At 72.3% G+C, this 57,671-nt stretch carries 50 protein-coding genes (1 of these 50 only partly in view); 21 read left to right on the plus strand and 29 right to left on the minus strand.

What is annotated here, in order from left to right; translation table 11 throughout:
- From VKN16_14245 to VKN16_14300, 12 genes are all read right to left on the minus strand, one after another.
- Positions 1 to 2,032 carry the 5' portion of a penicillin-binding transpeptidase domain-containing protein gene (locus VKN16_14245; GenBank protein HME95363.1) on the minus strand. The gene continues 11 nt to the left of window position 1, outside the view, so the window shows 2,032 of its 2,043 coding nt (coding positions 1-2,032); its start codon is at positions 2,030 to 2,032; the stop codon falls past the left edge of the window.
- 9 nt (positions 2,033 to 2,041) lie between these two features.
- The gene (locus VKN16_14250; GenBank protein ID HME95364.1) at positions 2,042 to 2,509 is read right to left on the minus strand and encodes a cell division protein FtsL; all 468 of its coding nucleotides are present in this window, start codon (positions 2,507 to 2,509) and stop codon (positions 2,042 to 2,044) included.
- Positions 2,506 to 3,381, minus strand: a complete 876-nt coding sequence (gene rsmH / locus VKN16_14255; GenBank protein HME95365.1) for a 16S rRNA (cytosine(1402)-N(4))-methyltransferase RsmH — start codon at positions 3,379 to 3,381, stop codon at positions 2,506 to 2,508. The genes VKN16_14250 and rsmH overlap by 4 nt, the downstream gene beginning before the upstream one ends.
- 126 nt (positions 3,382 to 3,507) lie before the next feature.
- Positions 3,508 to 3,945: a division/cell wall cluster transcriptional repressor MraZ gene (mraZ, locus tag VKN16_14260; protein HME95366.1), complete on the minus strand. Its 438-nt coding sequence runs from the start codon at positions 3,943 to 3,945 to the stop codon at positions 3,508 to 3,510.
- Between the two features lie 222 nt (positions 3,946 to 4,167).
- A complete protein-coding gene (locus VKN16_14265) occupies positions 4,168 to 4,947 on the minus strand; it encodes a M48 family metallopeptidase (protein ID HME95367.1) in 780 nt (259 codons plus the stop codon).
- A gap of 9 nt (positions 4,948 to 4,956) precedes the next feature.
- Positions 4,957 to 5,496 (minus strand): hypothetical protein, encoded by a 540-nt coding sequence (locus tag VKN16_14270; protein ID HME95368.1) that lies wholly within the window; start codon positions 5,494 to 5,496, stop codon positions 4,957 to 4,959.
- A gap of 309 nt (positions 5,497 to 5,805) precedes the next feature.
- Positions 5,806 to 7,224, minus strand: a complete 1,419-nt coding sequence (locus VKN16_14275; GenBank protein HME95369.1) for an amidase — start codon at positions 7,222 to 7,224, stop codon at positions 5,806 to 5,808.
- A gap of 216 nt (positions 7,225 to 7,440) precedes the next feature.
- Complete coding sequence (locus VKN16_14280; protein HME95370.1) at positions 7,441 to 8,343, minus strand: ABC transporter permease; 903 nt, start codon at positions 8,341 to 8,343, stop codon at positions 7,441 to 7,443.
- Entirely contained in the window at positions 8,333 to 9,286 is a 954-nt protein-coding gene (locus VKN16_14285) for an ABC transporter permease (protein HME95371.1), read from the minus strand. Before VKN16_14285 ends, VKN16_14280 begins: the two co-directional genes overlap by 11 nt.
- 18 nt (positions 9,287 to 9,304) lie before the next feature.
- Positions 9,305 to 10,915, minus strand: a complete 1,611-nt coding sequence (locus VKN16_14290) for an ABC transporter substrate-binding protein (GenBank protein ID HME95372.1) — start codon at positions 10,913 to 10,915, stop codon at positions 9,305 to 9,307.
- A gap of 219 nt (positions 10,916 to 11,134) precedes the next feature.
- Positions 11,135 to 11,530: a MucR family transcriptional regulator gene (locus VKN16_14295; protein HME95373.1), complete on the minus strand. Its 396-nt coding sequence runs from the start codon at positions 11,528 to 11,530 to the stop codon at positions 11,135 to 11,137.
- 113 nt (positions 11,531 to 11,643) lie between these two features.
- Positions 11,644 to 12,078, minus strand: coding sequence for a thiosulfate oxidation carrier protein SoxY (locus VKN16_14300; GenBank protein ID HME95374.1), 435 nt, complete (start codon positions 12,076 to 12,078; stop codon positions 11,644 to 11,646).
- 238 nt (positions 12,079 to 12,316) lie between these two features.
- Here VKN16_14300 and VKN16_14305 point away from each other — a divergent pair, with 238 nt between their 5' ends.
- Entirely contained in the window at positions 12,317 to 16,489 is a 4,173-nt protein-coding gene (locus tag VKN16_14305; GenBank protein ID HME95375.1) for a sigma 54-interacting transcriptional regulator, read from the plus strand.
- Here VKN16_14305 and VKN16_14310 read toward each other — a convergent pair.
- The 7 genes from VKN16_14310 to VKN16_14340 all read right to left on the minus strand — a co-directional run bounded on the left by VKN16_14310 (position 16,486) and on the right by VKN16_14340 (position 23,823).
- Complete coding sequence (locus VKN16_14310; GenBank protein HME95376.1) at positions 16,486 to 16,674, minus strand: hypothetical protein; 189 nt, start codon at positions 16,672 to 16,674, stop codon at positions 16,486 to 16,488. The two genes, VKN16_14305 and VKN16_14310, sit on opposite strands and share 4 nt — an antisense overlap.
- 1 nt (position 16,675) lies before the next feature.
- Positions 16,676 to 16,855 (minus strand): hypothetical protein, encoded by a 180-nt coding sequence (locus VKN16_14315; GenBank protein HME95377.1) that lies wholly within the window; start codon positions 16,853 to 16,855, stop codon positions 16,676 to 16,678.
- Between the two features lie 18 nt (positions 16,856 to 16,873).
- Complete coding sequence (locus VKN16_14320; protein HME95378.1) at positions 16,874 to 17,791, minus strand: hypothetical protein; 918 nt, start codon at positions 17,789 to 17,791, stop codon at positions 16,874 to 16,876.
- On the minus strand, positions 17,788 to 18,894 hold the full coding sequence (locus tag VKN16_14325; protein ID HME95379.1) for a hypothetical protein: 1,107 nt from the start codon (positions 18,892 to 18,894) through the stop codon (positions 17,788 to 17,790). The genes VKN16_14320 and VKN16_14325 overlap by 4 nt, the downstream gene beginning before the upstream one ends.
- 191 nt (positions 18,895 to 19,085) lie before the next feature.
- Entirely contained in the window at positions 19,086 to 19,607 is a 522-nt protein-coding gene (locus VKN16_14330; GenBank protein HME95380.1) for a superoxide dismutase family protein, read from the minus strand.
- A 17-nt stretch (positions 19,608 to 19,624) separates the two neighbouring features.
- Positions 19,625 to 23,107 (minus strand): indolepyruvate ferredoxin oxidoreductase family protein, encoded by a 3,483-nt coding sequence (locus VKN16_14335; GenBank protein ID HME95381.1) that lies wholly within the window; start codon positions 23,105 to 23,107, stop codon positions 19,625 to 19,627.
- Positions 23,108 to 23,190: 83 nt separating this feature from the next.
- Positions 23,191 to 23,823: an arylesterase gene (locus VKN16_14340; protein ID HME95382.1), complete on the minus strand. Its 633-nt coding sequence runs from the start codon at positions 23,821 to 23,823 to the stop codon at positions 23,191 to 23,193.
- 21 nt (positions 23,824 to 23,844) lie between these two features.
- On the opposite strand from VKN16_14340, the gene VKN16_14345 reads away from it, so the two are divergent.
- The 6 genes from VKN16_14345 to VKN16_14370 all read left to right on the plus strand — a co-directional run bounded on the left by VKN16_14345 (position 23,845) and on the right by VKN16_14370 (position 30,689).
- On the plus strand, positions 23,845 to 24,888 hold the full coding sequence (locus tag VKN16_14345) for a TIGR03790 family protein (GenBank protein HME95383.1): 1,044 nt from the start codon (positions 23,845 to 23,847) through the stop codon (positions 24,886 to 24,888).
- Positions 24,889 to 24,931: 43 nt separating this feature from the next.
- Positions 24,932 to 25,597 carry an ABC transporter ATP-binding protein gene (locus VKN16_14350; GenBank protein HME95384.1) on the plus strand — a complete coding sequence of 222 codons (666 nt, stop codon included), beginning with the start codon at positions 24,932 to 24,934 and terminating at the stop codon, positions 25,595 to 25,597.
- Positions 25,594 to 28,104: an FtsX-like permease family protein gene (locus VKN16_14355; protein HME95385.1), complete on the plus strand. Its 2,511-nt coding sequence runs from the start codon at positions 25,594 to 25,596 to the stop codon at positions 28,102 to 28,104. Before VKN16_14350 ends, VKN16_14355 begins: the two co-directional genes overlap by 4 nt.
- Complete coding sequence (locus VKN16_14360) at positions 28,101 to 28,904, plus strand: RluA family pseudouridine synthase (GenBank protein HME95386.1); 804 nt, start codon at positions 28,101 to 28,103, stop codon at positions 28,902 to 28,904. The genes VKN16_14355 and VKN16_14360 overlap by 4 nt, the downstream gene beginning before the upstream one ends.
- A 104-nt stretch (positions 28,905 to 29,008) precedes the next feature.
- Positions 29,009 to 29,806: a glucose 1-dehydrogenase gene (locus VKN16_14365; protein HME95387.1), complete on the plus strand. Its 798-nt coding sequence runs from the start codon at positions 29,009 to 29,011 to the stop codon at positions 29,804 to 29,806.
- A 16-nt stretch (positions 29,807 to 29,822) separates the two neighbouring features.
- The gene (locus tag VKN16_14370) at positions 29,823 to 30,689 is read left to right on the plus strand and encodes a DNA-formamidopyrimidine glycosylase family protein (protein HME95388.1); all 867 of its coding nucleotides are present in this window, start codon (positions 29,823 to 29,825) and stop codon (positions 30,687 to 30,689) included.
- Positions 30,690 to 30,710: 21 nt separating this feature from the next.
- Here VKN16_14370 and VKN16_14375 read toward each other — a convergent pair whose 3' ends face one another.
- Positions 30,711 to 31,823, minus strand: a complete 1,113-nt coding sequence (locus tag VKN16_14375) for an efflux RND transporter periplasmic adaptor subunit (GenBank protein HME95389.1) — start codon at positions 31,821 to 31,823, stop codon at positions 30,711 to 30,713.
- A complete protein-coding gene (locus tag VKN16_14380; GenBank protein HME95390.1) occupies positions 31,816 to 33,036 on the minus strand; it encodes an ABC transporter permease in 1,221 nt (406 codons plus the stop codon). Before VKN16_14380 ends, VKN16_14375 begins: the two co-directional genes overlap by 8 nt.
- Before the next feature lie 152 nt (positions 33,037 to 33,188).
- Here VKN16_14380 and VKN16_14385 point away from each other — a divergent pair, with 152 nt between their 5' ends.
- From VKN16_14385 to VKN16_14400, 4 genes are all read left to right on the plus strand, one after another.
- A complete protein-coding gene (locus VKN16_14385) occupies positions 33,189 to 34,376 on the plus strand; it encodes a thiolase family protein (GenBank protein HME95391.1) in 1,188 nt (395 codons plus the stop codon).
- Between the two features lie 194 nt (positions 34,377 to 34,570).
- The gene (locus tag VKN16_14390) at positions 34,571 to 35,728 is read left to right on the plus strand and encodes a MalY/PatB family protein (protein HME95392.1); all 1,158 of its coding nucleotides are present in this window, start codon (positions 34,571 to 34,573) and stop codon (positions 35,726 to 35,728) included.
- Positions 35,729 to 35,864: 136 nt separating this feature from the next.
- A complete protein-coding gene (locus VKN16_14395; GenBank protein HME95393.1) occupies positions 35,865 to 36,149 on the plus strand; it encodes a hypothetical protein in 285 nt (94 codons plus the stop codon).
- 27 nt (positions 36,150 to 36,176) lie between these two features.
- Positions 36,177 to 38,396: a DUF6600 domain-containing protein gene (locus VKN16_14400; protein HME95394.1), complete on the plus strand. Its 2,220-nt coding sequence runs from the start codon at positions 36,177 to 36,179 to the stop codon at positions 38,394 to 38,396.
- Between the two features lie 2 nt (positions 38,397 to 38,398).
- Here VKN16_14400 and VKN16_14405 read toward each other — a convergent pair whose 3' ends face one another.
- The 8 genes from VKN16_14405 to VKN16_14440 all read right to left on the minus strand — a co-directional run bounded on the left by VKN16_14405 (position 38,399) and on the right by VKN16_14440 (position 45,594).
- Positions 38,399 to 38,926 carry a DUF488 domain-containing protein gene (locus VKN16_14405; protein ID HME95395.1) on the minus strand — a complete coding sequence of 176 codons (528 nt, stop codon included), beginning with the start codon at positions 38,924 to 38,926 and terminating at the stop codon, positions 38,399 to 38,401.
- A gap of 43 nt (positions 38,927 to 38,969) precedes the next feature.
- On the minus strand, positions 38,970 to 39,938 hold the full coding sequence (locus tag VKN16_14410) for a sigma-70 family RNA polymerase sigma factor (protein ID HME95396.1): 969 nt from the start codon (positions 39,936 to 39,938) through the stop codon (positions 38,970 to 38,972).
- A 303-nt stretch (positions 39,939 to 40,241) separates the two neighbouring features.
- Positions 40,242 to 41,711: a DegQ family serine endoprotease gene (locus VKN16_14415; GenBank protein ID HME95397.1), complete on the minus strand. Its 1,470-nt coding sequence runs from the start codon at positions 41,709 to 41,711 to the stop codon at positions 40,242 to 40,244.
- 64 nt (positions 41,712 to 41,775) lie between these two features.
- Positions 41,776 to 42,330, minus strand: coding sequence for a tetratricopeptide repeat protein (locus tag VKN16_14420; protein HME95398.1), 555 nt, complete (start codon positions 42,328 to 42,330; stop codon positions 41,776 to 41,778).
- Between the two features lie 74 nt (positions 42,331 to 42,404).
- On the minus strand, positions 42,405 to 42,791 hold the full coding sequence (locus tag VKN16_14425) for a hypothetical protein (GenBank protein HME95399.1): 387 nt from the start codon (positions 42,789 to 42,791) through the stop codon (positions 42,405 to 42,407).
- A gap of 10 nt (positions 42,792 to 42,801) precedes the next feature.
- Positions 42,802 to 43,446, minus strand: coding sequence for a Fe-Mn family superoxide dismutase (locus VKN16_14430; GenBank protein HME95400.1), 645 nt, complete (start codon positions 43,444 to 43,446; stop codon positions 42,802 to 42,804).
- A gap of 70 nt (positions 43,447 to 43,516) precedes the next feature.
- Complete coding sequence (locus VKN16_14435) at positions 43,517 to 44,920, minus strand: ATP-binding protein (protein ID HME95401.1); 1,404 nt, start codon at positions 44,918 to 44,920, stop codon at positions 43,517 to 43,519.
- Positions 44,917 to 45,594: a response regulator transcription factor gene (locus VKN16_14440; protein ID HME95402.1), complete on the minus strand. Its 678-nt coding sequence runs from the start codon at positions 45,592 to 45,594 to the stop codon at positions 44,917 to 44,919. Before VKN16_14440 ends, VKN16_14435 begins: the two co-directional genes overlap by 4 nt.
- A 103-nt stretch (positions 45,595 to 45,697) precedes the next feature.
- Here VKN16_14440 and VKN16_14445 point away from each other — a divergent pair, with 103 nt between their 5' ends.
- The 10 genes from VKN16_14445 to VKN16_14490 all read left to right on the plus strand — a co-directional run bounded on the left by VKN16_14445 (position 45,698) and on the right by VKN16_14490 (position 57,665).
- The gene (locus tag VKN16_14445; protein ID HME95403.1) at positions 45,698 to 46,744 is read left to right on the plus strand and encodes a GntG family PLP-dependent aldolase; all 1,047 of its coding nucleotides are present in this window, start codon (positions 45,698 to 45,700) and stop codon (positions 46,742 to 46,744) included.
- A 45-nt stretch (positions 46,745 to 46,789) separates the two neighbouring features.
- Entirely contained in the window at positions 46,790 to 48,388 is a 1,599-nt protein-coding gene (locus VKN16_14450) for a rhodanese-like domain-containing protein (GenBank protein ID HME95404.1), read from the plus strand.
- The gene (gene sseA / locus VKN16_14455; protein HME95405.1) at positions 48,385 to 49,239 is read left to right on the plus strand and encodes a 3-mercaptopyruvate sulfurtransferase; all 855 of its coding nucleotides are present in this window, start codon (positions 48,385 to 48,387) and stop codon (positions 49,237 to 49,239) included. Before VKN16_14450 ends, sseA begins: the two co-directional genes overlap by 4 nt.
- Positions 49,240 to 49,263: 24 nt before the next feature.
- Positions 49,264 to 49,827: a cysteine dioxygenase family protein gene (locus VKN16_14460; protein HME95406.1), complete on the plus strand. Its 564-nt coding sequence runs from the start codon at positions 49,264 to 49,266 to the stop codon at positions 49,825 to 49,827.
- A 37-nt stretch (positions 49,828 to 49,864) separates the two neighbouring features.
- Positions 49,865 to 50,500: a peroxiredoxin gene (locus VKN16_14465; GenBank protein ID HME95407.1), complete on the plus strand. Its 636-nt coding sequence runs from the start codon at positions 49,865 to 49,867 to the stop codon at positions 50,498 to 50,500.
- 13 nt (positions 50,501 to 50,513) lie between these two features.
- Positions 50,514 to 51,617: an FAD-binding oxidoreductase gene (locus VKN16_14470; protein ID HME95408.1), complete on the plus strand. Its 1,104-nt coding sequence runs from the start codon at positions 50,514 to 50,516 to the stop codon at positions 51,615 to 51,617.
- Positions 51,618 to 51,709: 92 nt separating this feature from the next.
- The gene (locus VKN16_14475) at positions 51,710 to 53,017 is read left to right on the plus strand and encodes an adenylate/guanylate cyclase domain-containing protein (protein ID HME95409.1); all 1,308 of its coding nucleotides are present in this window, start codon (positions 51,710 to 51,712) and stop codon (positions 53,015 to 53,017) included.
- Between the two features lie 130 nt (positions 53,018 to 53,147).
- Positions 53,148 to 54,131 (plus strand): TAXI family TRAP transporter solute-binding subunit, encoded by a 984-nt coding sequence (locus VKN16_14480; GenBank protein HME95410.1) that lies wholly within the window; start codon positions 53,148 to 53,150, stop codon positions 54,129 to 54,131.
- On the plus strand, positions 54,119 to 55,786 hold the full coding sequence (locus VKN16_14485; protein HME95411.1) for an amidohydrolase: 1,668 nt from the start codon (positions 54,119 to 54,121) through the stop codon (positions 55,784 to 55,786). Before VKN16_14480 ends, VKN16_14485 begins: the two co-directional genes overlap by 13 nt.
- The gene (locus VKN16_14490) at positions 55,779 to 57,665 is read left to right on the plus strand and encodes a TRAP transporter permease (GenBank protein HME95412.1); all 1,887 of its coding nucleotides are present in this window, start codon (positions 55,779 to 55,781) and stop codon (positions 57,663 to 57,665) included. Before VKN16_14485 ends, VKN16_14490 begins: the two co-directional genes overlap by 8 nt.
- Positions 57,666 to 57,671: the final 6 nt, after the last annotated feature.

Raw genomic sequence — 57,671 nt, forward strand, 5'->3', positions numbered from 1 at the left:
AGCTCGCCGGGACCGCGGTCATCGTCCGGCCGACCGGAGGCGTCAGCTGCAGCCGGCACGTGGTCCCCGCCGGCAGGGGCGCGCCCGGCAGGGGCGACTGGGCGGTGACCACGCCGCGGCCGGAGATCTCGAGGCCCACTCCGAGCGGCGCAAGCGCCTCCAGGGCCTGGCGCAGCGACAGGCCGGCGACGCGGGGCATGACGGCGGCGCCGTCGGCCGGCTCGGAGGCCCCGGCGGTCACCAGCGGCGGCCCGGGCTGAGGCGCGGCGAGCGCGCTCGGGCGGGGCCGGGCCGGAGCGACCGCGGCCATCTCCCCGCGCACGATCGGCACCGGGCTGCTATCTCGCGGCGCGACGTTGAGATACCGCAGCGTCTCGCGGCCGATCGCCGAGAAGATGGGGGCGGCCGCCTCGCTGCCCCACTTCTCGTTCTTGGGCTCGTCGAGCAGGACGATCATGACCAGCCGCGGATCGTCGGCGGGCACGAAGCCCACGAAGGACAGCACGCCGGGCGCGCGCGAGTAGCGCCGGGTCGCGGGATCCATCTTCTGGGCGGTGCCGGTCTTGCCCGCCACCTCGTAGCCGGGGATCGCCGCGTTGTGACCGGTGCCGTTGGCGACCACGTTGACCATCATCTCGGTCAGGGTGCGCGCGGTGTCGGGGCTGATCACCTGGCGGACCGCCTTGGGCTCGAACGAGCGCAGCTCGCGTCCCTGCGCGTCCAGGGTCGCCCGGATGATCTGCGGCTGCATGAGGCGGCCGCCGTTGGCCACCGCCCCGAAGGCGGCCACCATCTGCACCGCGGTGACCGAGATCTCCTGCCCGATCGACATGGTGGCCAGCGACAGTCCCGACCACTGGGTCGGCGGCCGCAGCTGGCCGCGGCTCTCGCCCGGCAGGCCCAGGTTGGTCGGCGAGCCGAAGCCGAAGGCGGTCATGTACTTGTAGTAGCGCTCCTTGCCGATCTGCAGACCGACCTTGATCGAGCCCACGTTGGAGGAGTTCTGGAGCACCTCGGTGAAGGTGAGCCAGCCGTACTTCTTCCAGTCGTGGATGGTGGCGTTGGCCACCGTGATCGCGCCGTTCTCACCGTAGATCCGATCGGTCGGCCGGACGACGCCCTCCTGCAGCGCGGAGGCGGCCATGATCACCTTGAACGTCGAGCCCGGCTCGAACGGATCGGTGACCGCGCGGGCGCGGCGGTCTTCGTCGGTGGACACGCCGAACGCGTTCGGGTTGTAGGTGGGACGGATGGCCATCGCGAGGATCTCGCCGGTGCGCGGATCCATCGCCACCGCCATCGCCGACTTGGCCCGCGTCCGCCGCCACGCCGCGTCCACCTCCTTCTCGGCCAGGTACTGGATGGTCGCGTCGATGGTGAGCACGACCCCCTGGCCCGGCACCGCCGGCTTGAGCACGATGGGCGCGCCGGTCACCTCGCGCCCGAGCGCGTCGCGCTCGACCACCGCGCGCCCCTCGGCGCCGGCCAGGTGCGTGTCCCACGCCTGCTCGATGCCGGCCAGCCCCTTGCCCTCGGCGCCCTCGAAGCCGACCAGCTGCGCGGCCAGCTCCCGGTTCGGGTAGAGCCGCATGGTGTCGTCCACCATGGTCAGCGACGGATCCTTGAGATCCAGCACCGCGCGCGCCATGTCAGGAGTGAGGCGGCGCCGCACCGGCGCGAACTTCTTGGAGACGGTCAGCCGTCGCAACACGTCGCGGATGGGCTCGCCGAGGATCGGAGACAGCCGCGCGGCCAGCCGCGGCGCGTGCTCGACCTTTCCCGGCGTCACGTAGAGGGTGTCGGCCCGGGAGGAGACGGCGAGCGGCTGCCCGTTGCGGTCGAGGATGGGGCCGCGCTTCGCGTGCAGCGGCACCGTCTTGGCGTGCTGATTCTCGGCGAGGCGCGCGTACTCGTCGTGCTTGTAGACCTGCAGGTAGCCGAGGCGGGCGAGGAGACCGAGGAAGGCACAGGCGAGGCACGCGGCGAGAATCAGCGCGCGGCTTCTCAGGCCCTCGGCCCGCTGCTCGGTCATGGCATCACGCTAGCGGACTCCGACGTTGCGCGTGTCCGCCCGCTCCGCGACCACCGACGGCCGATCGAGGGCGGCGGCGGCGCCGGCCCCACCCGGCACGAACTCGCGGGCGAGCCTCACCTGATCGCGGGCGGGCGCGATCATGCCCAGCTCGGTGCGCGCCTTGCCCTCGATGCGCGAGAGCGACCGCAGGGTGGCCATCTCGACGCGGAGGCGCCGGTTGGTCTCCTCGAGATCGGCGCGATGTTGCCGGAGCGCGTCGAGGCGGTACGACATGCGCACCTGCTGGACGCGCAGGCCGACCACGCCGAGCACGAGCGCGACCGCGAGGCCGGCCGCGGCCACCGCGGTGGCCATGGAGCGCAGCCGTCGGCGATCGGTGGGGCGATGGCGACGGACCGCTTCCTGCTGCCGCGCGCGATGCTCGCGACCCCAGTGGGACTGCGGAGCGCTACGTCGATGGGCCCGGGTGCTCATGCCGCCTCCTGCCGCGCCAGCACCCGCAGCTTGGCGCTGCGCGCGCGTGGGTTGTGCGCCGTCTCCTCGCGGCCCGCGGTCACCGGCGAGGGCTCGAGCTCGACGAAGCCTCGGCCCGCCAGCGAGCGGAACGCCCGCTTGACCACCCGGTCCTCGCCCGAGTGGAAGGAGATGACGCCCAGCCGTCCGCCGTCCTCGAGAAGGGCCGCCGCCTGGGGCAGCGCCTCCGCGAGCGCGTCCGGCTCGTCGTTGACGGCCATCCGCACCGCCTGGAAGGTGCGAGTGGCCACGTGGGTGCGCCTGGACCAGGCCGCGCGCGGAACCGCGCGCTTCACCACCGACACCAGGTCGGCGGCGGTCCGCACCGGCGCGCGGCGTCGCTGCTCGACGAGGGCGCGGGCGATGCGATGGGCGTGACGCTCTTCTCCGAACTCGATCAGCACGCGCGCGATCTCCTCGGCGGTGAGTCGCGAGAGCAGCTCGGCGGCGGTGCGCCCCTCGGTGGGATCGAAGCGCATGTCCAGCGGCTCGGCTCCCTGGAACGAGAAGCCGCGGCCCGATTCGTCGATCTGGTACGACGACAGCCCGAGGTCGAGCAGCACCGCGGTGGCCTGCTCCACCCCCGCGCGCGAGGCGAGCGCGCCGAGATGACGGAAGCTGCCGTGCTCGAGCACGACCCGCGCCCCGAAGCGGGCGAGGCGGCGCGCCGCGCGCACGAGCGCGTCCGGATCGCGGTCGATGCCGAGCAGGCGCGTGTCGCCGCCCGCGCGCTCGAGCAGCCGCTCCGCGTGCCCGCCCATGCCGACGGTGCCGTCCACGAGCCAGCCGCCGGATCGCGGGCGCAGGAGGAACGTGACTTCGTCGGCGAGCACTGGCGTGTGCGAGACGGGTTCGCTCCGGCCGACACGGGAAACTTCCTTTTCAGATGCGCTCGGCTCGCCTGCGGCTGCGCCTCGCCCTGCCAGTGCCTCGCGGTCATTCCGTTCGCCGCGCACCGATCAGACGCCCTTCGCGGCGAGCCGCGCGCGCACGTCGTCGAGCGGCGAGGCTTCGCGCTGGTGCATGTCCCAGCGCGCCTCGTCCCAGATCTCGAAGTAGTCGAGCATGCCGACGATGAGCACGTTCTTCGCGAGCCCGCTGCGCTCGCGATAGTCCTGCAGGATCTGGATGCGGCCGTGCGGATCGAGCATCACGTCGAGGCCGGCGGAGAGATACACGTGCTGGAACTGACGCCGATCCGGATCGAGCTTCGGGAGCTGCGCGACTTTCTCCTCGAGCTCGCGCCACTTGTCTTCCGGATACACGTCGAGGGATTTGCCGTTGGGGGCGATCACGAGACGCTCGCTGCCGGACTCGCGCAGTCCCTCGCGGAATTTCGACGGGATGCTGAGCCGCCCTTTCGGGTCGATCGTGTGCCTGAAATGTCCCCGAAACACTGTCCCCCTCGGCGAAGCCTCAGGTGCCTCTCGGTGCGCTTCAATCACACTTCATGGGATTTCATCCCACTTCGAGGGACCATCCTAGTGGGGGTCGCTTGGGGGTGTCAAGCGGAAACTTCGAATTTTCAAGGCCATTCGGTCCCCTTACCGGCTCCACCGGTTGGGGGTCGACGGACAGGGCCTACCGCAGGTAGGAACGGATCGGGTCGAGGGTCGGCCCTAGCGGGCCGGCTGGTAGTACTTCATGGCCTCCGGCATCCAGCCCTCGAGCTGCTGGATCCGGGTGGCCTCGGAGGGGTGCGTCGACATCCATTCGGACGGCCGCTGGCCCGTCGAGGCAGCCTGCATGCGCTGCCACAGGTCGATGGCCGCGTGGGGGTCGTAGCCGGCCTTGGCCATCAGGAGGACTCCGATGTGGTCGGCTTCCGATTCCTGCTGGCGGCTCCAGGGCAGGAGCACGCCGTACTGGGCGCCCGCCCCCAGCGCCGCCGCCACGAGCTGCACGGTGGCCGGGTTGCTGCTGGCCATGCCAGCGGCGAGCTGGGTCGCCGTCTGCACGCCCATCTGCTGGCTCAGGCGCTCCCCGCCGTGGCGGGCCACCACGTGGCCGATCTCGTGCCCGAGCACCGCGGCCAGCCCGGCGTCGTCGCGGGTGATGGGCAGGATCCCGGTGTAGACAGCCACCTTGCCGCCGGGCAGCGCGAAGGCATTGGCCTGCTTGTCGTCGGCGATGAGCTTGAACTCCCACGGGTACTTGAGATCGGTCACCGCCGCGATGCGGCTGCCGACGCGCTGGACCATCGCGGTGGCCGGCTGGTCGGTGGAGATGGCGGCCTTGCTCACGATCTCCTGGTAGGACTGCACGCCCATCTTGGCTTCCTCGTCGGGGGAGACCAGCTGGAGCTGGCTGCGGCCGGTGTACGGGACGGTCTCGCAGGCCGCGGGCACGAGGGCGAGGCCGCCGAGAGCGAGCACCATGACGAGAGGCCGACGCAGCACGGCGTCATGTTACCAGAGCAGATTGCGCAGGGTGGCTTGCGTCTCCATCACGATCCCGGCGCCGGACCCGCCGACTTCGAGGTGGATCCGCACGGCTCTGACCTCTGCCGGAGCCGTCGTCTCGAGACCGGCGCGATCGAGATAGACGAGCCGGAAGGCCCGCACCCCGTTGATCACCGGCTGCGCTCCCCCGCCCGCGTCACGGCGCAGGATGGACTCACCGGCCCGCAGGAGGTAGGTGACGCGCTCCCGGGTCGGATCCACGACGCCGTTGCCGTTGAAGTCGCGCTGGAAGGCAATACGAGCCGGCTCCGCGATCACCACCGGGTCGATGCCGGCCACGGTGGGATCGTAGCCGGCCTCCCGCAGCTCGCCGGCAAGGCGATCGAGCGCGTAGCGGGCCGACTGCTGCGCCTCGACCCGCGCGCTGCCCCACACCCAGGCCTGCAGGCCCTGATGCAGCAGCATCACGCTCGCGGCGAGCACCGCGCCGCCGACCGCCAGGGCCACCAGCAGATCCACCAGCGTGTACCCGCGCGCGCCAGCCACGCGCCCACCCTGGCCCGCGACGAGCCGGGACACAACGTCCAGATTTCGGAACGCCAGAAACGCGATACGCGTGCCCGAAATCAGACGGGCGGCGGAGCCGCCCCACCCTATAGAGGTCGCCCCTCGGGGCGACCGTTAAATCAAATGCACTACCGCCCCCGGCTGTCCGCGGTCCCAATGCACGACCAACAACGATCGTCCGCAGTCCCAATGCACGACTAACAACGGTCGTCCGCAGTCTGCCATGCCCTACCGCCTCCGCACTACCGTCACCACCGCCAACCGCTGTCCGGATCCCTCGCGCGCCTGCTAGATCGCGGCCGGCCGCTCCTGCGCCCAGGGGGCGAGGCGCTCGAAGGCTGCCGACGCGCGCAGCACCGTCGCGTCCTCGAAGCGGCGGCCGAGGATCTGCAACCCGATGGGCAGCCGGTCCCGGGTGAAGCCGCAGGGCACCGACGCGCCCGGGTGGCCGGTCAGGTTGAAGGGATAGGTGAACGGGATCCAGTCGTAGATCCCGGTGGGCGTGTCCGCGATCGCCGCGGGCGCGTCGAGGCCGACCTTGAAGGGGGGGCACGCGATGGTGGGCGTGAGCAGCAGGTCGTACCGCTCGAAGAGACGACGCGGGTGCTCCTCCCAGGCCAGGCGGTCGAACCAGGCCTGCACGTAGTGGGTCGGGGTCCAGCCTCCGGTCTCGTCGGCCAGCGCGACGAGGCCGGGATCGATGTCGTCCCGCCGATCGCGCAGCGCCGGCCCGAGCCGGGCCGCGATGCCGCCGATGAACATGGTGCGCCACGCCGCGTGCGGGCTCGGCCACTTCGGCTCGATCGCCTCGACCCGGCAGCCCAGGTCGCGGAAGCGCCGCGCCGCCCGCTCGCAGACCGCCTTCACCTCCGGGTCCACCGCCTTGGCGAAACCCAGGTCGGCGGTCCAGGCGACCCGCAGCCCCTTCACTCCGCCCGCCAGCGCCTTCACGTAGTCCGCGCTCGGCCCGGGCAGCGAGAGCGGATCGCGTGCGTCCGGCCCCGCGCACGCGTTCATCATCAAGGCCGCGTCCGCCACCGTCCGCGTCATCGGGCCGATGTGGGAAAGGCCCCAGGCCGCGCTGAAGGGATAGACCGGGATCAGCCCGAAGGTGGGCTTGATGCCGTAGATGCCGGCCAGCGACGACGGGATCCGGATGGAGCCGCCGCCGTCGGTGCCGATGGCGAGGGGGCCGAGACCGGCGGCCACCGCCGCGCTGGCGCCGCCGCTCGAGCCGCCCGGGGTCCGATCCAGGTTCCACGGGTTGCGGGTGACGCCGAACAGCAGGTTGTGCGTCGCACCGATCCAGCCCATCATCGGGGTGTTGGTCTTGCCGAGCTGGATCGCGCCGGCCGCGCGCATCCGCTCCACCATCGGCGCGTCCTCGGTTGGCACGTTGTCGGCGAAGAGCCGCGTCCCGAACGTGGTGCGAACTCCCTTCGTGATCACGAGATCCTTGGTCGAGAACGGCACGCCGTGCAGCGCCCCGAGGCGGGCCCCCTTCTTCATCACCGCCCGCTCGGCCGCGCGCGCGTCCTTCATCGCCTGGTCCGCGGTCAGGGTCACGTAGGCGTTGAGCGTCGGGTTGAGCCGCTCGATCCGGGCGAGCACCGCCTTCATCACCTCGACCGGGGAGAGCTTGCGGCGCTTGATGGCCGGGGCCATCTCGGACGCGGGCATCCAGCAGAGGTCTTCGGATGTCGCCATGGTCATCCCTCCTGACGCGACCGCGGGGATAGCGGGCTGAGCAACGCGCCGGCCGATCAAAAAGGCCCAGATACGAGGCGGCGCCCGAAGGTCGGGCGCGAGGCGTCTGGCGGCTCGAGTGGCCCACCGTCAACATGCCGTAGGCATGTTGAGGATGAACGCGAGCGCCCCGACCGAGGGCGCCAACGAAGGAGCTGGGCCTCTTTCATCGGCCGGTCAGGCGCCGCGAAGGCGCGGGTCGAGCGTGTCGCGAAGCGCATCGCCGAGCAGGTTGGAGCCGAAGACGGCGAGGCTGATGGCCAGGCCCGGGAACATCACCAGCCAGGGCGCCTTCTGCGCGTACTCGGCCGCGGACACCGAGAGCATCCGGCCCCACGAGGGGTAGGGCTCGGGCACGCCGAGGCCCAGGAAGGACAGCGCGGCCTCCACCAGGATGGCGCTGCCGAGCTGCGCGGTGCACAGCACGATGAAGGGCCCGATGGTGTTGGGCAGCACGTGGCGGAAGGCGATGCGGAGATGGCGGAGGCCGACCGCACGCGCGGCCTCCACGTACTGCATCTCGCGGATGGACAGCACGCTCGCTCGGATGACCCGCGCCGCGCGCGGGATGATCGGGATCGAGATCGCCACCACCACGTTGGGGATGGACGGCCCCAGCGAGGCCGACATGACCAGGGCGAGTACGAGGAGCGGCAGTCCCTGGAGGATATCCATGACGCGCTGGGTGATCAGATCGGTGTTGCCGCCGATGTAGCCGGACAGGAGCCCGATGACTCCCCCGAGCACCGAGCCCAGCAGCGTGGAGGCGAGGCCGACGATCAGCGAGACTCGCGCGCCGTGGACGATGCGCGAGTAGATGTCGCGGCCCAGGTGGTCGGAGCCGAGCCAGTGGTCGGGCCCGGGGCGGGCCAGGCTCTGCCCCGCGTCGGTGGCGATGGGATCGTGGGTCGCGAGCTGGTTGGCGAACACCGCGGTCAGGAACATCACGACCATGATCAGCCCGCCGATCGCCCCCAGCGGCTTCTTCCGGCAGAAGCGGACCAGTATGGTCCAGGCCCCGGGCCGGCGCAGCGCCATGGCCACGCCCGGCACCTCCACCCCCAGCGGCCTAGTGGCCATAGCGGACGCGCGGGTCGAGGAAGCCGTACAGCATGTCCACGATCAGGTTCGACAGGATCACCACGATCGCGATGAACATGACCAGGTTCTGCACGATCGGGTAGTCGCGCCACAGGATCGCCTCCACCAGGAAGCGGGCGACCCCGGGCATGTTGAAGACGGTCTCGGTGACCACGAGGCCGCCGATGAGGAACGCGAACTCGATGCCGATCACGGTGACCACGGGCAGGATCGCGTTCTGCAGCGCGTGGCGCCAGATCACGACGCGGCCGGACTGGCCCTTGGCGCGCGCGGTGCGGATGTAGTCCTCGCGCATCACCTCGAGCAGCGACGAGCGGGTGATGCGCATGATGAGCGCGGAGGAGCGATAGCCCACCGCCAGCGCGGGCAGGGCGAACTGCACCATGTGCAGCGGCAGGTTCTCGCTCGGGGACACGTAGGTGACGGGCGGGATCCAGCCGAACCACGCGACCAGCCCCAGGATGATGACCATGCCGAGCCAGAACGACGGCATGCTGAGGCCGGCCAGGCTGAAGACGCGCAGCGCGTAGTCGAGCGTGGTGTCCTGGCGGACCGCGCTGATGACCCCGAGCGGCACCCCCAGGGCCACCGAGACGATCAGGGACAGGGCGGCCAGCTCGAGGGTGACCGGGATGAGCGGCCGGATGATCTCCCACGCGGGAAGGTCGTAGCGGTAGGACTTGCCCAGGTCGCCGCTGAAGATCTGGCGCACCCAGTCCACGTACTGCACGGTCACCGGGCGATCGAGGCCCAGTTCCTTCTCGATCGCCGCGCGCTCCGAGGGGTTCACGTAGCCGCCGGTGGCGAACAGGATGTCGACGATGTCACCCGGGGCCAGCCGCAGCATGCCGAAGATGACGATCGACATACCGAACAGGGTGAGCGCGCCCACGCCCAGCCGCTGCGCGATGTACGTCTTCACGATGCCGGTCGCGCGCGGCTACTTGTCGCGCCAGACGTCGGCCATGCGCCCGAAGTTGTAGATGTTGTCCTGCGGCACCAGGCCCTTCACGTACGGCCACATCGTGAAGTAGTCGAGCCGCCAGTCCAGCACCGGCCGGGCCGCGTCGGCCTCCACCTTCTTCTGCAGCGTGCTCACGAGCTGCATGCGCTTCTGCGGGTTCAGCTCCTGCGACTGCTGCTCGATGAGCTTCATGACTTCCTCGCTGCAATACTGGCTGTAGTTGCGGGGCGACCCGCACGCGTAGTTCTCGTTGAAGTTCGCGTCCGGCTCGTCCACCCCGAGGCCGGTGAGGTTCGCCCCGATCTGAAATTCGCCGCGGGTGGCCATCGGGTGCCACTGCGCGGTCTCCACCTGCTTGAGGGTCGCCTCGATGGCGACCTGCTTCAGCTCGTTGATCACGAACGAGGCCAGGTCCACGTACATCGCGATGGCGCGGGTGCTCATCTCGACGCGCAGCGGGTTCTGCGCGGTGATGCCCGCTTCGGCCAGGAGCTTGCGGGCCTGCGCCTTCATGTCCTGCGGCTTGCCGTAGCCGGGCAGCGAGAGCAGGTCCTTCTCGAGCAGGCCCCACACCCCGTAGGGCCTGGGCGGCTGCGAGGCGCCGGGCACCGCGCCGCCCTGGTGGACGGCGGTGATCAGGGCGCGGCGATCGATGGCGTAGGAGACGGCGAGCCGCAGCTTCGGGTTGTCGAAGGGCGGCTTCTTGGTGTTGATGATGACGTTGTCGTTGACCGCGGTGCCCACCGGCATGATCACGAGGCCGGGCACCGCTTTCTTCAGCTGCTCGGCCGCGGTCTTGGTGGTCTCGCCCGGGAACGACACGTCGAGCTGCCCCGCCTGCAGCGCGGCGGTGCGCGTGCCCCGCTCCTTGATCACCACGTACCGCAGGCTGTCCAGGTAGGGCCGGCCCTTCATGAAGTAGTCCGGGTTCTTCACGTAGTCCACGAACTCGCCCTTCCGCCACTCCTTCATCTTGAACGGACCGGTCCCGATGCAGCCGGTCCGGTAGCTCGCCGGATTGACGTGCGCCGCGTAGATCGGGGTGTAGCCGGAGGCCAGCATGACCAGCAACCCCGGCTGCGGCCGCTTGAGGCGGAAGACCACCGTGTTCGCGTCGGGCGCCTCGACCGCCTCCACGTTGCTGTACCAATCCTTGCGCGGATTGATGCGGAGCTTGGCCGGCGCGTCCGGCGCCTCGCGCAGCATGTCGAAGGTGAACTTCACGTCCTTCGACGAGAAGGGCTGGCCGTCGTGCCACTTGACGTTCTTGCGGAGGAGGAAGACGAGGTTGCGGTAGTTGTCCTGCCACGACCACTTCTCGGCCAGCTCGCCCACCAGGTTGTCGACGGTCTCGGCCCGCTTGGTCTGGTCGAAGACGACCAGGTTGTTGAAGCAGGGCATCGAGGGGAACGACGTCGCGATGGTGGACGTTTCGTGGACCGCGAAGCCCTGCGGGAGATCCTCGCGCTGCATCAGGTTCAGGTGACCGCCGTACTTCGGAGTCTGGGCCGGGGCCGGGGTGACCGCGACGAGGATGGCGATCGAGACAAGCGATAGCGTGACGACGATCCGGCGGGAACGCCTCATTGTGGTCCCTCTCTTTATTGCCCGGCGCGTGGTCGCCGAGCGCGAATGTCGAACGAGGTGGTGGGAAACCCTGCGGGAAATATACGGCATCGGCTCCGGTCCGACAACTGTTCCACGGTCTGACGACGGGGGGCGCCTCACGCGGTGCGTCAGGAGGGGGCGCCGAGCCCGCCGGTCCGAGCCGGGAGGGGCTCAGACGCCGGCGGGCCCGTGGGGCTCTTACAACGTGGGCAACATGTCGCGGCCGCGCCGTCGCACGTCGCGGCGCGTGAGCAGCTCTTCCAGCGCGATCGTGCGCGTGCCGCCCCGGCGGCGCAGCTCGGGCCGCACCAGGATCGGGCGCTCGCGGATGCGTGAGGCGAGCCCGTTCTTCACCGCGCGATCCGTATACAGGCGGCACAGCTCCGCGCACATCAACGGCCGGCCGCGGTTGTAGCCGAAGCGCTGCTTGTACTCGTCGGCGTTCAGCCGGTGGACCCGGAGGTGGGTGTTGGTGAGCTGGCGGAAGGAGCCGCCGCAGACCAGACACCGGATCGAATCCTCCTGCACCGCCTGGCGGGGATCGGCGCGCAAGCTCGACAGCAGGCCGCGTCCCGCCGCCGCGGCCAGCACCATCGGACGGGAGCGGCGTTGGAGCGGAGCCGGAGACAGAGCGGCCGCCGGCCACTCCTCGCTGCGCGGAAGAACGGGCGACAACGCACCGGCGGTCGAGCCTGACGAGTTCGACGTCATCGGGGTCTCCTCTCCGGTCCAGGCACGTCGGGATCACGCGGCAACACCCAGACCCAGCGCACGGTTTGCAGCAACGTGCCGTCGTCGAAGGCCAGGACGATCCGCAGATGCGTCGAGGCATCGAGGCGCACGCTCAGGGATATCTGTCGGGAAACGACGTCGGCTCGCAGGTCGACCTGCGCGAGGAGCGGCACGCGGTTCTCGTCCGCGATGACGTACAGGCGGGCGCCCCGCGAGGGAAGCCGGGCGTCCCAGATCACCTCGACCTCGAGCGCGGCCGGAGTGTCCTCCTCCACGATATGGGCGATGTGCACGCGAAGCGTCTCGGCCCCATCCCCGAGGCTCTGCCCCGCGAACACCCGGGCCAGGACGATCGCGGCTTCGTCGGGCCTGCGGAGCGGCCTGGCTTCGGGCTCGGTCACGCAGATCACCACTGACCTACCCGGGCGGCGTCGCAGCCGGCAATGATCACCGCTGCGACGAAGAGGGCAACTGCAACCACCATGTGGAGGACCACGCGCATGCCCCTACTGTTCGCAAGCAAAATGCCAGATCAAAGGTCAAGTAATCCAGAGCGTTAAGAGCAGGGCAAACGTTTACTGACCAGTGGGTGGTAAGAAGCTGAGCAGCAACTTGACCAGCGGGCCGGGGAGAGTAATCTGTCTGGCGATGGATCCGACGGTCGAGCTGCTCGGCCAGAGCGAGGCGATCGAGGCGACCCGCGAGACGATCCGCCGCTTCCTGCGGCGGCAGCAGACCACGCGGCGATTGCCGGCCGTCCTGATCCACGGCGAGACCGGCACCGGCAAGAACCTGGTCTCCCGGTTCCTCCATCGTCACGGCCCCCGCGCCCGCGGGCCCTTCGTCGACGTCAACTGCGCGGCCATCCCGGAGACCCTGCTGGAGTCCGAGCTGTTCGGCTACGAGCGGGGCGCGTTCACGGATGCACGTCGGGCGAAGGCGGGTCTCTTCCAGACCGCGCACCTGGGCACGATCTTCCTGGACGAGGTCGGGCTTCTGCCCGAGGCCCTGCAGGCCAAGCTGCTGACCGTCCTCGAGGAGCGCACGGTGCGCCGGCTGGGCGGCACCCACGCGGAGCCGGCCGACGCCTGGGTCATCAGCGCGACGAACTCGGATCTCCAGGAGGCCATCCGGGAACGGCGGTTCCGCGAGGACCTCTACCACCGGCTCGCGGTCCTCACCCTGCGCATGCCGTCGCTGCACGAGCGCGGCACCGACGTGCTGCTGCTCGCCGAGCACTTCCTCACCCGCATGTGCGCGGACTACTCGCTCGGGCCCAAGACGCTGGCCGCCGACGCGCGCGACCGGTTGATGGCCTACCGGTGGCCGGGCAACGTTCGTGAGCTCTCCAACGTGATCGAGCGCGCCGCCCTCCTCGCCGAGGGCACGACGGTCACCGCCGACGACCTCGCCCTGGGCACCGAGCCGGAGCGCCGCGCGACGGCCGACGCGGCACCCGGCGCCGCCGGCCCGACCCCGGCCGCACCGGTGTCCCTGGACGATGCGATGCGGGAACACCTGCGCGCCGCGCTGCAGACCACCGGCTGGAACATCTCGCGGACGGCGGCCGCGCTCGGCATCTCGCGCAACACCCTGCGTGCGCGGATCGACCGGCTGGGCCTGCGCGAGGGCGCGCCCGCGGATCCGCCCGTCCGCCGGGCCCCGGTCACCCCGAGCGCGAGCCGGCCCGCCCCGCCGCCGGCCGCGGCGGTAGAGCCGGTGCCGACGACCTCGCCGGCGGCTGCGCTGGGCGTCGTGCGCTGGGAGCGGCGCCGCGTGACCATGCTGCGGGCCCAGCTGGTGGTCTCGCCCGAGGCGGACGAGGAGCTGCTCGACACGAGCCGCGGGCTCGAGATGCTGGTGAGCAAGGTGCAGGCGTTCAGCGGTCACGTCGAGGGCCTGAGCCAGATCGGGCTCGACGCCTCCTTCGGCACCGACGCGGTCGAGGACGCACCCCGTCGCGCCGCGAACGCCGCGCTCGCGATGCTGAAAGCGGCGGAGCACGCGCGCGAGGAGCGGCCGGGGCTCCCTCCGCTGAAGATCGCGCTGCACACCGGCTCGTACATGCTGGGCCAGATCAGCGGGGAGCCGCATCTCGACCAGGCGGGCCGGCAGGCCGCGGCGGCGGTGCTCGAGGCGCTGCTGCGCGGCAGCGATCCCTACTCCGCGGTGGTGAGCGCCGATACCGCCCCGTTCCTCGAGCGGCGCTTCGCGCTGGCCCCGATCGGCAGCGCGAGCCCGGGGGCCGGCCAGCCGTACCGGCTCGCCGGCCGCGAAGGCAGCGGCCTCGGCCTCTGGGGCCATCTCACGCGCTTCGTCGGCCGCGGCCACGAGCTGGACCTGCTGCGCGCCCGCTTCGCGCTGGCCCAGCGAGGGCACGGCCAGGTGGTGGGGCTGGTCGGCGAGCCCGGGGTCGGCAAGTCGCGCCTGCTCTGGGAGTTCACCCACTCCGAGCTGGGCCGGCCCTGGCTGCTGCTCGACGCGGCGGCGGGCACGGCCGGGCCTCCCCGAGCGTACCTGCCGATCGTGGAGATGCTCCGGCGGTACTTCCAGCTCGAGGGCGCCGAGCCGCCCGCGCAGGTGCGCGACCGCGTCTCGGATCGCGTGCGCGAGCTCGACGAAAATCTGCTGCCGAGCCTGCCGCCCCTGCTCACGCTGCTGGACGTCCCGGTGACCGACAGCCAGTGGGTGGGCCTCGACCCGCCCCAGCGACGGCGGCGCACGCTGGACGCGCTGAAGCGGCTGATCCTACGGGAGAGTCGGCGCCAGCCCGTGCTGCTCGTGCTGGAGGACGCGCATTGGGTGGACACCGAGACCCAGGCGGTGCTCGACGCGCTGGTGGACGGGGGACTGCCGACCGCGGACCTGCTCCTGCTTCTCACCTATCGTCCGGAGTATTCCCACGCCTGGGGAAGCAAGACGTTCTTCACCCAGATCCGCGTCGATCCCCTGTCGAGCGGCGACGCGGAGAGCCTGCTGCGCGGCCTGCTCGGCGAGCACCCATCGGTCGCGCCGGTGCTGCCCCGGCTCTTCGAGTGGACCGAGGGCAACCCGTTCTTCCTCGAGGAGAGCGTGCGGGCGCTCCGGGAGACCGGCGCGCTGAGTGGTGACCGCGGGGACTATCGCCTCACCCGGCCGGTCACCGGCATCCAGGTCCCGGCCACCGTCGAGGAGGTGCTGGCCACCCGCATCACCCGGCTGGCCGAGGAGCAGCGCCGCCTCCTGCAGTGCGCCGCGGTCATCGGCAAGGACGTGCCCTACCCGATCCTGGCCGCCATCGCCGACCGGCCCGAGGACGTCCTCGCCGAGGATCTGCGCCAGCTGCAGGCCGCCGAGTTCCTGTACGAGAACCAGTCGCTGCCCGATCCGGGCTTCACGTTCAAGCACACGCTGACCCACGAGGTCGCCTACGACAGCGTGGCCCGAGGCCAGCGCGCGCTGCACGCGCGCATCCTGGAGGCGATGGAGTCGCTCTACGCGAGCGGGCACGGCGAGCACGCCGACCGCATGGCCCAGCACGCCTTCCGCGGCCAGGTCTGGCCCAAGGCGGTGCGCTACATGCGCCAGGCGGGCGCCCGCGCCTTCTCGCACTCGGCGAACCGCGCGGCGGCGGCCTGCTACGAGCAGGCGCTCGAGGCCCTGCGCCAGATGGAGGATTCGCGCGAGAACCAGGAGCTGACCGTCGACCTCCACTTCGATCTGCGCAACGCGCTGACCCCTCTCGGCGAGGTGGAGACCACGCTGGAGCACCTGCGGCTGGCCCAGGCGGGCGCCGAGCGGATCGGCGACCGCGCCCGGCTCGGCCGCGCGTACTCGTTCGCGGCGAACGCGCTGCACCTCAACGGCGACCAGCCGGGCGCGATCCGCTGGGGCACCGCCGCGATCGCGATCGCGACCGAGCTGGACGACTTCGCCCTGCGGACCGCGAGCGCGATGTACATCGGGCGCGCGCATCACGCCCTCGGGGCCTACGACGAGGCCATCGGCGCGCTCACCGAGGTGGTCGAGTCGCTGCAGGGCGACCGGGCCCGTGAGCACCTGGGGCTGCCGGTGCTGCCCTCCGTCTTCGCGCTCGCGCTTCTGGTCACCTGTCTGGCCGAGGTCGGGCGCTTCGCGGAGGCCTTCGCCCAGGCGGAGCGCGCGGTGGTGCTGGCCGGCGCGGTGGCCCATCCCGATACGCTGGTGTGGGCCTACCGCGGGCTCGGTCAGGCCCACCTGCTCTGCGGCGACGCCACCCTCGCCGCGCCCGCCTTCGGCAAGGCGCTGGCCCTCTGCCGCAGCAACGACCTGGAGGCCTACCTCCCCGCGGTGGCCGCCGGCGTGGGCCTCGCCTACGTCATGACCGGCCGCGCCGCGGAAGGGCTGCCGCTCATCGAGCACGCGGTGGACGAGGCGATGGGGCGCAAGCAGATCAGCAACCGGGCGCCTCTCATGGTGCAGCTGGCCGAGGCCTATCTGGTCGCGGGCCGGCTCGAGCACGCGCGGCAGCGGGCGGCCGACGCCCTCGACCTGGCCCGCCGGCACGGCCAGCGCGGGTCGGAGGCCTACGCGCTGTGCATCGCGGCCGAGGCGTCGATGGAGGCCGCCGAGGGACAGCTGCGGGCCGAGGTCGGATTCCGCGAAGCGGCCGCCCTGGCCGACGCGCTCGGCATGCGGCCGCTGCGCGGCCGCTGCGACCTCGAAATGGGGCGCCTCGCGGAGCGGCGGGGGCTCGGTGCGGCGGCGCGCGACCCGATCGAGGCCGCGGCCGCCCTGTTCCGTGAGCTTGGCATGCTGGTGTGGCTGCGGCGCGCGGAGGACTCGCGCGCCGCCCTGGGCTAGTCCGCCGGATCGTCCTCCGTCCCGTCCGCGATCGCGGACAGGCTGATGCCCTCCAGGTCCACCCCCGCGCGTCTGGCGAGCGCGCGGATCTCCAGGGCGAGGGCCTCCGCCTCGCGCCGCCCGAGACTGCCGGTCAGCTCGATCGAGGTGGCCGGCTCGCGCTCCGGCCCGGCGAGGCGGGTCATGCTACTTCCCCCGCTTCCGCTTCGGGGTGCTCGAGGCGACCCGTCCCTTGTACTTCTTGACCAGCGCGGTGAGGGCTCGGTCGAATTTCTTCGTGTTGGCTTCCGAGAGCGGTCCCTTCATCACGATGGTCATCCGCCACTTCCGACCGGTATCCAGCGAATCACCCAGTCCGCCGCCCATGCGATGGTCTCCTTGGGATTAGGGTTGAACGAAGAACGGAAGCGCGAAGTCCCGCACCTGCCCCTTCTCCTCGTACGAGACGCGCTTCCCCCGGTACAGCGGGTGCATCAGCCACCTGGTGTCGTCGGCCCCGCACACGCCGACCTTCAGATCCGCGTCGGGGTCCCGCGCGCTCGCGGTCGACCGACAGACGTGACGCAAGGTCAGCGCGTGGCCGAACTCGTGGGCCAGCAGATACGCGCAGCGCGCCGGGGTGTCGAAGAGGCGCGTCTGCGGATCGGTCAGCGCGCAGATGCGATCCACCCACACCGCGGGGCCACCGCGGGCCACCGAGCCGCCGTAGCCGCGCAGGCTCGGCTTGCCGTCGACGATCGACCACCAGAGGAACACGTCCACCGCGGGGGTCTCGGTGTGGCGGTAGCGCTCGTTGACCTCCTGGAACAGGCGGCGGGCTCTCGACCGGCTGGCCAGTGGCGTGTAGATCCAGTCCACCTGCTGCCCGTCGCCGCGCAGCCGACCGGGATCGTAGCGGCACTCCTCCACCCGCACGAGAGCCAGCCGGACGTCGAGACCGTCGAGGATCTCGTTGACGAGCCCGTCCTGCTTGAAGAACCGGCGCACGCTCTGCCGCGTCCAGACGTCGTGGACGCGCCGGCCCGGCTTGGCGATCTTGTCGCCCTCGTCGTCGGTGGCGGCGGCCCGGACCGCGTGCGGCACGTCGGCGTTCATGAAATGGATCGCCACCGGCACCACGATCTCGTCGGGGCGGCTTGCCCGGGGCCGCCGCTCGTCGGCATCGATCGGATAGTAGCTGGCCGGCCAGGCGCGGCAGGCGTCGGGGCCCGGCATGGACTGGGCGCCGGCCGCGGACGCGGCGAGCCCGAGTCCGAGCCCCGCGGCAGCGATGAGCCGCCGCGCGGTGGCACGTGCGATCACGCGGCCGGCCCTTCCGGGGCCGACTCCGTCGCCTCCGGAAGCGTCTCGATCCCCTCGAACAGCTCGTCGGCATGGAAGACCCCGGGCCGCGTGTCGAGGTCGCGCACGAGGTAGTAGTCGTCGACCGCGTCGTACTCCTCGCGCAGGCCCACCGGCTCGCCCAGGGCGAGCCGGACGAAGGTGAGCGGCAGATTGTGCTTGCTGACGTGGTCGAACGCGGTCATGCCGATGAAGAAGCGGCCCGCGTTGATCTCGGTCACGCACGGCACCCCGCGCCGGTTCTCCTTGAGATCCACGCTGAACACCCCGGAGACGCGCTCGCCGAGCGAGCGCACCGCGGCGCGGCTCGTCTCGAGGACGCGCGTGTCCACGACCGTCTTGGCCAGCGACGACAGCGACGACACCCCGCTCGGATTGCTCTCTCCGCCGAAGTAGGACAGCCGCTCGAAGCTGTTGGCGAGCCGCATCACGCCGTCCTTCCACAGGCTCTGGCAGAGGAAGTCGCGGCCCGGCAGATACTCGGAGACGATGAACGAGGTGACGGGCACCCCGCGCATCTCCTCCCAGTAGAGCATCCAGGCGCGGGCCTGCTCGGGGCTCCGCATCGGCGCCGCCCCCAGGGAGCGGCTCCCGGTGCGGGCCCGGCACCAGTAGGGCGGCGCCCCGCCGAGGCGCGCGAAGACGTCGGGGAGCGCGTCCACGTCGGTCACCGGCCGCGTGTCCGCGATGGGAATCGCGTGGGCGGCGAGGTGGGCGCCGAGCGCGTGCTTGTCCTGGCAGCGCGCGATGGCCGCGCGGTCGGGCAGGAAGCTGCGCGGCCCGAGGGCCTCGCGCATCTCGGAGAGCGCGCTCACCTCGACGTCGGTGGTCGGGATCACGAGGGCGATGCGCTCGCGCTCGACCAGGGTCAGGAGCGCGGCGGAGAACTCCTCGCTCTCCGCTGCGGGCAGCAGATAGCGTTGATCGGCGATCGACTTCTTCAGGACGAACCGATCGCTGTTGACGCCCCCGATCCAGAACGACGGATCGCCGCCGCGAAGACTCCGGATGAGGTTGTCGCTCGCTCCGGTTCCCGCCCCGGTCACCAGCAGCCGCCTGCGCATGTGCCCTCCGTACCGGCGCGCACGCGTGACGCGGAGCGCGTGGCGGCGCGCGGCCGATCTCGTCGGATACTAGGCGCCGGTCGTCGCGGCTGTCAACGAAACCCTGTGCTTACACCTCTTGCGGGCCGAGCAAACATCGAGGGCCAGGTCGCGGGACCTGGCCCTCGAAGAGGCGAGCGGGCGCGCGGGCGCTACTTCGTGATCACGCCGCACGCGATGCGCGCGCCGCTGTTGCCGGTGGGATCGGTCTTGTCGTCGTCGGGGTTGGCGTGCACCACGAGGGCGGTGCCCTTGTCGCCCAGCAGCGAGGTGGGACCCGGGCTCAAGGTGAACGCGCGCGTCGTCACGTCGATGCCGCCTTCACCCGAGGCGGCCACCACCAGGTTGGGCAGATCGCCCGCGTGCGGTCCCGCCGGATTCTGCTTGCCGTGCTGCGTGTTGCCCGGATTGAAGTGCGCGCCCGCGGAGGTGAACTCCGGCGGGTCGCACCGCCCGACCGCGTGGACGTGCAGTCCGTGACCGCCCGGGGGTAGCCGGTAGCCGGTCACCGCCACCCGCACGCCCTCCGGAGTCTCGATGATCGTCGCCACGCCGACCTGCTTTCCGTCCTTGTCCTTGAGCGTCGCCTCCGCGGAGAGCGGCGCCCGATCCGACGCGCTCGCGCATCCGGCCACGCCCGCGGCCACACCGAGGAGCAGCAGCAGTGATCTCACCGTCGAGAGCCCTCCGTTCAGTTGAGCTGCGCCGTGAGCTGCTTCGCCTTCTCGCGGAACCGCGCCACGCTGTCGAGCTTGACCTGCTCGTAGCCGCGGATCTCGTCGGGCAGCCCGGCGAGGGCCACCGCGGTGTCGTGGGTGATCGGGGTGAGCCGCACCAGCGCGGTCTCGATGTGCTGCCGGTACTCGCCGATCAGCGCCCGCTCCAGCCGCCGCACTTCCGCACGGCCGAACGGGTCGAACGCGGTGCCCCGCAGCGCCTTCAGCGCGCGCAGCATTCGGAAGGCGGGCGTGAACCACGCCCCGATCCGCAGCTTCCTCTTGAGGCCGAGGGCGCGCAGCAGCGGGGGGTGCAGGTGCCAGTAGGTGCGGATCTTCGGTCCGAACTTCGACGCCAGGCGCGCGGACACCGCGGCGTCGAGGTGCAGCCGCGCCACCTCGTACTCGTCCTTGTAAGCCATCAGCTTGTAGAGATGCCGCGCGACCGCTTCCGCGAAGCCCTGGCGGCCGGGGGCGCGCTCCGCTTCCACCTGGGCGACCCGGCGCACGAAGTCGACGTACTCGCGCGCGTAGGCCGCGTTCTGATAGGCGATCAGCTCCGGCACGCGAATCTCGAGCAGCCGCCGCAGCTCGCCGGTGGCCTCCACCGAGTCCACGAGGGCGCGCGCCTCCGCGCTCAGGACGCGCGTCTCCTCCACCGCATCGACCGCGGCGGCCTCGGCCACCGCCGTCTCCACCTTGGTGCGGTCCACCACCGCCATGCGACCCCAGCGGAAAGCGAGCAGGTTCATCTCCACCGCGACGCCGTTGATGCGGATGGCCTTCTCGATCGACGCGGCGGTGATGGGCAGCGCGCCGGCCTGGTAGGCCGCGCCCAGCATGATCGGGTTGACCGCCATGTGGTCCGCGAACAGCCCCTCCGCGATGGCCTGGGCGTCGAGATAGACGTTGGGATCCTTGCGGGTCACCCGGTCGATGCTCATCAGCATGCTGGACAGCTCCGGAAAGTGCACCGCGGTGTCCACGACCATCTGGCCGGTGGGGATCTGGCTCGTGGACACCACCGCGATGGTCCGCCCCGACTCGGCCTTGTCCAGGTTGCCCGGATCGGTGGCCACCAGCAGGTCGAACCCGAGGTAGAGATCCGCCGAGCCGGCCGAGATCTTGTTGGAGCGCTCGATCGGCTCCATCGAGATCTTGAGGTCCGACACCACCGGGCCGCCCTTCTGGCTGAGCCCGGTCTGGTCGAGCCCGCGCACCTGCCGGCCGTCGAGCAAAGCCGCGGTGCCCAGGATCTGGTTGATGGTCACGACTCCGGTTCCGCCGATGCCCATCATGTGCACCGCGAAGCCCTCGCTCGGCACCTTCAGCGCCGGCTCGGGCAGCTCGCCCTCGAGCGGGGTGAGCCGGCGCTCCTTCTTGGGCGCGGGGCCGACGACCTCGACCGACAGGAACGACGGGCAATCGCCGAGCAGGCACGAGTAGTCCTTGTTGCAGGAGGACTGGTGGATCGCGGTCTTCCGGCCGAACTCGGTGTCGACCGGCTGCACGGACAGGCAGTTCGACTTCTTGCCGCAGTCGCCGCAGCCCTCGCACACCCGCTCGTTGATGTACACCCGCATCTGCGGGTCCACCATCTTGCCCCGCTTCCGCAGCCGCCGCTTCTCGGCCGCGCAGTGCTGGTCGTGGATCAGCACGGTGACGCCACGGGTCGCGGCCAGCGCGGCCTGGGCCTCGAGCAGGCGGTCGCGGTGCCAGACCTCCGCGTTGCCCGCGATCGAGATGCCCGCGTACTTGCCCGGGTCGTCGCTGGTGATGACGATGCGCTTGACCCCCTCGGCCTCGAGCCGCCGGCTCAGCGCGGGGATCGAGAGCGCGCCCGCCGCGTTCTGGCCGCCGGTCATGGCCACCGCGCCGTTGTAGAGGATCTTGTAGGTGATGTTGACGCCGGCGGCGACCGCGTAGTTCAGGGCGAGCCCGCCCGAGTGGAAGAAGGTGCCGTCGCCGATGTTCTGGAACAGGTGCGGCGTCTCGGTGAACGGAGCGACCCCGATCCACTGCGCGCCCTCGCCCCCCATGTGGGTCACCCCGATGATGCCGCGGTCCATGCCCATCGCCATGCCGTGGCAGCCGATGCCCGCCGCGGCCACGCTGCCCGTCGGCACCACCGTCGAGCGGTTGTGCGGGCAGCCCGAGCAGAAGAAGGCGGTGCGGGCCAGGGTGATGGGCCGGGGCCGGCGCTTCACCTCGTCGAGATGCTGGATGCGCGCCTCCACCGAGTCGATGCGGATGCGGCGCGCGAGGCGCCGGGCGATCGCGCGGGCGATGACGTCGGAGTCGAGCTCGCCCACCGGCGGCAGCAGCAGCCGGTCCTCCTCGTCCGCCTTGCCGACCACCTGCGGCCGATCGGTCATGCCGTAGAGCACGTCCTTGGCGAACAGCTCGAGGAACGAGCGCTTCTCCTCGACGACCAGGATCTCCTGCAGGCCGCGCGAGAATTCCCGGACCACCCGCGGCTCCATCGGGAACAGCATGCCCATCTTGAGGAGGCGGATGCCGTAGCGGCGCAGGGCCGCGTCGTCGAGACCCATCTCGGCGAGGGCCTGGCGGACGTCGTAGTACGTCTTGCCGGTGGTGAGGATGCCGAACCACGCGTTGGGCGTCGGCACCGTGATCCGGTTCAGCTTGTTCTCGTACGCGTAGCGTCGGGCCACCTCGAGGCGCGCGAAGTGGATCGTGCGCTCCATGTCGAGCCCGTACGGGGGGATCAGGTTCACGTTGATCTGGTGCTGGAACGGCTTGCCGTCCAGCTCGACCACCGGGATCACCGGGCTCACCCGGTCCGGATCCACCTCGGCGGTGCCCGCCTCGTCGGCCACGTTGGTGACGATCTTCACGCCGACCCAGAGTCCGGAGGCGCGCGAGAGCGCGAAGCCGTGCAGGCCCATGTCGAGGATCTCCTGGACGTTGCCCGGGAAGATCGTCGGCATGAACGCGTCGTAGAGGGCGACCTCGGAGTGACTGGGCAGCGTGGACGACTTCGAGACCGGATCGTCGCCGGCCAGCGCGAGCACGCCGCCGTTCTTGCCGACCCCGGCGTAGTTGGCGTGCTTGAACACGTCGCCGGTGCGGTCCACCCCGGGCGCCTTGCCGTACCAGACGCCGAGCACGCCGTCGTACTTCGGCTTCGGGAACAGCCCCGCCATCTGGCTGCCGAACACCGCGGTGGCACCCAGATCCTCGTTGAGCCCCGAGGAGAACACGACGTCGTGCGCCTTGAGCAGCGTGGACATGCGCTCGAGCGTCTGGTCGAGCCCGCCGAGCGGGGACCCCCGGTACCCGGAGATGAACGTCGCGGTGTTGAGCCCGCGGCGGAGGTCGGCGCGGTGCTGATCGAGGGGCAGGCGCACGAGGGCCTGGATGCCCGACAGGTAGATACGCCCGCGCTCCTGCGTGTATTTCGCCTCGAGCGAGAACTCCCCGGACTGTGTGGTCATGGGCTCCCCTTGGGGGAATGACGCGTTAGTGAGCGACGACGGCCATATAGTAGTCGGGAAAGGCGTTTCTGGCAACCTGCGGGCTACTTCCGCAAGAGGGGAACGAGGTACGGCCACAGCCGGTCGACCACGATCGCGTAGCCCTCCGCGGTCGGATGGATGCCGTCGGGCTGGTTCAGGCGCGGGATGGCCCCGACGCCGTTCAGGAAGAACGGCATCAGCGGCGCATCTCGCGCTCGAGCGACCTCGCGGTAGAGCCGGTAGAAGTCGGCCGCGTAGGGGTCGCCGTAGTTCGGCGGCAATCGCATCCCCGCGATCAGCACGCGGGCGCCCGAGGCCTGGAACCGCGCGACGATCTGCTCGAGGTTCTCGCGCACCGAGGCGAGCTTCTGGCCCCGCAGCGCGTCGTTGACTCCCAGCTCGACGATCACGACCTCGGGCCGCAGGCGCAGCGCCCAGTCCACCCGGCGCAGGCCGCCGGCGGTGGTGTCTCCGGAGACGCCGGCGTTGACCACCCGGTAGTCGTAGCCCTCGCGGGTGAGGCGCGCGGCGAGCTGCGCCGGGTAGGTCTGGTCGGCGGGCACGCCGAGGCCGGAGGTGAGGCTGTCGCCGAACGCGAGCACGACGCGCTCCTCGCCGGCCGACGCGGTCGGCTGAGTCGAGCACGCGGCCACGACCTGCACGAGCAGGAGCAGGCCGCCGAGCAGCGCGCGCATGGCGCCAGTGTAGTATGGGCCGTGTCCGCCCGCCGCCCGCGCTCCGCTGCGCTGCTCTGCTGGCTGGCCGCGGTGTGCCTCCTCGCGCCGGGCGGCCTCGCCACCGCGCCCGGGGTCGCCGCGCTGACCTCCGCCGAGCTCGGGGTGGTGGTCAACGTGGCCGATCCGAAGAGCGTGGAGATCGGCGAGTACTACGCGCGGCGGCGCGAAATTCCCCGGGAGAACGTCGTCCCCATCACGCTGCCGGTCGGCCAGGGGCAGATCACACGTCAGGAGTTCGAGAGCGCGAAGGCCGAGCTCGACGCCCACCTCCCCGCCGCGGTCCAGGTTCTGGCGCTGGCCTGGACGACTCCGTTCCGGGTGGACTGCCTGTCGGTCACCACCGCCTTCGCCTTCGGCTTCGATCCCGCCTTCTGCGCGGAGGGCTGCCGGCCGACGAAGCCGAGCCCGTACTTCAACTCCAACCGCCGGGCGCCGTTCCGCGACCTCACGATGCGGCCCGCGATGCTGCTGGCCGGGACGACGGTGGCGGACGTCCGCGCCCTGATCGACCGCGGCGTGGCCTCGGACGGAACGTTCCCGTCCGGTACCGCGTATCTGCTGTCCACCTCGGACCGGGCCCGCAACACCCGCGCGGCCCGCTACGACCTGGTGGAGAAGCTCGGCCTGCCGCTGCGGGTCCAGCGCCTCGACGCCGACCAGCTGCGCGACCGCCAGGACGTGCTCTTCTACTTCACCGGCGTCGGCGTGGTTGGAGGCCTCGAGACGCTGCACTTCCTGCCCGGCGCGGTCGCCGATCACCTGACCTCGAGCGGCGGCGTGCTCACCGGCCACGAGCAGATGAGCGCGCTGCGCTGGCTCGAGGCGGGCGCCACCGGCAGCTACGGCACGGTGGCGGAGCCGTGCAACTTCCCGATGAAGTTCCCGTTCCCCGCGCTGCTGATCGCCCGCTACATGCGCGGCGAGACGTTGATCGAGGCGTACTGGAAGAGCGTCGCGTGGCCCGGGCAGGGCCTGTTCATCGGCGAGCCGCTGGCCGCGCCGTTCCGATCGCGGCCCCGCTAGCCGCCGGGCCCCGCCCGCTCGCTTGTGTAGTATGGACGGCGCCATGATCTCCGTGTCTGGGCTCTCCATGCGGCTGGCCAGCGGCGGCCGGGTCGTGACCATCCTCACCGACGTGTCGCTGGAGGTGCCGGCCGGTCAGTTCCTCGCCATCGCGGGGCCGTCGGGCAGCGGCAAGTCGACCCTGCTCGGGCTCGTCGCGGGGCTGGATCAGCCGACCGCCGGGCGCATCGAGGTGGCGGGTGTCGACGTCACCGCCCTCGACGAGGATGCCCTCGCCCGCTTCCGACGCGATCACGTCGGCTACGTCTTCCAGTCCTATCATCTGATCCCGACGCTCACCGCGCAGGAGAACGTGGCGGTGCCGCTCGAGCTGGCCGGGCGCCGCGGCGCGGGCGATCGGGCCCGGGCCCTCCTCGCCGAGCTGGGGCTGGCCGGGCGCGCCCACCACTATCCGGTGCAGCTCTCCGGCGGCGAGCAGCAGCGGGTCGCGGTGGCGCGCGCCATCGCACTCGAGCCGCCGCTGCTCCTGGCCGACGAGCCCACCGGCAATCTCGACTCCGCGACCGGCAAGCAGATCATCGACCTGCTGGTCGGCGTCAATCGTCGTCTCGGCTGCACGCTGGTGCTGGTCACCCACGACGCGGCGCTGGCCGCGCACGCCGATCGCGTGGTCACCCTGCGCGACGGTCGCATCGTGAGCGACGAGTGACCGGCTTCGTGCTCCGCCTCGCCTGGCGCGAGACGCGGGGCGCCTGGCGCGCCTTCGGCTACTTCTTCGCCTGCGTCACCCTCGGAGTCGCCGCGCTCGTCGGGGTGGGCAGCTTCGCGGACAGCCTCGAGCGCACCGTGGCGCACTCGGCGCGATCCCTGATGGGCGGCGACGTGGAGATCCGCAGCAGCCAGCCCCTGCCGGTGCCGCCCGAGCAGATCGTGGCCGCCGCGGGCCTCTCGCGGGAGTCCGTCGCGGTCACGCGCGTGCGCGAGGTGGTGGCGATGGCGCAGGCCGGCCCGCACGTGACCCAGCTGGTGGAGCTGAAGGCGGTGGAGGCGGGCTATCCGCTCCACGGGGCGCTGGTGACCGAGCCGGCCGGCGCGCTCGACACGCTCATCGGCGACGGGCGCGCGCTGGTGCACGAGTCGCTGCTGTCCCGTCTCGGGCTGCGCGTGGGCGACTCCTTCCGCGTGGGCGCGGCCGAGCTGACCATCACCGGGGTGATCCTGAAGGAGCCGGATCGCGCGATCGGCGTCTTCTCGCTGGGGCCGCGCGTGCTGATCGCGGCCGCGGATCTCGACCGCACCGCCCTCATCCAGCCGGGCAGCCGCGTGCGCCATCGGACCCTGTTCCGCCTGCCGGACGGCGGGAACGCCGAGGCCTTTCGCGATCGCGCCGCCGCCCGGCTGCCGATCGCCCAGCGCGTGACGACGTACACCCAGGCCCAGCCCGGCCTCCGCCGGTTCTGGGATCAGCTCACGATGTACCTCGGCCTCACCGGCCTGGTCGCCCTCATGGTCGGCGGCATCGGGGTGGCGGTGAGCGTGAGCGCCTTCATGGCGGACAAGCAGGCCTCGATCGCGATCATGAAGGCGCTCGGGGCGGGCTGGCGGCCGCTGCTGATCGCGTACCTGCTCCAGATCGCGGCGCTCGGGCTGGGCGGCAGCCTCCTCGGCGCCGCGCTCGGCAGCCTGATCCAGCCGCTGCTCGCGCCGGCGCTGACGCGCCTGCTGCCCATCGACCTGACTTTGACGTTCTCGACGCGCGCGGTGCTGCGGGGGCTCGCGATGGGCGTGGGCGTGACGCTGCTCTACGCGCTCTGGCCCCTGCTCCGCATCCGGCATGTGCCGCCCGCGCTGATCCTGCGCCGCGAGGCGGAGGCCCGCCGGCCCGGCCGCCGGCCGTGGCTCGCGATGGTGCCGATCGCGCTCGGGCTGGCTGCGCTCGCCCTCTGGCAGGCCGGCTCGTGGAAGATCGGCGCGCTGTTCGCGGGCGGCCTCGCGGTCGCGCTCGGGCTGCTGGCCCTGGGCGCCCGCGGGGTCGTCGCCCTCGCGCGGCGGGTGCCCTGGCGCGGGGCGGCCTGGCGTCAGGGCGCGGCCAACCTGCACCGGCCGGGCAGCCAGGCGGGACCGGTGCTGGTCTCGCTGGGGCTGGCGGTGATGCTCGTGGTCGCCATCGCGGTGCTCGAGAGCGGCCTGCGCTCGCAGATGACCGACCGCGGCCCCGACGAGACTCCCGCGTTCTTCTTCATCGACATCCAGCCCGATCAGGCCGAGCCGTTCGCGCGTCTCGTGGCCGAGCACGGCGCGATCGCGCCCGCCGAGCTGACCCCGGTAGTGCGCGCCCGGCTGGCCGCGATCAACGGCGCGCCGATCTCCCCGCCCGAGCGGACGCGTCGCGAGGAGACCTGGGCCCTCACGCGCGAGTACGTGCTCACGTGGGCGAAGGAGCCACCGCGCCACAACACGGTGGTGGCGGGGCGCTGGTGGACGGCCGCCGAGGCGGCGGGGGAGCCGCTGATCTCGGTGGAGGAGGAGATCGCCGGCCAGCTCGGGGTGCGTCCGGGCGATCGACTGACCTTCGACGTGCAGGGCGTACCCGTCGCCGCGCGCGTCTCCAATCTCCGCCACGTGGACTGGCGCAGCCTCACGTCCAACTTCTTCGTGATCTTCTCGCCCGGCGCGCTCGAGGGCGCCCCGAGCACCTTCATCGCCACCGTGCAGACGCGCCCCGACCGGGAAGGCCCCATGCAATCGGCGGTGGTGGCCGAGCTGCCCAACGTCACCGCGATCCCGGTCCGCGAAGTCCTGGAGCGCGTGCGCGGCGTGCTCGACCAGATCGCCCTCGCGGTCCGGCTGGTCGCCGCGTTCAGCATCGTGGCCGGCCTCGTGGTGATGGCGGGGGCGCTGGCGATCACCCGGCAGCAGCGCCTCTACCAGTCGGTGATCCTGAAGGTCGTCGGGGCCACGCGCGGCTTCGTCGCCCGCGTCTTCGCGGTCGAGTACGTCCTCCTCGGCGCGGCCGCCGGGGTCACGGGCAGCGCGCTCGCCGCCGCGCTGGCCTGGGCGGTGATGCGCTGGGCCTTCGACCTGCCGGGACGATGGGCGCCCGGCGCCCTGCTCGCCGGGGTGCTCTCGGCGACCGGGCTCGCGCTGCTGGTCGGGCTCCTCGGCACGCGGCGGCTCCTGGGGCGGCGGCCGCTCGGCGTGCTGCGCGGCGAGTGACCCTCGCGGAGCGGCTGCGCACGCTCTATCCGGAGGCGTCGAGCCGGAGCCTCCGGCAGTGGCTCGAGAGCGGGCGCGTGACCGTCGACGGCCGCGCGTGCCGCGACGGGCGGCTGCCGGTCGGCCCGGACGCGGTGATCGGGCTCGGCGCGCGCCGGCGCGCGGTCTTCCCGCGCGAGCTGACCCTCGTCCACGAGGACGACGCGCTGCTGGTGGTGGTCAAGCCGTCCGGCCTGCTCACCATCGCCACCGAGCGGGAGCGCGCGCGCACCGTCTATCGCCTGCTCCGGGACTACCTCGCGGCCAAGCGGCAGCGGCCGTTCATCGTCCACCGGCTGGATCGCGAGACGTCGGGGCTGCTGGTGCTCGCCAAGAGCGAGCCGGTGAAGCGCGCGCTCCAGGCGCAGTTCGAGGCGCGGAGCGTGGAGCGCGTGTACCGGGCGCTGGTCGACGGCCGGCCGCCGCGCGCGGAGGGCACGCTCGAGAGCCGGCTGGCCGAGGATCGGATGCTGCGGGTGCGATCGGCGGCGCGCGGCCGGCTCGCGATCACCCGCTATCGCGTGATCGGCCGGCGCCGCGAGGGCACGCTCCTCGAGCTGCGCCTGGGCACGGGACGCCGTCACCAGATCCGCGTGCAGCTGGCCGAGTCCGGCTGCCCGATCGTGGGCGACCTCGCTCACGGCGGGCCCCGGAGCGCGGCGGGACGGCTCTGCCTGCACGCGATGCGGCTGGCCTTCGAGCACCCGGTCACGCGGCGACCCGTCGCCTTCGAGAGCGCGCCGCCCGGCGACTGGGTATAATCCGCGCGTTCGCGCGCGCGGCCGCGCGCCGCCCCTCACCCTGCCCTCTCCCCGGAGGGGAGAGGGAGAAGGCCCCCGAGGGAGAGCCGGAGGAGACTCGCGCCATGGCCGCGTCGCCCTTTTCGATCGAGAACAAGGTCGCCATCGTCACCGGTGGCGGCGTCGGCATCGGCAAGTCGATCGCGATCGAGTTCGCCCGCGCCGGCGCCGACGTGGTGATCGCAAGCCGCAAGATCGAGAACCTGGAGCCGGTCACCGCCGAGATCCAGAAGCTGGGCCGCCGCTCCTTCTGCGTGGCGCTCGACGTGCGACAGGAAGACCAGGTCAAGGGCCTGGTCGAGCGCACCGTCAAGGAGATGGGCCGCCTCGACGTCATGGTCAACAACGCGGGGGCCTCGTTCCGGGCCAAGGTCGAGGACATCTCGGCCAACGGCTGGAACACGGTGATCGGCATCAACCTCAACGGGACCTTCTTCGGCTGCAAGTGGGCGGGCAAGCAGATGATGGAACAGCCGGGCGGCGGCTCCATCATCAACATCTCGTCGATCGCTGGCGTCTACGGCTCGACCATGATGTCGCACTACGGCGCCGCCAAGGCCGCGGTGATCACCTTCACCCGCGAGCTGGGCATGGCGTGGGGCCGCCGGGGCGTCCGGGTGAACTGCATCGCGCCCGGGCCGATCGAGACCGAGGGCTACATGGGCGTGCTCACCAAGCAGGACCCCGCCGCGGCCAAGAAGGCCTACGACACGGTGGCCGCCCGCGTCGGCATGGGACGCTGGGGCACGGTGGAGGAGATCGCCTATCCCTGCATCTTCCTCGCCTCCGCGGCGGCCTCGTTCATGAACGGCGAGACCATCGTGATCGACGGCGGCGCGCCGCCCCAGCTCGGCGAGGGCTGATCGTCCGGGTCCTCCCGTGCCCGAGCTGCCCGAGGTCGAGGCCGCGCGGCGCGCGGCCCAGAACATCGCGGCGGGACGTCGCATCGTCGAGGCGCACGTCGCCGACGACCCGATCGTCTTCGAAGGCGTCACCCCGGCTCGCTTTCGCCGCGCGCTGGTCGGCCGTCGCGTGCGGGCGGTGCGGCGTCACGGCAAGCACCTCTGGCTCGAGCTGGACCGGCGACCGTGGCCGTGCCTCCACTTCGGCATGACCGGCGGCATTCATGTGTCCGGCCCGCACCGGGGCGGCCCCACGGGCCGGGCGGTGCGGCTGGTGTCGGACGGGCGCGTGAGCCGGCCGGACTGGCCACCGCGCTTCACCAAGCTGCACCTGCGCTTCGCCGACGGGGGCGAGCTGGCGCTGGCCGACGGCCGTCGGCTCGGCCGCATCCGGCTGCGTCAGGACCCGCCCGCCGAGCCGCCGATCAGCGCGCTGGGCTTCGACGCCTGGCGCGCCCTGCCGACCCCCGCGCGCTTCCACGCGATGCTCCGGGAGCGCAACGCGCCGATCAAGGCGGTGCTGCTCGACCAGTCGTTCGCGGCGGGCATCGGCAACTGGATCGCCGACGAGGTCCTGTACCAGGCGGGGATCGCGCCGAAGCGCCGGGCCAGGACGCTGTCTCTTGCGGAGGCTCGGCGGCTGCGCAGCAAGATCCGCGCGGTGATCGGCCGCGCGGTGGGCGCGGGCTCCGACAGCGACCGCTTCCCCCGCTGGTGGCTGTTCCACCGCCGCTGGGGTCATCGGCGCGGCGGACCGCCGGCCACCACCGTGCGCGGCGAGCACATCCGCCACGAGACGGTCGGCGGGCGGACCACCGCCTGGGTGCCGTCGGCGCAGCGCTGACGCGGCGGCCCCGGCGGCCGCTCAGTCGAGGCGGACGCGCTCGCCCGGTCGGAGGCCGCTCACGATCTCGGTGGTGAGGCCGTCCGAGACGCCCAGCTCGACCGACCGCGGCTCCCAGATCCCCGGCGCGGTCTCGACGGTCACGTAGGGTCGGCCCGCGCGGAACTGCAGGGCCCGCTCGGGCAGCGCGAGCGCGCGCTCCCGGTGCGCCACCACCACCTCGGCGGTCGCACTGTACCCGGCGCGCACCACGCGCCCGGGTTTGAGCGTCAGGGCGGCGCGGATCTCGAACGTGGTGACACCATCCTTCTCGACCGCCTTGGGGGCGATGAAGTCCAGCCGCGCGTCGTAGCGCTCCCCGGGCAGCGCGCCGATCGCCACCGCCGCGGGCATCCCGAGGCGCAGGCTTCCCGCGTCGGGCTCGTCCACCTTGCCGCGGAAGACGAGATCGGACATGTCGGCGATCGACACGATCGTCGTGCCTTCGTTGAAGGTGTTGCTCTCGATGACGAAGGCCCCGATCTCGATCGGGCGCTCCAGGATGGTCCCGGGGGCGGTGGCCCGCACCTCCGAGGCGCTCCGCCCCAGCGCGGTCGAGGCGCCGGTCATCACGATCTCGAGCCGGCGGCGCGCCGCGGCGAGGCGCTGCTCGGCCAGCTGCAGGTCCCGCTCGAGCTTCTCGTAGTCGGCGCGCGCCACCAGATCTCGCCGGAAGAGGCGCTCGATGCGCCGGAAGTCCTGCTCGGCGTGCTGCTGACTGATCCGCGCGCTGTCCAGCTCGGCCTCCGCCGCGCTCACGTCGGCCGGGTTGGGGAGCGGACGGATCACCGCGAGCAGGTCGCCGGTCCGCACGACGTCGCCGCGCGCCACCAGGACTTTCTCGATGACCCCGGAGATCTGCGGCTTGACGTTGACCTCCTTGCGCGGAGCGATCGTGCCGTTGGCGATGACGGCGCGCCGGATCGTGGCGGGAGCCGCCTCGATCGTCCGGTACTCCGCCTCCGAGCGCCGGGCCTTGGGGTAGATGAGGTACGCGGACGCGCCGAGGAGCCCGAGCGCGAAGACGGCGAGGAGCACCGCGACGGCCGCGCGGCGCGCCCGTCCCTCGTGGCGGCCCGGCAGCTCGTCACTCATGGCGCAGCGCCTCGGCCGGATCGACCCGCGCGGCCTGGCGCGCCGGGATCAGCCCCGCGACGACGCCACCTGCGATCAGCGCCCCGAGGGCGAGCCCCGCTCCCGCCAGGTCGACCTCGGGATCGCGGAAGTACTCGGCCCGGAGGCCGGAGCGCCGCAGCAGCTCGACGCAGCCGACACCAAGGACGAGGCCCACGTATCCCGATACCGTCGTGATCACCAGCGCTTCGTGCAGGATCATCGTGAGAATCGTCCGCGACGTCGCCCCCACCGCCTTCCGCAGGCCGATCTCGCGGGTGCGCTCCCGCACCGCGATCAGCATGATGTTGCCGACCCCGACCAGCCCCGCGCAGAGCGTGGCCACGCCCACCAGGGTCACGAAGGCCGACACGCCGGTGAAGAGGGCGCGGAACTTCTTGTACTCCTCCAGGTTGTTCCACACCGAGACCGCGGCGCGGTCGGAGGCATCGAACCGGTGGCGGGTCGAGAGTACCGCGCGGACCCGGGCCTCCAGAGCCACCGGATCGGTGTGCTCGGCAATCGTGAACGTGATCGACTCGAGCAGCCGGTCGGGGCCGAAGGAGCGCTGATAGGCCGGATAGGGAATGTAGATGCGGCGCAGCTCGCGCTCGCCGCCGGTATCGGTGAAGGTGCCCACGACCAGATAGCCCGCGCCGCCGATCTCGATGCGCTCGCCGATCGGATCGCGATCCCGGAAGAGCAGCTCGACCACCCGGCTGCCGATGACCGCAACCCGTCGGTTCTCCTGCACGTCGCGCCAGTTCACGAGCCGTCCCTGCCGCAGGATGGTGCGCTCGACGACGTGGTAACCGGGGTGGATCCCGAGGATCTCGAACGACTGGCTCAGCCGGCCGAAGGCCACCGGCCGGTCGGAGCGCTGCCGCGGACTGAGATCACCGATGGCGGGGAGGGCCAGGCCGACCGCGGCCACGTCGTCGATGGACAGCCGGATGGCCCGGCCGGACACCAGCCCCTGGTACGGCATCGTGGTGTGCCCGCCGTTCACCCAGATGCTGTTGAAAGCGTCGTCGCGGAAGATCTCGAACACCCCGCGCTCCAGCCCCTTGCCGACGCCCTGGAGCAGCACCAGCATGAACACCCCCCAGAAGACGCCGAGCGCAGTGAGGCCGGTGCGCAGTCGATGGCGCGAGAGACTGATCCCGACCTGACGCCAGTGATCGCCGAAACGCATGGCCGGTGGGAGGCGGGTGGGCTCCTCAGGGCGCCGATTCTTCTACAGCCCGCGGCCCTTGTCAAAGGCGGCCGCGGCCACCCAAGGCGCGCCCCGAAGCCCGGCGCTTCGGGTATACTCCCCTGCGTACCCCCCACGAGAAAGGAGCCCCCATGAGAGAGGCTGTCGTCGTCGCCAGCTCCCGCACCCCGCTCGCCAAGTCCCATCGCGGATCCTTCAACATGACCCGTCCGGACGATCTGGCCGCCCACTGCATCAAGGACGTGCTCGGCAAGGCCCCGCAGCTCGACCCGGCCGAGATCGAAGACGTGATCCTGGGCTGCGCCCAGCCGAACGGGCCGCAGGGCAGCAACGTCGCGCGCGTGGCGCTGGTGCGGGCGGGCCTGCCCGTCTCGGTCGCGGGCACGACGGTCAACCGCTTCTGCTCGTCTGGGCTGCAGGCCATCGCGATGGCGGCCCACCAGATCGTCATGGGGCAGGCCGACGCCGCGATCGGCGGCGGCCTCGAATCGATCACGATGATGAAGCGCGACGGCGACCCGAACCCGTGGGTGAAGGAGAAGAAGCCCGGCATCTACATGGTGATGGGCGACACCGCGGAGGTGGTGGCCAAGCGCTACAACATCACCCGGCAGATGCAGGACGAGTATTCCCTGGTGAGCCAGCAGCGCACCGCGCGGGCCCAGCAGGACGGCTTCTTCAAGGAGGAGCTGGCTCCCCTGCAGGTGGTGCGCGGCATCGTGGACAAGAAGACGGGGGAGATCGTGGGCAAGGAGGACTACTACGTCGACAAGGACGAGTGCAACCGTCCCGACACGACGCTGGAGGGCCTCATGTCGCTGCCGCCTCACTTCGACAAGACCAGCGGCAAGGGCACCGTCACCGCGGGCAACTCCTCGCAGCTCTCCGACGGCGCCTCCGCCACGCTCGTGATGTCGGCGGACCGCGCCAAGGCCCTCGGCATCAAGCCGAAGCTGATCTTCCGCGGCTTCGCGGTGGCCGGCTGCGAGCCCGACGAGATGGGCATCGGGCCGATCTACGCGGTGCCGAAGCTGCTCAAGCGCAACGGCCTGACGATGGACGACATCGACGTATGGGAGCTGAACGAGGCCTTCGCTTCGCAGGTGGTCTACTGCCGCGACAAGCTGGGCATCCCGATGGACAAGCTCAACCTCAACGGCGGCTCGATCTCGATCGGCCACCCCTTCGGCATGACCGGCTCGCGCATGGTCGGCACCATCGCCAACGAGATGCTGCGCCGCAAGGCGAAGTACGGCGTGGTGACGATGTGCATCGGCGGCGGTCAGGGCGCCGCGGGCCTGTTCGAATCCTGTCTGTGACCGCTCCGCGTTGAATTCGCCCCTCACCCTGCCCTCTCCCCTCACGGGGAGAGGGTGTGAGGGCGCGCCGTCCCCTCTCCCCTCACGGGGAGAGGGTGTGAGGGCGCGCCGTCCCCTCTCCCCTCAGCGCGGCGGGTGGGGGCGCGCGCCGTCCCCTCTCCCCTCAGGGGAGAGGGCAGGGTGAGGGGTGGTCGATGATCTACGACTTCGACCGCGTCGTCGACCGCCGACGCACCAACAGCAACAAGTGGCGCAAGTATCCCGCCGACGTGCTGCCGCTCTGGGTCGCCGACATGGACTTCCCCTCGCCCGAGCCGGTGGTGCGCGCGATGCGCGAGCGGGTCGAGCACGGCGTGTACGGCTATGGCTTCGAGGACGCCGAGTTCGCCGAGGTCTTCACGGAGCGGGTGCGGCAGCGTTACGGCTGGAAGGTCTCGCCGGAGGCGGTGGTGCTGATCCCGGGTGTGATCCCCGGCTTCAACGTGGCGTGCCGCGCCCTCACCAGCCCGGGCGACGGGCTGTTGATGCAGGTGCCGGTCTATCCGCCGATCCTCCGCTCACCCGGCAATCACGACCTCACGCGCGACGAGGCCCCGCTGGGCCGGCAGCGCGACGGGCGCTACGTGGCCGATCTCGACGCATTCCGCGCCGCGATCCACGACCGCACTCGCGCGTTCCTGCTCTGCAACCCCCACAACCCGGTGGGGCGCGTCTTCACCCGCGACGAGCTGGCCGGCATGGCCGCGATCTGCCTCGAGCGCTCGCTGCCCATCATCGCCGACGAGATCCACTGCGACCTGCTCTACGCGGGCCAGCAGCACATCCCGATGGCGTCGCTCGGCCCCGAGGTCGAGCAGCGGACCATCACCCTGATGGCGCCCAGCAAGACCTTCAACCTCGCCGGGCTCAAGGTCTCGATCGCAGTGATCCCGAACGCCGCGCTCCGCGAGCGGTTCCTGGCCGCACGCGGCGACTTCGTGCAGGCCCAGGTGAACATCATGGGCTACGCCGCCGCCCTGGCCGCGTACCGCGACGGGCACGAGTGGCTGCAGCAGCTGATGCGGTACCTCGAGGCCAATCGCGACTTCCTCGCCGACTACGTCCGCACGCACCTGCCCGGCGTGACGCTGGTCGCCCCCGAGGGGACCTATCTCGCGTGGCTCGACTGCCGCAACGCCGGACCCGCCGCCGCGGACCCGTTCACCTTCTTCCTCGAGCGCGCGAAGGTGGCGTTCAACGACGGCGCACTGTTCGGCCGGGGCGGACAGGGATTCGTGCGGCTCAACTTCGGGACGCCGCGCTCGCTGCTGACCGAAGGCCTCGAGCGGATGCGGCGGGCCCTCGGCGGCTGAGCCGCCTGGTTGGACGCGGCTCCGCCCGGAGCCGTTTACGTGTCGATCCCGGTCGTTTCTTCCCGAATTCCCCGCCTCCACCCCTCGTCTGATCTGGCGTGAATCGGCGGACCCCGCATGGACAGGAGACGAATGAATGCGTGCCACATGGATGGCGGCGGTGGTGACGACGTTGGCGTGCGCCGGCTGCGCGACGGCCCCCGCGGGGCCGAGCGTGCTGGTGCTGCCCGGCGCCGGCAAACCCTTCGAGCAGTTCCAGGCCGACGTGCACGTCTGCCGCGAGTGGGCCGCCAATCAGGTGAGAGGCGCGTTCGTCGAGGTTCCCGCCTTCGAAGTGCAGCGCCGCTACGACAATGCCTATGTGCAGTGCATGTACGCGAAAGGTCATCAGGTGCCGTCTCTGCCGGCACCTTCTCGATAACGGGCAGCCGACCGGAGGGCCCGAGCCATGATTGCCACCACCTGCAAGCGAGCGATCGCGATCGTCCTGACGCTGACCGTGCTGATCGGAACCGCGCCCGGCGCCCGCGCCGCCGAGCCTCCCGCGCCTCCCGCGGCCGCGCCGTCGGCCGGTGAGGCGGGCGCGCAATCCGACGCGACCGCAGCGACTCCCCCGCGGCTGAGCTACACCGACGGCGACGTGTCGTTCTGGCGCCCCGGCGGCGACGACTGGGTCCCCGCCCAGGTCAACACGCCGCTGGCCGCGGGCGATCAGCTCTACACCGGCAACCGCGGCCACCTCGAGATCCAGCTCGACGCGCGGGGATTCGTGCGCGGCTGGGGCGACAGCCAGATCGGTATCGAGAACCACGAGCCCGATTTCCTGCAGCTCAAGATCGCGGCCGGCCACGTCTCGCTCGACCTGCGCGCGCTCGATCCGGGCCGGGCCATCGAGCTGGACACGCCGGCCGCCGCCTTCACGATCGACCGGCCCGGCTACTTCCGCGTCGACGTGACGCCCGATCGCACCTCGTTCATCACCCGGCGCGGGGGGACCGCGACGATGACCACCGTCGCGTCGGGAGGCGGCCAGTCCGTCGCCGTCGCCACGAGCGAGCAGGTGGTCCTGGGCGCCGACGGCGCCGCGGGGCAGCGCTTCGTCGCCCCCGAGCCCGACGTGTGGGACCGCTGGAACTACGCGCGGACCGACGCCCTCGTCGACACCGTGAGCGCGCGCTACGCGCCCGAGGGCATCTCGGGCATCGACGATCTGGATCAGCACGGCACGTGGCGGGTGGTCTCCGAGTACGGGTCGGTGTGGGTGCCGGACGGTGTGGCGGCCGACTGGGCGCCCTACACCACCGGACGCTGGATCTGGGATCCGCGCTTCGGCTGGAGCTGGGTCGACGTCGCGCCGTGGGGCTGGGCCCCGTATCACTACGGCCGCTGGGTCCACCTGGGCGCCGTCTGGGCGTGGGCGCCCGGCCCGGTGGTCGTCCGCCCGGTGTACGCCCCGGCGCTGGTCGCCTTCTTCGGCGCGCCCGGCGTGCACGTCGCGGTGGGCGCCCCGTTCGTCAGCTGGGTCGCGCTCGGCTGGGGCGAGCCGTGCGTGCCGTGGTGGGGTCGGCCCGGCTTCGTCGGCCGGCCGTGGTGGGGCGGCTGGGGCGGCCCGCGCGTGGTCAACAACGTCGTGATCAATCGCACCACGGTCGTCAACGTGACCAACGTGAACGTGTACCGCAACGTGAGCGTGCGGAACGCGGTGGTCGCGGTGCGTCCGGATCGCTTCGGGCGCGGGCCGGTGGCCGAGGCCCGCATCCGTCAGGTGGACACGCATCGCCTCCAGCCGGTGCGGGGTCCCGTCGACGTGCGGCCCGATCGCGCGAGCTTCGCGGCGGCCGGCGGCCGCGGCGTGCGCCCACCCGAGGCGGTGCTCGCGCGGCCGGTGGTGGCCACGCGCGCGCCGGCGACCCGCGCGCTGCCGCACGAGGCGGCCCCGCGGATCGTCCCCGCGCCGCGGCCGGGCGAGCCGCGGGAAGCGGTCGCGCGCCCCCCGCTCGGCCAGAGCGGGCCGGAGCGGCCGCGGCCGCCACGCGCTCCGCGCTTCGACACCGAGCGGCGACCGGAGGCGACCGTGCCGCCGGCGGCGCGTGCCACCGAGCAGACGGTGGCGCCGCACCGCGATCCCGAGCGGGCCGGCCGGCCCGCAGTGCCGCAGCGGGCGCCCGAGACGCCGACGGCCCCGACGCCACCGCGTCCGCGTGAGACGCCGCCGCGTCCCCGCGAGACGACGCAGCCGTCGGCGCCGCAGCGTCAGCCCCAGCCGCCGCAGGTCTCGGCACCGCAGCGACCGCGCGAGACACCACCGGCGGCGGCTCCGTCCCGAACGACCGACTCGCCGCGCGCCGCGACACCGGCGCAGCCCCCCGTGGCGCAGCATCCGCCGGCGGCGCCCCCAGCTCGTCCTGCGGAGCGACCGGCGCAGTCCGCGGCGCCGGCGCGAGCCGCCGAGCGGCCGGCCGCGCCGGCGCCGCGGACCCAGGCACCGCGCCAGCCGCCGCGCAACCTGCCCGGCCAGCCCGCAAACCGGCTCTATCCGGGCGGCCGCGTGGAGCGGCCCGCGCCGCGGCCACCCGAGACGCGCCCGCTGGCGCATCCGCGCCCGAGCGGAGAGCGCGCGGGCGGCTCGTCCCATCCGGCGTCGCGGACCGAGCGCGATCGCCGCTGACGTCAGTCGGGGAGCGGGTAGACGGGCCGGCCCTCCACCGTCCGCATGAAAAGGGTGGGGCGATGGGGCGCCGCGGGCCCCGCGCTCTGGATGTGGAGCACGGGCCGGCCGCGCACGGTGAGGGCGTCGGCGATCAGGCCGCGATGGCAGCGCCACGGGACGGCCTCCGCACACATGATCGCGGTGCGCCGCGCATCGGCCAGCGCCTCCAGCGCATCGAGGGCGCGCGCGAACTCGGCGGTCTGCATGTAGTCGGCGTAGCCCCGGAACGAGGCGTTCCGCCAGCCGAGGTTCACCGAGTCCTTGCGGGGATGGCGGAGCCCACCGAGGGCCGGGTGGTGCGCGTAATCGATGCCGGCCGCGGCCAGCGACTGGGCCAGCGCGTCGCGGTTGAACTGCGGGTTGTGGCGGGAGCGTGGGATCGTGCGCACGTCCACGAGCATCTCGATCCGGTGGGCGCGGAGCAGCTCCACCAGCGCGTCGGCGGTCCGCGTCGAGTGGCCGATCGTGTACAGCGCCCGGCTCGACATGATCGACTCCGAGTCTGCCACAGCCGCGGGGCGCGCTCGCGGCTCAGGGCGACGACGGCTCATCCAGGAGGCGGCCCAGACGTCGGAGCGCGCGGGCCTCGAGCTGGCGGACGCGCTCGCGGGTCACGCCCATCCGGTCGCCCACCTCTTCGAGCGTCTGCTCCTCGCCTCCGTCGAGCCCGAAGCGTCGGGAGAGGATCTCCCGCTCGCGGAGGGGCACGGCCGTCAGCGCCTCCTGGACCCGGCGGATCACATCGTCCCGGAACGCTTCGTCGTCGGGCGACGGGATCAGCAGATCCGGCACGAGCTGGCCGAGCGAGGAATCCTCGCCGATGGGCGCGTCGAGCGACAGCGGCTGCGCGGCCGCCCGCTCGATCAGCTGCACCGTCTCCTCGCGCAGGCTGGCGCGGCCGGCCAGCTCCCGGGCGGTCGGCTCGCGCTGCTGCTCGGCCCGGAAGTCTCGCCGGGCGCGCGCCAGCTTGCCCAGCAGCTCGACCATGTGGACGGGCAGCCGGACGGTGCGGGACTGATCGGCCAGCGCGCGGCCGATCGCCTGTCGGATCCACCAGGTCGCGTAGGTCGAGAACTTGAACCCGCGGCGGTGGTCGAAGCGCTCGACCGCCTTCATGAGCCCGAGGTTGCCCTCCTGGATCAGGTCGAGCAGGGTGAGCGCGCCGCCCACGTAGCGCTTGGCGATGGAGACGACCAGGCGGAGATTGGCTTCCATGAGCGCCCGGCGCGCCTCGCGGAGGGCCCGGTCGCTCGCCTCGAGCTCGGCGAGCGCCCGCCGCCAGCGGGCGGCGCGCGTGTCGGGACCGCGCCGGCTCACCGTCGCCACCAGCTCGTCCATCACGCTCACCTTGAGCGGGAGCGATTCGACCAGCCGGCCCGCCGCGCGGTAGGCCTGCCGGCAGCGGGTCACGCGGGGCCGGAGACGCCGCAGCCGCGCGACGGCCCGCCGGATCCGGCGACGCTCGCGCTCGGTGAGGGTCTCGCCGCCCGACACGACCACGATGGATTCGAGCGCGCGGCCGGACGCGATCAGGCCCTCGGCCAGGCCGAGCAGCGCGTCGAGGCCGTCGGGCAGGCCGGCCAGCGCCCGGCGTCGCAGCAGCCGGCACGCCTCGATTCGACGCCCCAGCTCGATCTCCTGCGCGGCGGTCAGCCGATCGATCGCGGCGATCTCGCGCAGGTACAGCGTGACGGGCTCGCGATGGCTGGAGAAGGACGTGGCCGGGCGCGTGGCGATCCTCCGGGTCGGCCCGGCCGCCGAAGCGCGCGGCCGGGCCGACCCTCGAGTGCAGCGTGAGAGACGTTAGGCGGTCAGGGCCACGTAGAGGCTGGCCCCGTCGCGCTGGATCATGACCACGATGGGCGCGCCCTTGGGGTGCTGGTCCAGCACCCGCTTGAGCTGCGCCACGTCGGGCACCTTCTGGTGATCGACCTCGGTGATGACGTCGCCGGGCCGGATCCCCGCGGTCTCGGCCGGGCTGCCGTCGCGCACACCGCGCACGAGCACGCCGTGCGCGTCGGCCAGCTTCATGTCCCGGGCCCGGTCCGGCGTGAGCGGCTCGACGCTCAGGCCGAGCGCCCCCTTCGATTCGTCGCCCGACGCGGAGGCCACCTGCTGGCCGGGCTCCTCCATCTGGGCGACGGTGACGTCGAGCGTGATCGGCTTGCCGTCACGGATCACGTTGAGCGCCACCTTGCGGCCGACCGGGGTGTTGGCCACCAGCCGGGACAGGTCGCCCGGGTGCGCGATCTTCTGGCCGTCGAACTGGGTCACGACGTCACCGGCCTTGAGGCCGGCCCGGGCCGCCGGGGAATCCGTCTGCACCGAGGCGACGAGCGCGCCCGCGTTCTCCGACATCTGGAAGCCCTTGGCCAGCTCCGGCGTGAGCGACTGGATGCTGACGCCGAGCCAGCCGCGCGTCACCTTGCCGGTGGACGCGAGCTGGGTCACCACCGGCTTGACCTGGTTGATCGGGATCGCGAAGCCGATGCCGACCGACCCGCCGGACTGACTGAAGATCGCGTTGTTGATGCCGACGACCTGGCCGCGCGAGTTGATGAGCGGCCCGCCGCTGTTGCCCGGATTGATCGACGCGTCGGTCTGGATGAAGTCGTCGTAGGGACCCTGGCCGATGACCCGGCCGGTGGCGCTCACGATGCCGGTGGTGACGGTCTGCTCCAGCCCGAAGGGATTGCCGATGGCCATCACCGGCTCACCCACCCGCAGCTGCGCGGAGTCGCCGAACGGGATCACCGGCAGCCCGCTGGCCTCCACCTTCAGAAGCGCCAGGTCGGTCTTGGGATCGCGGCCCACCACCTTGCCGCTGAGCTCGCGGCCGTCGTCCATCTTCACCCGGATCTCGGTGGCCCCGTCCACCACGTGGTTGTTGGTCACGATGTAGCCGTCGGGGTTCACGATGAAGCCCGAGCCCAGGCTGCGCACCGCGTGCGGCTGCGACTCCTGCGGGACGCCGAACCGCTTGAAGAACTCCCGGAGCTGCTCGTTGTCGCCGAAGGGGCTCTGCATCGGCGTCTGCTGATCCACCCGCTTGGTGCTGATGTTCACCACCGCCGGCTTCAGGGTCTTGGCCAGGTCGACCCAGTTGGGCGCGGGCACCGTCGGGCTCGGGCTGACCGCGACCGTGCGGTCGCTCCACAGCGGGGTGGTGGTGCTGGTGAATCCGAGGTGCGGCGCCAGGCCGACGATGGCGGCCACCGCGGCCACCACCACCGCCGCCGCGGCGGCGCGATATCGAGTCGTCAATCGATTCATCACACGCTCTCCCTGTTCAGAATTGGCTCGAGGCGTCGCTCGAGGTTCGGGTGATCGTTCGGGGTCATGGCCGTCCCTGCGCGGCCTTCAGCTGCTCATGGGCGACGGCGCCGAGGGCGCTGCCCCGAGCCAGGTGCATCGCGATCCGGTACTGCTCCTCCATGCCTTCCACGTCCCCCGCCCGCCGCAGGGTGTCGGCGAGCAGGAGCCGGATGTCGGGCGAGCGCGGCTCCAGCTCGGCGGCGCGCCGGAGATGGCCGATCGCGTCGCCCACGCGGCCGGCGTCCAGCAGCACGGTGGCGAGGCCCGCCTCGTACTGCGGGTCGCGCGGGGCCAGCCGCACCGCGTCGCGGGCATGGCTCAGCGCGGCCGCGTGCTGTCCGAGGCCCGCGTAGGCCAGCCCGAGATAGTAGTGCGCGCGGGCATCGCGCGGCGCGGCCACCACCGCCCGCGTCAGCTCGCGCGCGGCGGGCAGGTACTCGCCGTCGAGGACGAGGCTCGCGCCGGAATCCACCAGCCCGCGCGCGCGCCAGGCGCTCACGCCGAGCGCGAGGCCCATCACCGTCGCGACCAGCGCAACGGCGGCGAGCAGGCGAGCGAACCAGGGTCTCGAGTGCATGTGCGGATCGTCCTCGTCGCCTTGACCGTAGCCGGTCGACGTGAGCCACCCGTGAGAGGGAGATGAGAAGTGGCTTAGGAGGCGGAGGGAATGACGAGCGTCAGGTTGCCGTGACAGGTGGGACAATCCACGCGGCGCCCCGCCACGAAGCGCCCGCCCGGCCGCAGCTCGTGGACGGCCCCGCAGCGTGGGCAGGTCCCGCGCAGCACGATCAGCCGCCGATCCTCGTGGGCGCGCTTCACCGCCATCACGATCCCGGCCACCGTGAAGGTCGGGACGAGCAGGAAGTGCGCGACCGGGATGAAGACGCTCACCGCCGCGAGCCCCCAGAACATGCCGAGCCCGCGCAGCACCCGCCCGAGGCGGGCGCCGGGGGCCTGCTCGACGACGGTCGCGGTCGCGGGGCGCGGCTCGTGACCGAACGCGGTCAGCTGGGCGACGGCCTGGATTTCGGTGGCCACCCGGCGCGCCTCAGGCGGCGGCCGACGGGCGAACCGCCATCGGCTCGACGAGCCGATGCTCGACCACCGACCAGGCGATGTTGCGCAGGAATGCGTCCAGATACCGCCCCCGCTCGGTCGCGCGGTAGTCGCGCATGAAGGCGTGCTCCCACACGTCCATGACGAGGAGCGGCTTGAAGCCGGCGGGTACCCCGTTCTGGTGCAGGCTGACCCAGTGATTGGTCAGCCGCCGGGTCATCGGGTCCTGGCACAGCATCACCCAGCCGACGCCCCGCATCCCGCCGATGGCCTGGAAGTCGGTACGCCACTGCTCGACGGAGCCGAACGACTCGGCCAGGGCGCGAGCGATCGGCGAGGTCGGATCGGGCTTGGCCCGCGCACCGCTCGACAGGTTGGAGAAGTAGTACTCGTGCAGGATCATGCCGTTGTACTCGAATCCCATGCGACGGGTCAGCTCGGCGAACTCGGCGTCGCGGCCGGAGGCTCGGCCGTGGTCGCGCAGGCCCGCCAGCTCGGCGTTCAGCGCGTTGACCTGGCGCACGTAGCCCGAGTAGAGCGACAGATGCTCGGCGATCTGGTCGTCGGAGATCCCGTCCAGTCCCCGGAGCCCATCGAACCGCTGCTCGACATACGGCTTCTGCTTGGCTGGTGGCATCGTGGGTGCCCTCCCTGGGCCAACCCTAGCAGGGCCACATGAGAGACAGATGAGAGGCGGGTGAGAGCGGTCAGGCGGACGCCAGGGGCAAGCGGATGGTGAAGCGGCTCCCCGACCCCGGTCGCGACTCGACGGTGAGCGTCCCGCGGTGAGCCGTCACGATGGAGCGGGCGATCGCCAGCCCGAGCCCGGCGCCGCCGGTGTCGCGGCTGCGGGCCGCATCGAGGCGCACGAAGGGCTCGAACACGCGCTCGGCGTCGGCGGGATCGACGCCGATGCCGGTGTCCGAGACGGTCAGCGACGCGGTGCCGTCGTCCGCGACCAGACTCAGCTCGACCTTGCCGCCCCGGGGCGTGTACTTGACCCCGTTCTCGACCAGGTTCAACAGCGCGCGCCGCAGGGCGGTGGCGTCGCCCTGCACCACCGCCGGGGCGGCGCTCTCGATACGCACGCTCACCCCGGCGGCCTGGCCGAGCCGCGCGCCCGCGTCGAGGCCCTCGAGCAGGATGGGCTCGAGATCGACGCGCTCGCCCGCGGGCTCGGGCCCGGCCTGGGCGCGCGAGAACAGCAGCAGGTCCTCGGAGAGCCGGATGAGGCGCTCCACCTCCTCGAGGCTCGAGGTCAGCACCGCCCGGTACTCCCCGGGCGACCGGTCCCCGCGAAGCGCCACCTCGGTGGTGCCGCGGAGCGCGGCCAGCGGCGTTCGCAGCTCGTGCGCGGCGTCGGCCGCGAACCGGCGGCTCTGCGCGAACGCCTGCTCGAGCCGCGCGAGCATGTCGTTCATGGTCTCGGCCAGCCGGTCCAGCTCGTCGCCGGTGCGCGGCCGCTCCACCCGCTCGCTCAGGTCCTCGGCGCTGATGCGGCGCGCGGTGCGCGTCATGCGGTCGAGCGGGCGGAGCGCGACGCGGGCGATGATCGCGCCGCCGAGGGCGGCCAGCCCCACCCCGAGCGGGATCAGCACGGTCAGGGTGTCGACGTAGCGATCGAGCGTGGCGCGGGCCCGACGCAGCAGCATCCCGACCTGCACGATCTCCACCACCCGGCCGTCCCGGACGATCGGCATGGTGAGGACCCGCACCGGCTCGGCGCCCACGAGGCCGACCGTCTCGAAGGTGTTCTGCCCGCGCGCCGCCCGCGCGCGCGCGCCCGGCGAGAGCGGCAGCGCTCCCGCCCGCGGCGGCGCCGGCGCGGCCTGCGGCCGGCCCTCGGGATCCAGCAGCTGGAAGAACTTGTCGTAGAGCTCCGGCCCGAGCAGCTCCCGCAGCATCGCCTCCTGGTCGCGGGCGCCCCGCGCCTGCGCCCCGGTGTCCTTCACCACCTGGGCGACGGTCAGGAGCGAGGCGTCCAGATCCTGGAGGAGCCCGAAGCGCAGCCACGAGTAGGACAGCACGCTGATGGTCACGAGGATGGCCAGCAGCACGCCGCTGTACCAGAGGGTGAGCCGGGTGCGGATCGACAGTGACGGCCGCTTCACGGCTCGGCGCTCAGCGTGTAGCCGGCGCCGCGGACGGTCTGGAGCAGGCGCGGCTCGCCCTCCGCGTCGATCTTCCGGCGGAGGTAGCCGACGTACACGTCGATGATGTTGCTCTCCGGATCGAAATCCATGCCCCAGACGTGCTGGGTGATCATGGGGCGGCTCAGCACGCGGCCCGCGTTGCGCATGAAGTACTCGAGCAGGGCGTGCTCGCGCGCGGTCAAGGTGATGCGGCGGCGCCCGCGGCTCACCGCGCGGGTAGCCGGATCGAGGGTGAGCTCGCCGACGCGCAGCACCGGCTCGGCCCGGCCCCGGCTGCGGCGCAGCAGGGCCCGCACCCGGGCCAGGAACTCCTCGAAGGCGAACGGCTTGGCGAGATAGTCGTCGGCGCCCAGGTCGAGGCCGGTCACCTTGTCGGCCACCCCGTCGCGAGCGGTCAGCAGGAGCACCGGCGTCTGCACGCGGCTCTCGCGCAGCGTCTTCAGCACGTTGAAGCCGTCGCGCTTGGGCAGCATGACGTCGAGGACGACCAGGTCGTAGGACGGGCCCTCCGCGATGGCGTCGAGCGCGGCCGCGCCGTCCGCCGCCACCTCGACCGCGTGGCCCTCCTCGACCAGCCCCTGCCGGATGAACGAGGCGACCTTGCGCTCGTCTTCGACCACGAGGATCCGCATGTCCGGAGGTAGAATCCCACCCGGTGGAGGGCACCGCAAGCCGGGCCCGCCCCGGGAGACCACCCTGGGAGTGCGGGTGGTCCACGAGCTCCCACGACGTGCGATGGAGGACCGCATCGTGATCGATCTCTACAGCGACACCCTCACGAAGCCCACCCCGGACATGCGCCGCTTCATGTGCGAGGCCGAGGTGGGTGACGAGCAGAAGGGCGAGGACCCGACGGTCAACCGGCTGCAGGAGATGGTGGCCGAGCTGCTCGGCAAGGAGGCCGCGGTCTACCTGCCGTCCGGCACCATGTGCAACGAGATCGCGGTCAAGGTCCACACCCGTCCGGGCGACGAGGTGCTGGCCGACCGCACCTCGCACCTGATCCACTTCGAGGGCGGCGGCCCCGGTCTGCTCTCGGGCGTGCTCATGACCGGACTCGACGGCGAGCGCGGCGTCTTCACCGGTGCCCAGGTCCGCGCCGGCACGCACGCCCGCTCGCGCTACGCGCCGCCGACGCGGCTGGTCTCGATCGAGAACACGAGCAACCTGGGCGGCGGCCGGGTCTGGCCGCTCGCCGCGGTGGCCGACGTGAGCGCGGCCGCGAAGGCGCTCGGGCTCGCCACGCACATGGACGGGGCGCGGCTGCTGAATGCGGTGGTGGCGTCGGGGACGCCCGCCCGGGCCTACGCGGCCGCGGTGGACTCGGTGTGGATCGACTTCAGCAAGGGGCTCGGCGCTCCGGTCGGCGCCTGCCTCGCCGGGTCGCGGGCCTTCATCGAGGAGGCGTGGCGCTACAAGCAGGCCCTGGGGGGCGCGATGCGGCAGGCGGGCATCATCGCGGCGGGCGGCGTCTATGCCCTCCGGCATCACGTGGACCGCCTCGGCGAGGATCACGACAACGCCCGGGCGCTGGCCCGAGGCATCGCAGGGCTGCCCGGCATCGTGCTGGACCCGGCGCACGTCGAGACCAACATCGTGATCTTCGACGTGGCCCGCCCCGGGCTCACCGCGGCCGGCCTGGCCGAGCGGCTGATGGCGGCGGCGCAGGTGCGGCTGAGCGTGATGGGCGAGACCCGGCTGCGCGCGGTCACGCACCTGGACGTGTCGCGCAAGCAGATCGACACCGCGGTGGAGGCGTTCGCGCGCGTGCTCTCGGCCTGAGGGCCGCTTGACAGGGCCACGCTCCCCCGGCTAGCGTCCGATGGGATGAACCCCGGCGCGATCTCCCCCGAGCAGCTGGCGACGCTGCTGGAACAGCCCGCCCCGTACGCCCTGCTGGACGTGCGCGAGCGGGCCGCCTTCGAGCGCGGCCACATCTTCCGGGCCACGCCGCTGCCCCGTCGCCTCCTCGAGATGCGGCTGCCCACGCTGGTGACCGCCCCGGCCACCCTCATCGTGCTCTACGACGACTACGGCACCCTCTCCACGCTCGCCGCGACCACGCTGGCCGACCTGGGCTACAGCGAGGTGTTCGTCCTGACCGGGGGCCTCGAGGCGTGGCGGCGCGCGGGTCGGCCGGTGGTCCAGGGCCTCAACGTGCCGAGCAAGGTCTTCGGCGAGCACGTGCTGCACGAGCGCAAGACCCCCGAGATCAGCTGTCTGGAGCTCTCCGCGCAGATGGCCGAGGGCCGCGACATGGTCATCGTGGACACCCGCACGCCCGAGGAGTACCACCGGGGCTGCCTGCCCGGGGCCTGGAGCATGCCGGGCGGCGAGCTGGTGCTGCGCATCGGCGAGGTGGTGGAGCGGCCGGATCAGACCATCGTGGTGCATTGCGGCGGACGCACCCGCTCCTATCTGGGCGCAGAGTCGCTGCGGCGGATGGGCCTGCCGAACCCCATCGTGGCGGTGAAGAACGGCACCATGGGCTGGCAGCTCGACGGGCTCGAGCTCGAGCGGGGCGCCACCCGCTGGGCGCCCCGGCCGTCCGACAAGAGCCGGTCGCGCGCCCTCGACGTCGCGGTGCGGGTGGCCGCCGAGGACGGCACGCCGCTGGTCTCCCCGGACGCGGTGGCCGAGCGATGGGGGCGACGGGGCGAGGAGAACGTCGTCCTGCTCGACGTCCGCACCCGGGAGGAGTACGAGGCCGGCCACGTGCCGGGCGCGCAGTGGGCGCCGGGCGGTCAGGCGGTGCAGGCCACCGACGAGTACGTGGCGGTGCGGGCCGGATGGCTCGTCCTCATCTGCGACGGGCTCGGCCGGTCGATCATGACCGCGGGCTGGCTCAAGCGCATGGGGTTCCCGCACGTCGCGGTGATGGAGGGCGGCGTGATCGCCTGGCAGCGCTCCGGCCGACCACTCGAGACCGGCCAGCCGGACGCCCACCCGCCCGGCTATGCGGCGGCGTATCGCGTCGTGGATCGCATTCCCGCCGGACCGATCGGCGACGCCCTCGTGCTCAGCGTGGATCCCAGCGACGCCTACCTGCGCGGTCACGTGCCGGGCGCGCAGTGGATCGGCCGGGGCCGGCTCGAGCTGGCCATCGGGCGGGTCGCGCCCGACAAGGACCAGCCGATCGTGGTGACGTGCGCGGACGACGTGCAGTCGACGCTGGCCGCGGCGACCCTGCGGCGCATGGGCTACGCCAACGCCAGGGTGCTCGACGGTGGGCTCGCCGCCTGGACCGCGGCCGGTCTCCCGGTCGAGTCCGGGCCGGGGACGATGCTCGCCGAGGTGGACGACGTCGTGCAGAAGCCTTACGAGCGCGGGCGCGCGGCGATGGAGGCCTATCTGCGCTGGGAAGAGGCGCTGGATCCGCAGGGGGTCAGCCCGCACGCCCTGCTGCCGGAGAGCCGGCGCACGTGATCGACGCCCGCCTGCCCGACCCGCTGGTCTCGACCGAGTGGCTCGCCGCCTCCCTGGGTGCGCCCGATCTGAAGGTCGTGGACGCCACGTTCTACCTGCCACATCTGCGGCGCGACGCGCGCGCGGAGTTCGAGCAGGCGCACATCCCGGGCGCGGTGTTCTTCGACATCGACGCGGTGGCGGACCATTCGATCCCGCTGCCCCACATGCTGCCCGACCCGGGTCCCTTCGCGGACGCGGTCGGCGCCCTCGGCATCGGGACAGGCGATCGCGTGGTGGTGTACGGCGGCAAGGGCCTCATCGCCTCCGCGCGGGTCTGGTGGAGCTTCCGGGTGTTCGGTCATGAGCGCGTGGCGGTGCTGGACGGCGGGCTCGGCAAGTGGCGGACGGAAGGGCGTCCGGTGGAGGCCGGCCCCGCTCGGCCGGCTCCGCGGCGATTCTCCGCGACCTACCACAAGGACCTGGTGGCCGATCTCTCCCGCATGCTCGCGGTGCTCGAGCGCCGGGACGCCCAGATCGTCGACGCGCGCTCGCGCGGCCGCTTCGCCGCCACCGAGCCCGAGATCCGGCCCGGCTTGCGCGGTGGCCACATTCCCGGCAGCATGAACCTGCCCTACGGCGATCTGTTTCGCGCCGACGACGACGCGATGCGGCCGGTCGACGAGGTGCGGGACGCCTTCCGGCAGGCCGGGCTCGATCCGGAGCGGCCGGTGGTGGCGACGTGCGGATCCGGGGTCAGCGCCGCGGTCCTGGCGCTGGCGCTCTATCGCCTCGGACGGCGGGACGCGGCGGTCTACGACGGGTCGTGGACGGAGTGGGGCGGCCGCGCCGACACCCCGATCGTCACCTGACGCGAGGCACCCCGGGAGACATCGATGGCTGGCGAGACGTACACGCTCGAGCAATTCGTGGCGGACCTGGGCCGGATCACGGCCGACGCGACGGAGCCGGAGGCCATCACGCGGGCGATCGCGCCGCTGCTCGGCCGCCTCGTGAAGAATGCCGACGCGATCCCGGTCCCCTTCCGCGGCCGCGCGCCGGACGGCGGCCGCGGCCGCTTCATGCTCCACCGCGCGCCGCGGTTCAACGTGACCTCGGTGCTGTGGCGTCCCGGCGACCGCGCGGCCGCGCACAATCACGAGACGTGGGGTGTCATCGGCGTGGTGGACAACGAGATCGAGGAGACACGCTACCGGGTGCTGGACGGCCCCGCCGGCCGGGCCGCGCTGCAGGTGCAGAGCGTGACCCGCTGCGGCCCCGGCGCGGTCTCTCGCCTCGTGCCTCCCGACGACGAGGTGCACGCCATGCACAACCCGACCGCCCGGGACACGCTCGAGATCCACGTCTACGGGCGCGACCTCCACGGCCTGGCCCGGAAGACCTGGGCGCCCGACGGACGCGTCACCCCGCTGGTGAGCCCGAAATACCTCAACTGCTGATCCGCAACCGCCACCGTTCGACACAGGAGAAGACGACATGTCACTGAGACTCGGAGATACCGCTCCCGATTTCACCGCCGAGACCACCCAGGGCCCGGTGAAGTTCCACGACTGGATCGGCGACCAGTGGGCCGTGCTGTTCTCCCACCCGCGCGACTTCACGCCGGTGTGCACCACCGAGCTGGGGTACGTGGCGCGGCTGAAGAGCGACTTCGACAAGCGCGGCGTCAAGTGCATGGGGCTCTCGATCGATCCGGTCGACTCGCACCGGGGCTGGATGGCTGACATCAAGGAGACGCAGGGGCACGAGCCCAATTTCCCGATCGTGGCCGACCCGCAGCGCACGGTCGCCAACCTCTACGGCATGATGCACCCCGCGCACGACGAGGTGTACACCGTGCGCACCGTGTTCGTGATCGACCCGAAGAAGAAGATCCGGCTGATGATCACGTATCCGCAGACCACCGGCCGCAACTTCGACGAGATCCTGCGCGTGATCGACTCGCTCCAGCTCACCGACGGCTACCGGGTGGCCACCCCGGTCAACTGGAAGCAGGGCGACGACGTCATCATCGTGCCCGCGGTCACCGACGACGAGGCCAAGGCCAAGTTCCCGAAGGGCTGGAAGGCGCTCAAGCCCTACCTGCGCCTGACCCCGCAGCCGAACAAGTAGCGGCCCCCGCGCGGTGTCCGCGAAGTCCGGCGCCGACGCCCTCGTGATCGGAGCGGGGTGCGTCGGCGCCAACGTGGCCTACCGGCTGGCCGAGCGCGGCGCGACGGTCACCGTGCTGGACGCCACCGCGCCCGGCGCCGGCACGTCCGGGGCGAGCTTCGCCTGGACGAACTCGTTCAGCAAGACGCCGCGCGACTATCACGAGCTGAACGTCGCGAGCATGGAGGAGCACGCCGTCCTCGCCAAGGAGCTGGGCGGGGGCGGCTGGCTCCACCCGGATGGCGCGCTGGCCTGGGAGGAAGACGCAACCGGCCTCGCGCGCCTCGCCCAGGCGGTGGACCGGCTCACCGGATGGGGCTATCCGGTGGAGCGCATCTCGCCGCGACAGGCGCGTGAGATCGAGCCGGACCTGCACATCGCCCCCGCCGTCGGGCACGTGATCTGGACACCCGCCGAGGGCTACGTCGAGGTCGTCCCGTTCGTCGCGGCGCTCCTCGCCGAGGCCCGGCGCCGCGGCGCGCGCGTCCTGCCCGGCCATCCCGTCACCGACGTCGTGATCGAAGGCTCGCGGGTGCGCGGCGTGCGCACCGCGGGCGGCGAGCGCTTCGCGGCCGACTCGGTGGTGGACTGCGCGGGCATCGCGGCCGGCGAGGTGGCGGCCCTCGCCGGCGTGGCCCTGCCGCTCGACCGCGTGCCGGGCCGGCTGATCTACACCGCCCCGGTGGCCACAACGCTGCGGCGCCCGGTCCACGCGCCCGGCTGCCACTTCCGCCCCGATGGCGGCGGGCGCATCGTGCTGGCCGAGGGCGCGCACGATCAGACGTGGCGCGAGGGCGGTGAGCCATGGCCGCCCGAGCGGTCCCTCGCGGTGGTGGCCGCGCATCTGCCGGCCCTGGCCGGGGCGCGCGTCGAGGCCGTCCGCGTCGGCGTCCGGCCGATGCCGCGCGACGAGCGGCCGATGGTAGGCGCCCTGCCCGGCGTCGACGGCTTCTACGTCGTGGTCTCGCACAGCGGCGTCACGCTCGGGCCGCTGTGGGGCCGCGTGGCCGCCGCCGAGATCCTGGACGGCGCGCTCGATCCGCGCCTGGCCCCGTACCGCCCCGCCCGGTTCCCGTAGACCCACCGGTGGCGGACCGGCCATCCGCGGTCCCCGTTCCCGCTCGGGCTCCCGCCGGCCGCGCGGGCCCCGCCGCGCCGGCATCCGGCGACGTGAGCGTGCGAGCCCGGCTCGACGCGGCCTTCGCGCAGGAGGAGCGTCGGGGGCTCATGCTGGCCGCGGCCACCCGGTCGGTCGCGGTGGTGATCATCATCGGCTGGCTCGCGCTGGCCAATCCGCTGCGCGGCCTCGCGCTGGCCTGGGTGCTCGGCACCGCCGCGTTTTTCCTGGTCACCGGCCTGGTCCAGCTCGGGCTGTACGCGCGCCGGATGGCGCCGCCGATCACCCCGTACGCGTTCATGCTGCTGGATGCGCTCGCGCTGGCCGCGGTGCTGCTGGTCCCCAACCCGTTCGACCCCGCCGCGCCGCCGCTGGCCCTGCCGCTGCGCTGGGCCGCGTTCATGTACTTCTTCCTGCTGCTGATGCAGGCCGCCTTCTCGTTCCGGCCGGCCCTGGTCGCGTGGACCGGGCTGTGCGGGGCCGGGGCCTGGACCGTCGGGTTCCTCTGGATCGCGACGCGACCCGAGACGCTGGTCGACCCGCCGAGCGCGACGGTCCCGCTCTCGCGGTACCTCGATCCGAACTACGCCTCGGTCCTGAAGTTCGAGAACGAGGTCGTGGCGTTCCTCCTGGTGAGCGCGGGGCTGGCGCTGCTCGTCCGCCGCTCGCGCGCGCTGGTCGCCGAGCGCCTCGACGCCGAGCGCACCCGCGGCAACCTCGCCCGCTACTTCTCGCCCAAGGTGGTGGAGACGCTGGCCGAGCGCGACGAGCCGCTGGGCCGGGTGCGGCGGCAGTCGGTCGGCGTGCTCTTCGCGGACCTGGTCGGCTTCACCACCATGGCCGAGGAGATGACCCCGGAGGAGGTCATGACCCTGCTGCGCGACTTCCACGGGCGGATGGAAGAGGAGGTCTTCCGCCACGGCGGCTGCCTCGAGAAGTTCATCGGCGACGCGCTGCTGGCCACCTTCGGGGTGCCGGACGCGGGGCCGCGCGACGCCACCGACACCCTGGCCTGCGCCCGCGGCATGCGCGATGCGCTCGACGCCTGGAACCGCGAGCGGACCGCGGCCGGGCGGCCCGCGCTGCGCATGGGCCTCGGCCTGCACTACGGGCCGGTGGTGGCGGGCGACATCGGCAGCCGCCGCAGCATGGCCTTCGCCACGGTCGGCGACACCACCAACGTGACGAGCCGGCTGCAGGCCCTCACGCGCGAGCTGGGCGCCTCCATCGTGGCCAGCGAGGCGCTCGTCGCGGCGGTCCGCCGGGAGGGCGCCGAGCCCGGCCTGCTCACCGGGCTGAGCGCGCGGGGACCGCAGGCGCTGCGCGGGCGCGACACCCCGATCGATCTCTGGACGGAATAGGCGATCGCCGGCCCCGGCGAGCCCGCGGTTTGACCGGCCCCCCACGATCTGGCAGAATCCCGCGATGGCGCCGGCCCGTCCTCCCGACAATCGATCCCGTGTCGACACCGATCCACAAAGGAGATCCTGGATGAGAACGCTTCTCGCCCTCGTGCTCGTCGCGGTGGTCGCGGTGTCGACGGTGGACGCGCAGACGCCGGCGCCGGTGAACCTCGCCTTGGCGACCCTCGACACCGGCAGCGCCTGGTACGTCTACGGCGCCACCATCGCCGAATTGCTGCGCAAGACCCTGCCGCCCGGCTCCAACATCGACGTCAAGCCGCGCGCGGGCGGGGTCGGCAACCCGCGACTGGTGGCCAAGAACGAGACGCCGCTCGGCCTGTCCTTCACGGTGACGAATCGCTGGGCCCACGACGGCAAGGAGGCGTATACCGAGAAGCTCGAGAACCTCCGCGCGCTGGTCGGCGGCTTCGACACCTACTATCTGGTCGCGATGGCCACCAAGAAGCTCGGCATCAGCTCGGTGCGCGAGATCCGGGACAAGAAGCTGCCGGTGCGCGTCTACACCCAGCCGGTGGGCGCGCTCGGCGAGTTCGCGGGCCGCCAGCTGCTGCGGGCCGCCGGGCTCGGCTACAACGAGATCCGGGGCTTCGGCGGATCGACCCAGCACGTCGGCTACAACGTCATCATCGACGCCTTCAAGGACGGCCGCGCCGACATCCTGTTCGCGGTGGTCACCCCCAAGCATCCATCGGTGAGCGAGATCGTGTCCTCCGTGGACGTGGAGTTCCTCGGCCTCGACCCCGAGACCACGAAGGCACTGCTGCCGCTCGGCTACACCGCGGCGACCATGCCGCCCGAGACCTTCAAGGGCCAGTCGAAGCCGGTGACCACCGTGGGCTTCCCCACCGTGCTGATCACCAACACGGACCTCCCCGAGCCGATCGCCTACACCGTGACGAAGACGGTGCTCGAGAACAAGGACGCGCTGGTGCGCGGCCACGGCGGGCTCGCCGCGTTCAACCCGCAGACCGCGTGGCAGCCCGACCGGGTCGGCATTCCGCTCCATCCCGGTGCCGAGCGGGCGTACCGCGAGAAGGGGTGGATGAAATAGCCGGCGGGCTGGTCCTCGTCGGCGGGCGCATCCTGACCCTCGACCCGCGGCGCCCGGTGGTCGAGGCGCTCGCCGTCGCGGGCGGCCGCGTGCTGGCCGCGGGCTCGCGCGCCGAGATCCTGCGCCGGCGCGACCGCCACAGCCGCGTCATCGAGCTGCGCGGGGCGACCGTGATCCCCGGGCTGGTCGACGCCCACGCCCATCTCGACCGCGAGGGCCTCAAGGCGATCTACCCCTCGCTCGCGCGCTGCCGCTCGATCGCCGACATCCAGCGCCTCATCCGCGCGCAGGCGGCCCGGCGAAGGCCCGGCGAGTGGATCGTCACGATGCCGGTCGGCGCCCCGCCCTTCTACCAGGGGATGCCCGAGGGCCTCGCCGAGAAGCGCTGGCCCACCCGCGTCGATCTCGACGCGGCCGCGCCCGACCACCCCGTCTACATCCGCGGCATCTGGGGCTACTGGAACCGGCCGCCGGTGCATTCGATCGCCAACAGCCGCGCGCTGGCGCTGGCCGGCGTCGGCCGCGGCACCGTGCCACCGCCCGGCGTGGAGATCGTCCGGGACGCGGCCGGCGAGCCCACCGGCCTGTTCGTGGAGCACAACCTGATCCAGGTGCTCGAGCTCACCCTCATGCGCGCGGCGCCGCGCTTCACGCCGGCCGACCGCGTGCGGGCGCTCCGCGTCTCGCAGCAGCGCTACGCGGCCCGCGGGGTCACCGCGGTGTACGAGGGTCACGGCATCGCGCCCGAGGTGCTGGCCGCCTATCGCGAGAGCCACGCGCGCGGCGAGATCCGGCTGCGCTGCAGCCTCGCGGTCAGCCCGACGTGGGAGGCGGACGAGGCGCCGCGCGCGATCCCGCCGCTGGCCGCGTGGGCCGGCGGGCGCGGGCTCGGAGACGACCGGCTGCGGGTCGGCGGCATCTGCCTGCACTACGGCGGCGACGCCGCGGTCGCCCGCCTCCTGCACGAGGCGCAGCCCTACACCGGCTGGGCCGGCTTCGTGGAGAGCGCCAACGATCCCGCCGCGTACCTGGAGCAGGCGGAGACGGCCGCGCGCCACGGCCTGCGCGTCAACACGCTGGTGACGCGCTGCCTGCCCGAGGTGCTCGACGCGTGGGAGACGGTGGCGCAGCGCCATCCGATCCGGGATCTGCGCTGGGTGCTGGTGCATCTCAACGCGGCGACGCCCGAGCAGCTCGCGCGCATCCGGCGGCTCGGCGCGGTGGCGACGACCAATCCCATCTCCTACCTCTACCGCTCCGCCTCCGACGAGGTGGCGCGGCTCGGCGGCGCGGCCGATCAGCTGCTGCCGCATCGGAGCCTCGCCCGGCATCGCATCCCGTTCGGCCTCGCCACCGACAACAAGCCGGCCGATCCGTGGGTGGCCTTCGCGGCGGTGGTGGCGCGGCGGGACATGCGCACCGGCACGGTGGTGGGCGAGCGTGAGCGGCTGACGCGCCTGCAGGCGCTCACCGCGCTGACCCAGGGGGGCGCGTGGGTCACCTTCGCCGAGCGCGAGCGCGGCCGGCTGGCCCCCGGCTGGACGGCCGACCTGACGATGCTCGAGCACGACCCGCTGACCGCGCCGCTCGAAGCGCTGGTCGGCCAGACCGCGCGGCTCACCCTGGTCGGCGGCGAGATCGTCCACCGTGCCTGACCTGCGCGCGCCGCGGACGTGGCTGGCGATCGCGTGGTCGATCTTCCAGCTCTACACCGCCTGGGCCGGCCTCTACGACCTGCTGATCCAGCTGCCCGTGCACGTGGCCTTCGCCATTGCGCTCGGCTTTCTGACCGAGCCGATGCCGGACTCGCCGGAGGCGGCGGCCCGGCTGGCCGGGCGGCGCCGGCGTCGCTGGCTCGATGCGATCCCGGCCGGGCTCGCGCTGCTCTGCGCCGCCTACTTCGTCTGGCAGAACGAGCGCCTCGCCAGTCGGATGGCGCTGGTCGATGATCCCGAGCGGTGGGACGTCGTGGTCGGCCTGCTCTTCACCGTGCTGCTGCTCGAGGCCGCGCGCCGCCACATCGGCCCGGCCCTGGTGGTGCTGGCGCTGGCCTTCGTGGCCTACGCCTTCGTCGGCCCCTGGCTGCCCGGCTTCCTGGGCCACGGCGGCGAGACGTTCCTGAAGCTGGTGGACCAGCAGACGCTCACCACGCAGGGGATCTTCGGGATCCCCGCGCTGGTGTCGGCCACCTTCATCTTCCTGTTCGTGGTCTTCGGCAGCGTGATGGCCCACGGGGGGCTCTTGCGCTTCTTCACCGACGGCGCCCTCGCGGTGGCCGGGGCCAGCCGCGGCGGGGCCGGCAAGGTGGCGGTGATCTCCAGCGGGCTCTTCGGCATGGTCAACGGCAGCGCGATCGCCAATGCGGTCACCACCGGCGCCTTCACGATCCCGCTCATGAAGCGCGCCGGCTACCGGCCGGAGTTCGCGGCCGGCGTCGAGGCGTGCGCCTCGATGGGCGGCCAGCTCATCCCGCCCGTGATGGGCGCGGCTGCCTTCATCATGGCCGAGACGCTGCAGGTGCCCTACGCCTCGATCGCGGTGGCCGCCGCGATCCCGGGCGTGCTGTACTTCGTGGCGGTGGCGGTGATGGTGCACTTCGAGGCGGCGCGGCGCGGCCTGCCGGTGCTCGACCGCAACGCGCTGCCGCGCCTGGGCGTGGTCGTGCGACGCGACTTCCACCTCCTCGGCGGCCCGGCCGTGCTGGTGTACTTCCTGGTCGACGGCCGCTCGCCGCTCTTCGCGGGCTTCTGGGGGCTGATCGCGGCCTTCGCGCTGTCGTGGCTGCGGCGCGACACCCGCATCGGCCCCGCCCGCGCGCTGGCGCTCCTCCACGACAGCGCGCAGGCCGCGATGCCGGTGGCCCTGGCCTGCGCGACGGTGGGCATCGTGGTCGGCGTGGTGAGCACGACCGGGCTCGGACTGAAGCTCGCCACCGGCATCGTGGGCCTGGCCGGCGGCAACCTGCTCTTGACGCTGGTACTCACCATGGTCGCCGCGCTGGTGCTCGGCACCGGGCTGCCGACCTCCGCGACCTACATCATCACCTCGATCATGGCCGCGCCGGCCCTGGTCGAGCTGGGCGTCCCGACGCTGGTCGCCCACGTGTTCGTGTTCTACTTCGGGATCCTCGCCGACCTCACCCCGCCCACCGCGATCTCGACCTACGCCACCTCGTCGATCGCCGGCGCGGATGTCTGGCGCACGCAGTGGCTCGGCATGATGCTGGCCCTCTCCGGCTTCATCATCCCGTTCTCGTTCGCCTACGACCCCGCGCTGCTGCTGATGAGCCCGTCGGTGGCGCACATCATCTGGCGCACGATGGCCGCCACGCTCGGCATCGTGATGCTCGGGGCCGGCCTCATCGGGTACTTCCGGGCCCCGACGCGCCGGTGGGAGCGCGCCGTGCTCCTGGCCGGCTCGCTGCTGCTGATCTTCCCGGGCACGTGGAGCGATACCGTCGGCCTCGCCTGCTTCGCCGCGGTGTTCATCTCGCAGCGCGCGGCGCGGCCGGCCCGCGCGGCACATCCGGCGTGAGCCGGC

This window comes from Candidatus Methylomirabilota bacterium (assembly GCA_035315345.1).
Lineage (GTDB): Bacteria > Methylomirabilota > Methylomirabilia > Rokubacteriales > CSP1-6 > CAMLFJ01.

Excerpts from the sequence above, each read along its gene's own strand:
- VKN16_14250 (HME95364.1), bottom strand. The coding sequence starts at position 2,509 with ATGAGCACCCGGGCCCATCGACGTAGCGCTCCGCAGTCCCACTGGGGT.
- VKN16_14275 (HME95369.1), bottom strand. The coding sequence starts at position 7,224 with ATGGCGACATCCGAAGACCTCTGCTGGATGCCCGCGTCCGAGATGGCC.
- VKN16_14280 (HME95370.1), bottom strand. The coding sequence starts at position 8,343 with ATGGCCACTAGGCCGCTGGGGGTGGAGGTGCCGGGCGTGGCCATGGCG.
- VKN16_14290 (HME95372.1), bottom strand. The coding sequence starts at position 10,915 with ATGAGGCGTTCCCGCCGGATCGTCGTCACGCTATCGCTTGTCTCGATC.
- VKN16_14295 (HME95373.1), bottom strand. The coding sequence starts at position 11,530 with ATGGTGCTGGCCGCGGCGGCGGGACGCGGCCTGCTGTCGAGCTTGCGC.
- VKN16_14305 (HME95375.1), top strand. The coding sequence starts at position 12,317 with ATGGATCCGACGGTCGAGCTGCTCGGCCAGAGCGAGGCGATCGAGGCG.
- VKN16_14310 (HME95376.1), bottom strand. The coding sequence starts at position 16,674 with ATGACCCGCCTCGCCGGGCCGGAGCGCGAGCCGGCCACCTCGATCGAG.
- VKN16_14315 (HME95377.1), bottom strand. The coding sequence starts at position 16,855 with ATGGGCGGCGGACTGGGTGATTCGCTGGATACCGGTCGGAAGTGGCGG.
- VKN16_14325 (HME95379.1), bottom strand. The coding sequence starts at position 18,894 with ATGCGCAGGCGGCTGCTGGTGACCGGGGCGGGAACCGGAGCGAGCGAC.
- VKN16_14335 (HME95381.1), bottom strand. The coding sequence starts at position 23,107 with ATGACCACACAGTCCGGGGAGTTCTCGCTCGAGGCGAAATACACGCAG.
- VKN16_14340 (HME95382.1), bottom strand. The coding sequence starts at position 23,823 with ATGCGCGCGCTGCTCGGCGGCCTGCTCCTGCTCGTGCAGGTCGTGGCC.
- VKN16_14350 (HME95384.1), top strand. The coding sequence starts at position 24,932 with ATGATCTCCGTGTCTGGGCTCTCCATGCGGCTGGCCAGCGGCGGCCGG.
- VKN16_14365 (HME95387.1), top strand. The coding sequence starts at position 29,009 with ATGGCCGCGTCGCCCTTTTCGATCGAGAACAAGGTCGCCATCGTCACC.
- VKN16_14375 (HME95389.1), bottom strand. The coding sequence starts at position 31,823 with ATGAGTGACGAGCTGCCGGGCCGCCACGAGGGACGGGCGCGCCGCGCG.
- VKN16_14380 (HME95390.1), bottom strand. The coding sequence starts at position 33,036 with ATGCGTTTCGGCGATCACTGGCGTCAGGTCGGGATCAGTCTCTCGCGC.
- VKN16_14385 (HME95391.1), top strand. The coding sequence starts at position 33,189 with ATGAGAGAGGCTGTCGTCGTCGCCAGCTCCCGCACCCCGCTCGCCAAG.
- VKN16_14390 (HME95392.1), top strand. The coding sequence starts at position 34,571 with ATGATCTACGACTTCGACCGCGTCGTCGACCGCCGACGCACCAACAGC.
- VKN16_14395 (HME95393.1), top strand. The coding sequence starts at position 35,865 with ATGCGTGCCACATGGATGGCGGCGGTGGTGACGACGTTGGCGTGCGCC.
- VKN16_14400 (HME95394.1), top strand. The coding sequence starts at position 36,177 with ATGATTGCCACCACCTGCAAGCGAGCGATCGCGATCGTCCTGACGCTG.
- VKN16_14405 (HME95395.1), bottom strand. The coding sequence starts at position 38,926 with ATGTCGAGCCGGGCGCTGTACACGATCGGCCACTCGACGCGGACCGCC.
- VKN16_14415 (HME95397.1), bottom strand. The coding sequence starts at position 41,711 with ATGAATCGATTGACGACTCGATATCGCGCCGCCGCGGCGGCGGTGGTG.
- VKN16_14420 (HME95398.1), bottom strand. The coding sequence starts at position 42,330 with ATGCACTCGAGACCCTGGTTCGCTCGCCTGCTCGCCGCCGTTGCGCTG.
- VKN16_14430 (HME95400.1), bottom strand. The coding sequence starts at position 43,446 with ATGCCACCAGCCAAGCAGAAGCCGTATGTCGAGCAGCGGTTCGATGGG.
- VKN16_14440 (HME95402.1), bottom strand. The coding sequence starts at position 45,594 with ATGCGGATCCTCGTGGTCGAAGACGAGCGCAAGGTCGCCTCGTTCATC.
- VKN16_14445 (HME95403.1), top strand. The coding sequence starts at position 45,698 with ATGGAGGACCGCATCGTGATCGATCTCTACAGCGACACCCTCACGAAG.
- VKN16_14450 (HME95404.1), top strand. The coding sequence starts at position 46,790 with ATGAACCCCGGCGCGATCTCCCCCGAGCAGCTGGCGACGCTGCTGGAA.
- VKN16_14460 (HME95406.1), top strand. The coding sequence starts at position 49,264 with ATGGCTGGCGAGACGTACACGCTCGAGCAATTCGTGGCGGACCTGGGC.
- VKN16_14465 (HME95407.1), top strand. The coding sequence starts at position 49,865 with ATGTCACTGAGACTCGGAGATACCGCTCCCGATTTCACCGCCGAGACC.
- VKN16_14480 (HME95410.1), top strand. The coding sequence starts at position 53,148 with ATGAGAACGCTTCTCGCCCTCGTGCTCGTCGCGGTGGTCGCGGTGTCG.